Source organism: Erwinia sp. V90_4, from assembly GCF_029967685.1.
Taxonomy (GTDB): Bacteria; Pseudomonadota; Gammaproteobacteria; order Enterobacterales; family Enterobacteriaceae; genus Erwinia; species Erwinia aphidicola.
Genome location: NZ_JASCAQ010000064.1, coordinates 1 through 57124 on the forward strand (window position 1 = coordinate 1; position 57124 = coordinate 57124).

General features: G+C 57.9%; 55 protein-coding genes, 1 other RNA gene and 1 pseudogene (1 of these 57 cut by a window edge). 11 read left to right on the plus strand and 46 right to left on the minus strand.

Annotated elements, in window-relative coordinates:
- Positions 1-158: 158 nt before the first annotated feature.
- The 5 genes from QLG07_RS19610 to QLG07_RS19630 are packed head-to-tail and all read right to left on the minus strand — an operon-like array spanning position 159 to position 4528.
- A complete protein-coding gene (locus QLG07_RS19610; protein WP_180276713.1) occupies positions 159-620 on the minus strand; it encodes a GNAT family N-acetyltransferase in 462 nt (153 codons plus the stop codon).
- A complete protein-coding gene (locus tag QLG07_RS19615; protein WP_133622843.1) occupies positions 617-1390 on the minus strand; it encodes an FCD domain-containing protein in 774 nt (257 codons plus the stop codon). Before QLG07_RS19615 ends, QLG07_RS19610 begins: the two co-directional genes overlap by 4 nt.
- A 38-nt stretch (positions 1391-1428) precedes the next feature.
- Positions 1429-1746 (minus strand): PTS sugar transporter subunit IIB, encoded by a 318-nt coding sequence (locus tag QLG07_RS19620; protein WP_282469994.1) that lies wholly within the window; start codon positions 1744-1746, stop codon positions 1429-1431.
- 10 nt (positions 1747-1756) lie between these two features.
- Positions 1757-3184: a glycoside hydrolase family 1 protein gene (locus QLG07_RS19625; protein WP_048917193.1), complete on the minus strand. Its 1428-nt coding sequence runs from the start codon at positions 3182-3184 to the stop codon at positions 1757-1759.
- A gap of 9 nt (positions 3185-3193) precedes the next feature.
- On the minus strand, positions 3194-4528 hold the full coding sequence (locus tag QLG07_RS19630; protein ID WP_282469995.1) for a PTS transporter subunit EIIC: 1335 nt from the start codon (positions 4526-4528) through the stop codon (positions 3194-3196).
- A gap of 181 nt (positions 4529-4709) precedes the next feature.
- Here QLG07_RS19630 and QLG07_RS19635 point away from each other — a divergent pair, with 181 nt between their 5' ends.
- Positions 4710-5021, plus strand: coding sequence for a PTS lactose/cellobiose transporter subunit IIA (locus QLG07_RS19635; protein ID WP_048917195.1), 312 nt, complete (start codon positions 4710-4712; stop codon positions 5019-5021).
- Positions 5022-5169: 148 nt separating this feature from the next.
- Here QLG07_RS19635 and lysA read toward each other — a convergent pair whose 3' ends face one another.
- Positions 5170-6423, minus strand: a complete 1254-nt coding sequence (gene lysA / locus QLG07_RS19640; RefSeq protein WP_048917200.1) for a diaminopimelate decarboxylase — start codon at positions 6421-6423, stop codon at positions 5170-5172.
- Between the two features lie 120 nt (positions 6424-6543).
- On the opposite strand from lysA, the gene QLG07_RS19645 reads away from it, so the two are divergent.
- Positions 6544-7464 carry a LysR family transcriptional regulator gene (locus QLG07_RS19645; RefSeq protein ID WP_187497979.1) on the plus strand — a complete coding sequence of 307 codons (921 nt, stop codon included), beginning with the start codon at positions 6544-6546 and terminating at the stop codon, positions 7462-7464.
- On the opposite strand, the gene QLG07_RS19650 is transcribed toward QLG07_RS19645, so the two are convergent.
- A complete protein-coding gene (locus QLG07_RS19650; RefSeq protein WP_282469996.1) occupies positions 7461-8630 on the minus strand; it encodes an MFS transporter in 1170 nt (389 codons plus the stop codon). The genes QLG07_RS19645 and QLG07_RS19650 overlap by 4 nt on opposite strands.
- Positions 8631-9128: 498 nt before the next feature.
- On the opposite strand from QLG07_RS19650, the gene QLG07_RS19655 reads away from it, so the two are divergent.
- Positions 9129-9752, plus strand: a complete 624-nt coding sequence (locus QLG07_RS19655; protein ID WP_048917203.1) for a trypsin-like peptidase domain-containing protein — start codon at positions 9129-9131, stop codon at positions 9750-9752.
- A 41-nt stretch (positions 9753-9793) separates the two neighbouring features.
- On the opposite strand, the gene QLG07_RS19660 is transcribed toward QLG07_RS19655, so the two are convergent.
- From QLG07_RS19660 to xerD, 7 genes are all read right to left on the minus strand, one after another.
- Positions 9794-10486: an amino acid racemase gene (locus tag QLG07_RS19660; protein ID WP_282469997.1), complete on the minus strand. Its 693-nt coding sequence runs from the start codon at positions 10484-10486 to the stop codon at positions 9794-9796.
- Positions 10483-10986, minus strand: coding sequence for a cupin domain-containing protein (locus tag QLG07_RS19665; protein WP_282469998.1), 504 nt, complete (start codon positions 10984-10986; stop codon positions 10483-10485). The genes QLG07_RS19660 and QLG07_RS19665 overlap by 4 nt, the downstream gene beginning before the upstream one ends.
- Positions 10987-11097: 111 nt before the next feature.
- Entirely contained in the window at positions 11098-12618 is a 1521-nt protein-coding gene (lysS, locus tag QLG07_RS19670; RefSeq protein WP_048917206.1) for a lysine--tRNA ligase, read from the minus strand.
- Between the two features lie 9 nt (positions 12619-12627).
- A protein-coding gene (prfB, locus tag QLG07_RS19675; protein WP_099753485.1) for a peptide chain release factor 2 occupies positions 12628-13726 on the minus strand; the annotation gives its coding sequence in 2 pieces (ribosomal slippage) (positions 12628-13650 and positions 13652-13726; 1098 coding nt in all).
- 202 nt (positions 13727-13928) lie between these two features.
- The gene (recJ, locus tag QLG07_RS19680; protein WP_282469999.1) at positions 13929-15647 is read right to left on the minus strand and encodes a single-stranded-DNA-specific exonuclease RecJ; all 1719 of its coding nucleotides are present in this window, start codon (positions 15645-15647) and stop codon (positions 13929-13931) included.
- Positions 15648-15652: 5 nt separating this feature from the next.
- Positions 15653-16357, minus strand: a complete 705-nt coding sequence (gene dsbC / locus QLG07_RS19685) for a bifunctional protein-disulfide isomerase/oxidoreductase DsbC (RefSeq protein WP_048917209.1) — start codon at positions 16355-16357, stop codon at positions 15653-15655.
- A 24-nt stretch (positions 16358-16381) separates the two neighbouring features.
- Entirely contained in the window at positions 16382-17275 is an 894-nt protein-coding gene (xerD, locus tag QLG07_RS19690) for a site-specific tyrosine recombinase XerD (protein ID WP_048917210.1), read from the minus strand.
- Positions 17276-17455: 180 nt separating this feature from the next.
- On the opposite strand from xerD, the gene fldB reads away from it, so the two are divergent.
- Entirely contained in the window at positions 17456-17974 is a 519-nt protein-coding gene (gene fldB / locus QLG07_RS19695) for a flavodoxin FldB (RefSeq protein WP_282470032.1), read from the plus strand.
- Between the two features lie 68 nt (positions 17975-18042).
- On the opposite strand, the gene QLG07_RS19700 is transcribed toward fldB, so the two are convergent.
- Positions 18043-18465, minus strand: a complete 423-nt coding sequence (locus QLG07_RS19700) for a protein YgfX (protein ID WP_048917212.1) — start codon at positions 18463-18465, stop codon at positions 18043-18045.
- On the minus strand, positions 18446-18712 hold the full coding sequence (gene sdhE, locus QLG07_RS19705; protein WP_099753482.1) for an FAD assembly factor SdhE: 267 nt from the start codon (positions 18710-18712) through the stop codon (positions 18446-18448). The genes QLG07_RS19700 and sdhE overlap by 20 nt, the downstream gene beginning before the upstream one ends.
- A gap of 226 nt (positions 18713-18938) precedes the next feature.
- Here sdhE and ygfZ point away from each other — a divergent pair, with 226 nt between their 5' ends.
- Positions 18939-19925, plus strand: a complete 987-nt coding sequence (gene ygfZ / locus QLG07_RS19710) for a tRNA-modifying protein YgfZ (protein ID WP_282470000.1) — start codon at positions 18939-18941, stop codon at positions 19923-19925.
- A 19-nt stretch (positions 19926-19944) separates the two neighbouring features.
- On the opposite strand, the gene QLG07_RS19715 is transcribed toward ygfZ, so the two are convergent.
- Positions 19945-20598: a hemolysin III family protein gene (locus tag QLG07_RS19715; RefSeq protein WP_048917216.1), complete on the minus strand. Its 654-nt coding sequence runs from the start codon at positions 20596-20598 to the stop codon at positions 19945-19947.
- 208 nt (positions 20599-20806) lie between these two features.
- Between QLG07_RS19715 and QLG07_RS19720 the strand changes: the two genes are divergently transcribed.
- Positions 20807-21415 (plus strand): HD domain-containing protein, encoded by a 609-nt coding sequence (locus QLG07_RS19720; protein ID WP_282470001.1) that lies wholly within the window; start codon positions 20807-20809, stop codon positions 21413-21415.
- Between the two features lie 48 nt (positions 21416-21463).
- Here the strand turns inward: QLG07_RS19720 and QLG07_RS19725 are convergent, their stop codons facing one another.
- From QLG07_RS19725 to QLG07_RS19765, 9 genes are all read right to left on the minus strand, one after another.
- On the minus strand, positions 21464-22207 hold the full coding sequence (locus tag QLG07_RS19725; protein ID WP_282470002.1) for an SDR family oxidoreductase: 744 nt from the start codon (positions 22205-22207) through the stop codon (positions 21464-21466).
- 97 nt (positions 22208-22304) lie between these two features.
- Positions 22305-25166, minus strand: coding sequence for an aminomethyl-transferring glycine dehydrogenase (gene gcvP / locus QLG07_RS19730; RefSeq protein WP_282470003.1), 2862 nt, complete (start codon positions 25164-25166; stop codon positions 22305-22307).
- 72 nt (positions 25167-25238) lie between these two features.
- On the minus strand, positions 25239-25625 hold the full coding sequence (gene gcvH / locus QLG07_RS19735) for a glycine cleavage system protein GcvH (protein WP_048917220.1): 387 nt from the start codon (positions 25623-25625) through the stop codon (positions 25239-25241).
- A gap of 25 nt (positions 25626-25650) precedes the next feature.
- Positions 25651-26763: a glycine cleavage system aminomethyltransferase GcvT gene (gcvT, locus tag QLG07_RS19740; RefSeq protein WP_282470004.1), complete on the minus strand. Its 1113-nt coding sequence runs from the start codon at positions 26761-26763 to the stop codon at positions 25651-25653.
- Between the two features lie 502 nt (positions 26764-27265).
- A complete protein-coding gene (locus QLG07_RS19745; protein ID WP_282470005.1) occupies positions 27266-27712 on the minus strand; it encodes a hypothetical protein in 447 nt (148 codons plus the stop codon).
- 145 nt (positions 27713-27857) lie between these two features.
- Positions 27858-29060 carry an FAD-dependent 2-octaprenylphenol hydroxylase gene (gene ubiI / locus QLG07_RS19750; RefSeq protein ID WP_048917223.1) on the minus strand — a complete coding sequence of 401 codons (1203 nt, stop codon included), beginning with the start codon at positions 29058-29060 and terminating at the stop codon, positions 27858-27860.
- Positions 29061-29073: 13 nt separating this feature from the next.
- Positions 29074-30252, minus strand: coding sequence for a 2-octaprenyl-6-methoxyphenyl hydroxylase (gene ubiH / locus QLG07_RS19755; protein WP_282470006.1), 1179 nt, complete (start codon positions 30250-30252; stop codon positions 29074-29076).
- Positions 30249-31565 (minus strand): Xaa-Pro aminopeptidase, encoded by a 1317-nt coding sequence (gene pepP, locus QLG07_RS19760; protein WP_282470007.1) that lies wholly within the window; start codon positions 31563-31565, stop codon positions 30249-30251. Before pepP ends, ubiH begins: the two co-directional genes overlap by 4 nt.
- 46 nt (positions 31566-31611) lie before the next feature.
- Positions 31612-32190, minus strand: coding sequence for a YecA family protein (locus QLG07_RS19765; protein ID WP_282470008.1), 579 nt, complete (start codon positions 32188-32190; stop codon positions 31612-31614).
- Between the two features lie 170 nt (positions 32191-32360).
- Between QLG07_RS19765 and zapA the strand changes: the two genes are divergently transcribed.
- The 3 genes from zapA (at position 32361) to QLG07_RS19780 (ending at position 33597) form a co-directional block, all read left to right on the plus strand.
- On the plus strand, positions 32361-32690 hold the full coding sequence (gene zapA, locus QLG07_RS19770) for a cell division protein ZapA (RefSeq protein WP_048917238.1): 330 nt from the start codon (positions 32361-32363) through the stop codon (positions 32688-32690).
- Between the two features lie 41 nt (positions 32691-32731).
- Positions 32732-32916: non-coding RNA, 6S RNA (gene ssrS, locus QLG07_RS19775), on the plus strand.
- A gap of 93 nt (positions 32917-33009) precedes the next feature.
- A complete protein-coding gene (locus tag QLG07_RS19780; RefSeq protein ID WP_282470009.1) occupies positions 33010-33597 on the plus strand; it encodes a 5-formyltetrahydrofolate cyclo-ligase in 588 nt (195 codons plus the stop codon).
- A 64-nt stretch (positions 33598-33661) separates the two neighbouring features.
- On the opposite strand, the gene serA is transcribed toward QLG07_RS19780, so the two are convergent.
- Both serA and rpiA read right to left on the minus strand, forming a co-directional pair.
- Entirely contained in the window at positions 33662-34900 is a 1239-nt protein-coding gene (gene serA, locus QLG07_RS19785; protein WP_048917228.1) for a phosphoglycerate dehydrogenase, read from the minus strand.
- A 282-nt stretch (positions 34901-35182) separates the two neighbouring features.
- Entirely contained in the window at positions 35183-35842 is a 660-nt protein-coding gene (rpiA, locus tag QLG07_RS19790; protein WP_048917229.1) for a ribose-5-phosphate isomerase RpiA, read from the minus strand.
- Between the two features lie 204 nt (positions 35843-36046).
- Here rpiA and QLG07_RS19795 point away from each other — a divergent pair, with 204 nt between their 5' ends.
- Positions 36047-36943 (plus strand): LysR family transcriptional regulator ArgP, encoded by an 897-nt coding sequence (locus QLG07_RS19795; RefSeq protein WP_048917230.1) that lies wholly within the window; start codon positions 36047-36049, stop codon positions 36941-36943.
- Positions 36944-37005: 62 nt separating this feature from the next.
- Here QLG07_RS19795 and QLG07_RS19800 read toward each other — a convergent pair whose 3' ends face one another.
- The 7 genes from QLG07_RS19800 to tkt all read right to left on the minus strand — a co-directional run bounded on the left by QLG07_RS19800 (position 37006) and on the right by tkt (position 45392).
- Positions 37006-37758, minus strand: coding sequence for an oxidative stress defense protein (locus tag QLG07_RS19800; protein WP_062818406.1), 753 nt, complete (start codon positions 37756-37758; stop codon positions 37006-37008).
- Between the two features lie 134 nt (positions 37759-37892).
- Complete coding sequence (gene argO / locus QLG07_RS19805) at positions 37893-38513, minus strand: arginine exporter ArgO (RefSeq protein ID WP_048917231.1); 621 nt, start codon at positions 38511-38513, stop codon at positions 37893-37895.
- 133 nt (positions 38514-38646) lie between these two features.
- A complete protein-coding gene (gene mscS / locus QLG07_RS19810) occupies positions 38647-39519 on the minus strand; it encodes a small-conductance mechanosensitive channel MscS (RefSeq protein WP_133622817.1) in 873 nt (290 codons plus the stop codon).
- A 180-nt stretch (positions 39520-39699) separates the two neighbouring features.
- Complete coding sequence (gene fbaA, locus QLG07_RS19815; protein ID WP_048917233.1) at positions 39700-40779, minus strand: class II fructose-bisphosphate aldolase; 1080 nt, start codon at positions 40777-40779, stop codon at positions 39700-39702.
- Between the two features lie 81 nt (positions 40780-40860).
- On the minus strand, positions 40861-42027 hold the full coding sequence (gene pgk / locus QLG07_RS19820; RefSeq protein WP_099753472.1) for a phosphoglycerate kinase: 1167 nt from the start codon (positions 42025-42027) through the stop codon (positions 40861-40863).
- Positions 42028-42076: 49 nt separating this feature from the next.
- On the minus strand, positions 42077-43096 hold the full coding sequence (gene epd / locus QLG07_RS19825) for an erythrose-4-phosphate dehydrogenase (protein ID WP_048917235.1): 1020 nt from the start codon (positions 43094-43096) through the stop codon (positions 42077-42079).
- 304 nt (positions 43097-43400) lie between these two features.
- Positions 43401-45392 (minus strand): transketolase, encoded by a 1992-nt coding sequence (gene tkt / locus QLG07_RS19830; protein ID WP_099753471.1) that lies wholly within the window; start codon positions 45390-45392, stop codon positions 43401-43403.
- Between the two features lie 288 nt (positions 45393-45680).
- Here tkt and QLG07_RS19835 point away from each other — a divergent pair, with 288 nt between their 5' ends.
- Positions 45681-46433, plus strand: coding sequence for a M48 family metallopeptidase (locus tag QLG07_RS19835; RefSeq protein ID WP_048917237.1), 753 nt, complete (start codon positions 45681-45683; stop codon positions 46431-46433).
- 41 nt (positions 46434-46474) lie between these two features.
- Here the strand turns inward: QLG07_RS19835 and QLG07_RS19840 are convergent, their stop codons facing one another.
- From QLG07_RS19840 to QLG07_RS19890, 11 genes and pseudogenes are all read right to left on the minus strand, one after another.
- A complete protein-coding gene (locus tag QLG07_RS19840) occupies positions 46475-48109 on the minus strand; it encodes a thiamine pyrophosphate-binding protein (protein ID WP_282470033.1) in 1635 nt (544 codons plus the stop codon).
- Between the two features lie 20 nt (positions 48110-48129).
- Positions 48130-49599 (minus strand): aldehyde dehydrogenase, encoded by a 1470-nt coding sequence (locus QLG07_RS19845; protein ID WP_282470010.1) that lies wholly within the window; start codon positions 49597-49599, stop codon positions 48130-48132.
- Between the two features lie 9 nt (positions 49600-49608).
- The gene (locus tag QLG07_RS19850) at positions 49609-50391 is read right to left on the minus strand and encodes an aspartate dehydrogenase (protein WP_282470034.1); all 783 of its coding nucleotides are present in this window, start codon (positions 50389-50391) and stop codon (positions 49609-49611) included.
- A gap of 9 nt (positions 50392-50400) precedes the next feature.
- Positions 50401-51195 carry an SDR family oxidoreductase gene (locus QLG07_RS19855; RefSeq protein WP_048918399.1) on the minus strand — a complete coding sequence of 265 codons (795 nt, stop codon included), beginning with the start codon at positions 51193-51195 and terminating at the stop codon, positions 50401-50403.
- Positions 51179-51958, minus strand: coding sequence for an alpha/beta hydrolase (locus QLG07_RS19860; RefSeq protein ID WP_282470011.1), 780 nt, complete (start codon positions 51956-51958; stop codon positions 51179-51181). The genes QLG07_RS19855 and QLG07_RS19860 overlap by 17 nt, the downstream gene beginning before the upstream one ends.
- Complete coding sequence (locus QLG07_RS19865) at positions 51955-52479, minus strand: cupin domain-containing protein (RefSeq protein ID WP_048918401.1); 525 nt, start codon at positions 52477-52479, stop codon at positions 51955-51957. Before QLG07_RS19865 ends, QLG07_RS19860 begins: the two co-directional genes overlap by 4 nt.
- Positions 52480-52491: 12 nt before the next feature.
- Positions 52492-53670: pseudogene (locus tag QLG07_RS19870) on the minus strand (MFS transporter); the annotation flags it as partial.
- A gap of 66 nt (positions 53671-53736) precedes the next feature.
- Complete coding sequence (locus tag QLG07_RS19875; RefSeq protein ID WP_282470013.1) at positions 53737-54936, minus strand: FAD-dependent oxidoreductase; 1200 nt, start codon at positions 54934-54936, stop codon at positions 53737-53739.
- The gene (locus QLG07_RS19880) at positions 54933-55862 is read right to left on the minus strand and encodes a VOC family protein (protein WP_099753468.1); all 930 of its coding nucleotides are present in this window, start codon (positions 55860-55862) and stop codon (positions 54933-54935) included. The genes QLG07_RS19875 and QLG07_RS19880 overlap by 4 nt, the downstream gene beginning before the upstream one ends.
- 92 nt (positions 55863-55954) lie before the next feature.
- Positions 55955-56743 (minus strand): IclR family transcriptional regulator, encoded by a 789-nt coding sequence (locus tag QLG07_RS19885; protein ID WP_048918405.1) that lies wholly within the window; start codon positions 56741-56743, stop codon positions 55955-55957.
- 15 nt (positions 56744-56758) lie between these two features.
- Positions 56759-57124 carry the 3' portion of an SDR family oxidoreductase gene (locus QLG07_RS19890; protein ID WP_282470014.1) on the minus strand. It continues 384 nt past the right edge of the window, so the window shows 366 of its 750 coding nt (coding positions 385-750); its start codon lies beyond the right edge, outside the window; its stop codon occupies positions 56759-56761.

Here is a 57124-nt window from a genome sequence, read left to right on the forward strand (position 1 = left end):
CCGCCATTCGGTGGCATCGCCGCAGTAACCCTGCGAAAAACGGGCGAGGCATGCCGTCGCCCCTACACCGTATCCGTGGGATCGCCGCAGGGGTCGGCATCGACGACGCCCTATCCGTGGTGTCGCCGTAGGGGTCGGGCATGCCCGATCCGCACCGCTTAACCCAGCGCTTTATGGTACAGACGCACGCGCGTCGCCGGGTAATCCAGCGCATCGCCGATATAGCGCCAGCCAAAACGCTCGTAATAATCGGCACAGGCAGAATAGAGGTACAGATGGCGGTCGCCGCGCTGAAGGCAGCAGTCGATCACCGTCTGCTGCAGGCGTTCACTTAAACCGCGCCCGCGATAGCTCTCATCCACGTACAGCGCCGCCAGCCACGGGAAAAGATCCTGACGGCTGATCAAATCGCAGCGCCATAATCCCACGGTACCCACCGGGCGGTCGTCATCCAGCGCCACAAACGTCAGCGGCAGGTCGGCACCGCTCAGGCTGCTGTCGATCACGCTGGCATAAAAGTCGCGGCTGTTATCGCTGCCAAAAGCCTGCCATAGCCAGTCGGTGACCACTTCGCGGGTTGCCGGTACCGCGCTCAGCGGCACAATACGCAGCAAACTCATACCAGCTTGCCCTGAAAAATCGGCACTGATTCAAACAGATAGCCATCGAAATCTGGGGCATCGGCATCGGAGAGCTCCAGCAGGCTGTGCTTCACATTTTCCAGATGCTGCCACATTGCCTGCCACGACCCCATCACGTCACGGCGGCGCAGCGCGGCGAGGATGGTCTGATGGTCGCCGAGCCACTTCAGGCGGTAGCTGCGGGTTTCAATATGGCCGCGCAGCTGCTGCCACAGCGGACTGCTTTCGTGATGACGCCAGATGCTGTTAACGGTATCCAGCAGCATCTGATTCTGCGTCGCGCCGGCCAGCAGCAGGTGGAACATTTTGTCATTGTCCTGGCTTTTGTCATCGAGCGCGATGGCGCGCTGCTCCTGCTCCAGCGTGCGCTTGAGGTTTTCGATATCCGCTTTGGTCGCCATCTTCGCCGCAAATGCTGCGATATTGCTCTCCAGCAGCTGGCGCGCCTGCAGCATCTCAAACGGCCCGACGTCGCTGCGGAAGAATGCCTCTTCTTCGTCGCTACTCTCCGAGGGGATGCGCATCACGTAAACGCCGGAGCTTTGGCGAATATCTACCGTGCCCTCCAGCTCCAGCATTAGCAGGGCTTCACGCACAATGGTACGACTGACGCCCCAGGTCTCGGCGATATTACGCTCCGGCGGCAGACGCGAACCGACCGGATAGTGACCATCGATGATTTGCTGGCGCAGATCGTGACCGATTTCCTGATACTGCTTTTTTTCCTGCGCAGGCGCACCTTTGTCCACAAAACCACCCTTTCAGCCATTATCCGTATTGATTGGCGCTAGTTTACCAAAGCCAGCGCCTGATCGAGTACTTTTGCGCCGTTAAGGGTGCCATAAGCCACCGAATCAATCACCGCAATGGGGATTTGATAGCTGTTGGTCAGCTTGCGGTTCTCCTCCAGCTTGAAGCGCACCTGCGGCCCAAGCAGCACCACGGCCACTTCACCGACGTTATTTTCCAGCTCGTCGCGCAGGTTCTGTTCCGGGATGGCGTAGATCTGATACGCCAGCCCGCGTGCCGCCGCTTCTTTTTCCATCCGCGTTACCACCATCGAGGTGGACATGCCTGCTGCACAGGCGAGAACGATTCTTTGCATGATTAACTCCTTATTTGGCTTCATCATCCAGCTCAATGCTGAGCTGGCGGCTGTCACTTATCTGGCGATACCAGCGGGCGGATTTTTTCATCCGGCGCTGGCGCTGGTTTTGCAGGTCGATCTCGATCAGTCCGTAGCGATTTTTAAACGCGTTCATCGGCGACACGTTGTCGGTGAAGGCCCAAAGCATATAGCCCTGGCAGTTGATGCCCGCCTCACGCGCCAGCAGCGCCTGATAAAGATGCTCGCCGATAAATTCAATGCGGTAGTTATCCTGAATCTCTCCGCTGGCATTTTTGAACTGCGCTTCGTTCTCAATTCCCATCCCGTTTTCGGCAATAAACCACGGGAAATTGTCATACTCACTCTTCATGCGCTGCGCCATATCCCAGACGATGCGCGGTTGGATCTCCCAGCCGCGCGACTTATTCATTCGCCGCCCCGGCAGTTCAAAGTGCTCAAAATAGTAAGCCGGATGGAACGGGGTCTCCGGGTGCCAGGCGCGCGACGGAGCTTTCACGCGGTGCGGATAATAGAGGTTGATGCCCACTTCATCGACGCGGTTGGCGCGGATAATGGCCAGCTCCTGCGCGTCGACCTGCCAGTTCACGCCATGTTTTTCCAGCAGCGCCAGCAGTTCATCCGGGTACTCGCCTTTGATTGCCGGGTCGAGGAATACGCGGTTATAGAACAGGTCGTAGATCTGTGCCGCCTGCACATCGTGCGCGGCAGCCGAGCGTGGATAGGTCACTTCCGGGTTGAGGATAGTGCCGACGGTGCCCTGATAGCCTTTGGCGCGGAACAGTTGCACCACTTTCGCCGTGGCGAGATTTTTGTGGTGGTTCCACTGCATCCAGGTGTCGGTGCTCTGCTGATACGGCCAGCGCAGCGCATCGAGATAGACCCGCGTCTGCACCACCACCGGCTCATTAAAGGCAAACCAGCGCGTCACTTTGTGTGCGTAGCGGGCGAACACCTGCTCTGCGTAGCGTACAAACAGCTCGACCACGTGTTTCGATGCCCAGCCGCCGTACTGCTCCAGCAGCGTGGCGGGCAATTCGTAATGCTCCAGGCAGAGCATCGGCTGGATGCCGTTTGCCAGCAGCTCGTCAATCAGGCTGTCGTAATACGCCGCGTACTCTTCATCCACCACCGCATTCTCATAGTCGGTAAGAAAGCGCGACCAGTTGATTGAGGTGCGGTAGTGCGTCAGACCCGCCGCTTTCATCAGCGCCACGTCCTCTTTATAGCGGTTGATGAAATCGGTGGCGACCGCCGGGCCGTAGCCGTCGTGCCAGACGTGGCGGTCCTGCTGATACCAGGCATCGAGATAGGAATCCTGGCCGGCTTTCTTGCCGCTCCAGCCTTCGGTTTGCCACGCGGAGGCGGCAGCACCGAGAATAAAATCCGCCGGAATGGTGATAGTTACCTTACTCATTTTCGCTCCTTAATTTTTCGCCAGTTCAGGCTGCAGCGCCTGTGCTTCCGCAGCCTCTGCGCGGCGGGCGGCAACTTTGACAAATGGGATATAGATGAGGATCGACACCAGGATGCAGATAATCTGCGTTACCACTGCCCCCATCGACCCGGCGGTGGAGAGCCAGGCGTTAATGATGGGCGGCGTGGTCCACGGCACCATGACCACCGCTTTGCCAGCAAACCCGGTCAGCGTCGCAAAGTAGCCAATGGAACCGGTAATCAGCGGAGTGATAATGAACGGGATAGCGAGGATCGGGTTCAGCATGATTGGCATGCCGAAGATCACCGGTTCATTGATATTGAACAGGCCGGGGCCAAAAGAGAGCTTGGCGATTTCACGCATCTCTTTGCGTTTGGTCGCCAGCATCACCGCGCTCAGCAGGCCGATGGTCAGCCCGGAGCCGCCGATGCTCATATACACATCCCAGAACGGCATGGTGATGATATTCGGCGCCTCTTTACCCTGCTCAAAGGCGTTCATATTGACCAGAATCGCCCCCAGCAGCAGCGGTTCGCGGATCGGCTTCACCATCTGGTTACCGTGGATGCCAATCACCCAGAACAGCTGGGCAACAAACATCAGCAGCAGAATGCCCCACAGGCTCTGCACCACCGATTCCAGCGGCTCCTGCACCACTTTGTACACGGCGTCATACAGATACATGCCGGTGAAGCGGTGGAAGATAAAGCCAAAGGTGGCGATGGCGGAGACGGTGATAATCGCCGGGATCAGCGCCGAGAAGGAGGCGGCAACGTTGGGCGGCACGGTGTCCGGCATTTTGATTTTCAGGCGATCGACATGCTCCAGGCGGCAGTAGATCTCCACCGAAAGGATGGCAATAAACATGCCGAGAAACAGGCTTTTGGTGTCGGAGAACTGCTTAGCCAGCACGTCGGTTACTACCTGCATCTGGCCATTGACCATCATGCTCAGCGTGGTGGGGGTGACGGCAATAAAGCAGATGATCGCCAGCAGGCCAGGGAACAGCGTTTTGATGCCGTTGATTTTTCCCAGCTCAATACCGATCAGAAACACCGCGCCGATGTTGAGGAAGCTCAGCGTGGCGTAGTTGATGCTGGAGGTGATCGGTTTCAGCTCGGCCAGGAACGACAGCGCCTGAAAACTGGCGAGGCCATTTTTGCCGTCCAGCACCATATTGGAAATCAGCACCGAAAATGCACCGACGATAATGACCGGCATCAGCGTAATAAACGACGCCTTGATCGCCATGATATAGCGATAGCTATTGAACTTGGTGGCAAAACTCCCCAGAGAGTCGATTAGCCGTTCCTGTAGAGACATGGGTGAATCCTCGAGGTAAGGGGTCAGGCATCCCGGCATGAATATTTCTGCAGCTAACGCGGCAGTGGCATACCAAAAATAAACAATCGGTGATTATTTACTGTGATAAATCTCTCAGAAGTGATTACTGGTATTCCAATAAGATTAATCGACCAATTTTGGTATACCAATGGAGGTAGTCATGGATTTTGAACAGACGATGATGGAGCTGCTGATTAATGCGGGTGAAGCGCGATCCCACGCCATGAGCGCTATCCAGCATGCCCGCAAGCGCGACTGGCAGGCGGCAGATGAGGCGCTGGCGGCCTCCTCTGAGGCTTCACGCGCTGCACATAAGATCCAGACGCAGCTGATTGGTGCCGATGAGGGCTGCGGCAAAGTACCGGTGACGCTGATCCTGGTACACGCGCAGGATCACTTGATGAACGCGATGTTGTGCCGCGATCTGGCCGAAGAGATTGTGCTGCTGAGGAGAGAGATGTTCGCGGGATGATTCAACGGATCGGGCATGTCCGGAATGATTCAACGGGTCGGGCATGCCCGGAATGATTCAATGGGTCGGGCATGTCCGGAATGATTCAACGGGTCGGGCATGCCCGACCCCTACGATTTGCGTAGGGGCGGGGCATGCCCCGCCCGGGTTACAGCTCCAGCGCCAGCAGTTCGGCGACGGTCTGCGCGCGGCGGATCTGGCGCGGTTCGCCGTTTTCGAACAGCACCTCCGGGATCAGCGGGCGGCTGTTGTAGTTGGAAGACATCGAAGCGCCGTAGGCACCGGTATCGTGGAACACCAGCCAGTCGCCGACTTTCACCGCAGGCAGCGCACGGGTCTCGACCTTGCCACCTTCCAGCTGGGTGAAGACATCACCGGATTCGCACAGCGGCCCCGCCACTACGCTCGCAAGCGTATTGGTTTCATCCAGCTGGCGACCATCACCGGCCATCGCGGAAATGTGGTGGTAGCTGCCGTACATGGAAGGACGCATCAGGTCATTGAAGCCGGCATCCACCAGCACAAAGTGACGGCTGCCCATACTCTTCACCGCGCGCACCTGGCTCAGCAGCACGCCGGACTCCGCCACCAGGAAACGCCCCGGTTCAATCTCCAGCTTCACCGGGTGGCCGAGGTGCTGCGCCACGCGCTGGCGCGCTGCGTCCCACAGGCCGTAATAGTGATGAGTATCAATGGTCTCTTCGCCAAAGCGGTACGGGATCGACAGGCCGCCCCCGGCAGAGATCGCTTCAAGATCCTGACCAAAGCTCACGACCAGGTTAACCATCGCATCACACACCTGCTCGAGGTGGCCGTAGTCGACGCCGGAACCGATATGCATGTGGAGGCCGACCAGCTTCAGCTGGTAGCGCTGAATCGCTTCCAGCGCCAGCGCCATATCCTCGTGCCAGATACCGTGCTTGCTGTTTTCACCACCGGTGTTGGTTTTCTGACTGTGACCGTGACCAAAACCCGGGTTGACGCGCAGCCACACCGGATGCCCGGCAGAGACCTGGCCCAGCTGGTGCAGCATATCCACCGAACCCGCATTCACCGGCACTTTCAGTTCGGCAACGCGCGCCAGAGTGGGTTCATCCAGCAGGTCGGCGGTAAACACAATCTCATCGCCGCCCGCGACATAGCCCGCCGCCAGCGCACGCTCAATCTCACCCAGCGAGACGGAATCCACCTTTACACCCGCCGCACGCATCAGACGCAGGATGTGAATATTGGAGCAGGCCTTCTGCGCAAAGCGTACCACGTCAAACTGCTGTAGCTGGCTGATGCGGTCGTTGATAATCGCCGCATCGTACGCCCAGAGCGGGCCGCCGTATTGCAGCGCCAGCGGCAGCAGGTTGTCCTGATTCAGGGCGGTGGTGGTGTCGGTAAGCAGGCGTGGCATAAGCAGTTCTCCATAAGGTTATGTCGCTATTACGCCACAGCAGGGCGCGGGAGAAAAATATCTGTTTCAACTGACTCTATTCATCCATGATATAGGTTGAGTGAGTTAGAGGAGCAGATAATGGCCGGGATTTCGTTACGTCATATTGAGATTTTTCACGCGGTGATCACCACCGGCAACCTGACGGAAGCCGCGGCGCTGCTGCACACCTCCCAGCCCACCGTCAGCCGCGAGCTGGCACGCTTTGAGCAGCTGACCGGGCTGCAGCTGTTTGAGCGGGTGCGCGGCCGTCTGCAACCCACAGCGCAGGGGCTGCATCTCTTCGAGGAGGTCCAGCGCTCCTGGTACGGGCTGGACCGCATCGTCAGCGCGGCGGAAGGGCTGCGTCAGTTTCGTCAGGGCGAGCTGTCGCTGGCCTGCCTGCCGGTATTTTCGCAGTCGCTGCTGCCGCTGCTGTGCCAGCCGTTTATGCAGCGCTACCCGGATCTGAGCCTGAATATCATTCCGCAGGAATCACCGCTGTTAGAGGAGTGGCTGTCGGCGCAGCGCTACGATCTGGGCCTGACGGAAACCACGCATACGCCGGCAGGCACCGAGCGCAGCGCGCTGTTTACCGCTGATGAAGTCTGCGTGCTGCCTGCCGATCATCCGCTGGCGCAGCGAGCCGTATTATCTCCGGCGGATTTCAACGGGCAGAACTATATCAGCCTGTCGCGCACCGACAGCTATCGGCAGATTCTGGATGGGATTTTTGCTGAACACGGCGTGCAGCGGCGCATGGTGATGGAGACGCACAGCGCGGCATCCGTTTGTTCAATGGTTAAAGCGGGGATTGGCGTATCGATAGTAAACCCGCTGACGGCGCTCGATTACGCCGACAGCGGAGTGACGATCCGGCGCTTCAGCATTGCGGTGCCGTTCACCGTCAGTCTGATCAGGCCGCGCCATCGCCCGGCCTCTGCGCTGGTTGATGCTTTCAGTCAGCATCTGCACCAGCACATCGGCCTGTTCAGCGAGCGGCTGGCGCAGCGGCTGAGTTAAGCGTTGGCAACCTGCGGACGGCCGCGTGAGCCACGGAAGGTGTAAAGACACACCAGCAGGCCCACCAGCGCCAGCACGGCGGCCGATACCGGCACCGCCGTCAGGCCATAGCCGCCGCCGATCACCGCGCCGCCAACCCAGGCGCCGAGCGCATTGCCGACGTTAAACGCCGAGATATTCAGCGTCGAGACCAGATTGGGCGCATCTTTCCCGTGGCGCACCACGTTGATTTGCAGCGCCGGCACCATCGCGAAGGTTGCCATCGCCCACAGGAACAGGGTGATCTCGGCTAACCACAGCGAGTGGCTGGTCCAGCTAAACAGCAGCGAGAACACGGCAATTAGCGAGAAGCTGAGGATCAGGCTAAACGACACTTTCCAGTCGGCCAGCTTACCGCCGAGGATATTCCCCACGGTCAGGCCAGCGCCGATCAGGAACAGCGTCCAGCTGACGCCGCGGTCAGTAATGCCCGTGACCTGCAGCAGCAGCGGTGCGATGTAGCTAAACAGCGCAAACATCGCGGCGGCAAAGAACACCGTCATCAGCAGCGACAGCCATAGCTTGCCGTTATTCAGCGCGCTCACTTCGGCAGCCAGATGCACCGGCTTTTCGTCGCGGTTGGTTGGCAGGCTGACGATCAGGCCGATAAACGCCAGCACGCCGATAATCGCCACGCCCCAGAAGGTGGCGCGCCAGCCGAACATCTGGCCGAACCAGGTTCCCAACGGCACGCCCAGCACGTTCGCCAGCGTTAAGCCGGTAAACATCAGGGCCACGGCGGATGCCTGCTTGCCCGGCGCCACCAGGCTGGCAGCAACCACGGCACCAATCCCGAAGAACGCACCGTGACAGAGCGCGGTAACAATACGCGCCAGCATCAGCAGGTTGTAGGTGTAAGCCAGCGCACAGAGAATGTTGCCGACGATAAAGATCGCCATCAGCAGGATCAGCGTGCGTTTGCGCGGCAGCTTCGCGGTCAGCAGCGCCATTATCGGTGCGCCAATCGCCACGCCGAGCGCATAGCCACTGATCAGCCAGCCCGCCGAGGGGATGGAAACACGCAGGTCGTTCGCCACCTCCGGCAGCAGCCCCATAATGACGAATTCGGTGGTGCCGATGGCAAAAGCACTCAGCGCCAGCGCCAGCGCCAGTAATGATACAGGCATATGAAACACTCCCAGGATAATAGAAATTCGGCTCTCAGGATGCTGAGAGCAACAGCAAACAGATGAAGAAATATAATCCAGCCGCCCCGATATGAGCCATCAGGGTAATAAGTTTGATCCAGATCACATTAACTAATTAAAGCACAGCTGATGAAAGGCTTACAGTCCGGCGTCGGCAAGGGTCTGTTGCCGCAAAAGCAACAATTGGCGATTTGAGTTAAAATCAGAACCAATAAAATGTGATCCCACACTCATTTTGTCTTTTTTCTTCGCTATACTTGCCAGTAGCTCACCGACACATCATTTTTTCTAATCATTTTAAGCTGAGCTTTTTCTTAGTTTTCACTCTGGATATTCAGGCTGCTTGCATTGCGGGCGCAATGAGTCAAACCTTACCGCCGCGGCGATACATTAAAGTTCTGCCAGGCACCGCCGATAAGTCAAATATCAGGATTTGACGATAACTGTCAGGATCCTACCTACCGCTGAGGAGAGTCGATGCGCATTGCACTTTGCCTGCTAGCCCTGTGCCTGACGGGGTGTTCTGTAGGGAAGTATCAGTACAGCAGCGAGGCTGAAGAGCGCGTCGATATGACGGTGACCGGTATCCCCACGGTATTAGGGCTGGGCACGCTCGGTACCACCATTCCGCTGACGCCGGATTACAGCCTGACCGCCGCGCACGTGGCAAAATATTCGATGTACAAGGTGAAGTCGTATCACCCCGAGTGCGATCTCGCGGTGGTGTACCATAAAAACAGCAACCTGCAGCCGCCGCACTTCCGTAACGGCTTGATCGGCGACAAGGTGAACCTCTACGGCTACAGCTTTATCTCGGCAATGCCGGTAGCATCCAGCGGCACCAATCTGATCAACACCGGGCTGAAAAATTCCTGGAACAAGGTGAGCTGCGTGGTGGTGGCTTCCGATGCGGGCGTAGTGCAGGGGATGTCCGGTGGGGCGGTGTACAATGCCTCGGATGATTCGATTGGCGGCGTGATCGTTGGCTACAGCAGGCGCATCAACGATATAAAAAGCGGCAAAACGCTGTATAAGAACGTATCGCTGTATATCCCCTACGCCCGCTTTAAAGAGTGGCTGAACGACACGGTGAAATCGTAATTGCAGGGAGCGACCGCAGCTTTGGTCGTCCCTTAACGACCTTAGTCGAGCATAAACTCAACCGCCGCCCGGGCGTGAATGGCGGTGGTATCGAACACCGGGATCGGACAGTCCGCCGCACTCAGCAGCAGGCCGATCTCGGTACAGCCAAAGATCACCCCTTCCGCCCCCTGCTCTACCAGCCCGCTAATCACTTGCTGATAATAAGCTTTTGATTCGGCGGCAAAAGTGCCCTGGCACAGCTCGTCAAAAATGATGCGGTTAATCTCCTGGCGTTCTGCGGCGGGCGGCACCAGGGTTTCAATGCCGTGCAGGCTGCGCATTGGCCCACGGTAGAAATCCTGCTCCATCGTGTAGCGCGTGCCGAGCAGCGCCACGCGCGACATCCCAGACTGTTTAATCGCGGCGGCGGTACCATCGGCGATATGCAGAAATGGCAGCCCGCACTGCCGGGTAATCGCATCCGCCACTTTGTGCATGGTGTTGGTACAGAGCACAATGCCCTCAGCCCCGGCGCGCTGTAACGCGCTGGCAGCATCGGCCAGCATCTGCCCGGCGCTGTCCCAGTTATCGCTGGCCTGGCAGGCCTCAATATCATGAAAATCAACGCTGTATAACACTATCTTTGCCGAATGCAGGCCGCCGAGACGCGCCTTGATCCCTTCATTGATCATACGGTAATAGGGCACGGTGGATTCCCAGCTCATGCCGCCAATCAGTCCCAGCGTCTTCATTGTTGGTCCTTCTTTTGGGCATCCGGCAGCCCGTCATGGGGGCCAAATTCCTGCGCGGGGGGGTTCTCCCACCGATCCTCACGCGTGGCGAGGTAGACCGGATTTTTCGGATACCAGATGCGGTTCTCGGATTTATTGGCTTCACCGACCACGATAAAGCGCGCTTCGCGATCGCTGTTGTTGATAAAGGTGTGGCAGATGGCGGTGCCTGCCGGAAACGCCACTGCATCGCCGGGCTGCAGGCGGTGCAGCTCGCCGTTAATCCATACGTCCGGCTCGCCCTCCAGCACGAAAGCGAACTCCTCTTCGGCACTTTCGGCATGTGGGTACGACATACGTCTACCGGGCAACAGGCGCTCATGGTGGATCCCCAGACGCGTCAAGCCAAGCAGGCGCCCGAGCGGGGCGCCAATCGACATCAGCTCGTCACTGTCCGGATAGTGTTCATTATCCTCCCCCTCCAGCTCCTGCCAGTGGCGGATAAATTCAGGTCGGGTCATTGCTGGCTCTCCGTGCAGTGATATTTTTGCACCGTTACTATTCCTTAATTAGCTTATTGATGCAAAAAAAAACGGCCCGCATTGCGGGCCGTCCGATAGAAAAAGCGTAGCTTACTTGTTGGTTGGGCGCAGTGCCGGGAACAGGATCACGTCGCGGATGGTGTGGCTGTTAGTAAACAGCATCACCATACGGTCGATACCAATGCCGAGACCGGCGGTTGGCGGCAGGCCGTGTTCCAGCGCGGTAACGTAGTCTTCGTCGTAGAACATCGCTTCGTCATCGCCGGCATCTTTCGCGTTAACCTGCTGCAGGAAACGGTCGGCCTGATCTTCCGCATCGTTCAGCTCCGAGAAGCCGTTGCCGATTTCGCGGCCGCCGATAAAGAACTCGAAGCGGTCGGTGATGTCCGGGTTCTGATCGTTACGGCGCGCCAGCGGCGACACTTCTGCCGGGTATTCAGTGATGAAGGTTGGCTGGATCAGGTGCGCTTCTGCGGTCTCTTCGAATATCTCAGTGACCACGCGGCCCAGACCCCAGCTCTTCTCAACCTTGATGCCGATTGACTGGGCGATAGCCACGGACTTATCGAAATCGTCGAGATCGGCCAGGTTGGTTTCCGGGCGATACTTCAGAATTGCTTCTTTCATCGTCAGCTTGTCGAACGGCTTGCCAAAGTCGAACTCCTGGTCACCGTAAGGCACCACGGTGGTGCCCAGCACGTCCTGCGCCAGAGTGCGGAACAGGCTTTCGGTCAGCTCGATCAGATCTTTGTAATCCGCATACGCCATATAGAGTTCCATCATGGTGAACTCAGGGTTATGGCGCGGCGAGATACCTTCGTTACGGAAGTTGCGGTTGATTTCGAACACGCGATCGAAGCCACCGACCACCAGGCGCTTCAGGTACAGCTCTGGCGCAATACGCAGGTACATATCGATGTCCAGCGCGTTGTGATGGGTGATAAACGGACGCGCAGAAGCACCGCCGGGGATCACCTGCATCATCGGGGTTTCCACTTCCATAAACTCACGGCCAACCATGAAGTTACGGATACCGGCCATGATCTGTGAGCGGATTTTGAACGTCTTACGCGAGTCGTCGTTCGAGATCAGATCCAGGTAACGCTGGCGGTAGCGGGTTTCCTGATCGGCCAGGCCGTGGAACTTGTCCGGCAGCGGGCGCAGGGCTTTAGTCAGCAGGCGCAGTTCGCTACAGTGCAGGGTCAGCTCGCCGGTTTTGGTCTTAAACAACTTGCCGCGCGCGCCGAGAATATCGCCAAGGTCCCATTTCTTGAACTGCTCGTTGTATTTGCCTTCTGGCAGATCGTCGCGGGAAACATAGAGCTGGATAATCCCGCCCACGTCCTGCAAGGTGACGAAAGAGGCTTTACCCATAATACGACGGGTCATCATACGACCGGCAACGCTGAACTCTTCGCCGATCAGCTCCAGCTCTTCATTCTCTTTATCGGCGTATTTAGCGGCCAGAACGTCAGAGGTGCTGTCACGGCGGAAGTCGTTCGGGAACGCCACGCCAGTTTCACGCAGTGCGGCCAGCTTTTCGCGACGTGATTTCAGTTCGTTATTAAGCTCAAGTGCGGCATCAGCGGCCTGCGGTTGTTGTTCAGACATGTGAGTTCCTTATAACCCTGCTTTCAAACTTGCTTCGATAAAACGATCCAGATCGCCGTCCAGAACCGCCTGAGTATTGCGCGTTTCTACGTTGGTACGCAGATCCTTGATGCGGGAGTCATCCAGCACGTAAGAGCGGATCTGGCTGCCCCAGCCGATGTCAGACTTGTTGTCTTCCGCCGCCTGTTTGTCCGCATTTTTCTTCTGCATTTCATATTCATACAGCTTGGCACGCAGCTGTTTGAAGGCCTGATCTTTGTTCTTATGCTGAGAACGGTCGTTCTGGCACTGCACCACAATGTTGGTCGGTAAGTGGGTAATACGCACCGCCGACTCGGTTTTGTTGACGTGCTGACCACCGGCACCGGAAGCGCGATAAACGTCAATACGCAGGTCGGCCGGGTTAATATCGATATCGATATTGTCGTCCACTTCCGGATAGACAAACACCGAACTGAACGAAGTGTGGCGGCGGCCGCCGGAGTCGAACGGGCTTTTACGTACCAGGCGATGCACGCCGGTTTCAGTACGCAACCAGCCGAACGCGTAGTCGCCGATGATTTTAATGGTGGCGGATTTGGTTCCGGCCACTTCACCGTCGGACTCTTCAATAATTTCGGTTTTATAGCCTTTGGCTTCCGCCCAGCGCAGATACATACGCAGCAGCATGCTGGCCCAGTCCTGTGCTTCGGTGCCGCCGGAACCGGCCTGAATGTCCATGTAGCAGTCAGCGCTGTCATACTCGCCGGAGAACATGCGGCGGAACTCTAATTCACCGAGTTTCTTCTCCAGAATATCGAGTTCAGCCACTGCTTCATTGAAGGTCTCTTCGTCTTCGGCTTCAACGGCCAGCTCAAGCAGGCCAGTGACATCTTCCAGCCCCTGCTCCATCAGATCCAGCGTTTCAACGACGGCTTCTAATGCAGAGCGCTCTTTACCCAGCGCCTGGGCGCGGTCAGGTTCATTCCAGACATCAGGCTGCTCAAGTTCAGCGTTTACTTCCTGCAGGCGTTCTTTCTTGGCATCATAGTCAAAGATACCCCCTAAGAACGGCGCTGCGCTCTGTGAGATCCTGAATACGGTTCTTTACCGGATTAATTTCAAACATGTTTTGAGATCTTATTAGGTGATCGAAATGGACGAGAATGTAACCACGCAGTTTAACTGAAATAGCGCCCGGTTTGTAGCACAGAACACACCTTGTGCATTTTGTGCGGTAGGGGTCAGGCATGCCTGACCCGCTTCTGTTTGCGGCAAAGGTGAGATAAAGGGCCGACCGGAAAAGCGGGACGGCCCGTGTTGAATTTTGCTTACAGCGCCCAGAGATGGTCGATAATCAGCTGCACGCTGCGGTTACCGCGAAACTCATTGACGTCGAGCTTGTACGCCAGCTCAACCTGCCTGACGCTCGGGTCCGGCCACAGGGTGGTATCGACATTAAAGGCAATACCGTCCAGCAGCGGGCCGCCGCCAAGCGGCTCAATCATCACTTTCAGATGACGCTCGCCCACCAGCCGCTGCTGTAACAGCTTGAACTTGCCGTCGAAGGTCGGCTCCGGGAAGGCCTGCCCCCACGGACCGGCTTCGCGCAGCAGCTCCGCCGTGGGTAACGTCAGCTCCTGTGCCATCAGCTCACCGTCGGACCAGACCACGCCCTGAAGGGACTCGGCATCCAGCCACTCGCCGACCAGCTCAGCAAAGCGCTGGCGGAACTCGTCGAACTTAGACTCCTCCAGCGACAACCCCGCCGCCATCGCGTGGCCGCCAAACTTAATGATCAGCCCGGGGTTTAGCGTATCAAGCCGCTCCAGTGCGTCACGCATATGCAGCCCGGCAATAGAGCGGCCTGAGCCTTTCAGCGTACCGTCCCCCGCCGGAGCAAAGGCGATCACCGGGCGGTGGAAGCGCTCCTTCAGGCGCGAGGCCAGAATGCCGACCACGCCCTGATGCCACTCGGGATGATACATGGCGATACCGAGCGGCAGCGCGTCATCGCTGCTTTCGAGACGATCGCACAGCGCCAGCGCTTCCGACTGCATCCCCTGCTCGATCTCTTTACGCGTCTGGTTTAACGCATCCAGCTCGCTGGCCAGCATACGTGCCTGGCCGAGATCTTCACTCAGCAGCAGCGCCACGCCAACCGACATATCGTCGAGACGGCCCGCAGCATTTAACCGCGGCCCGAGCGCGAAGCCTAAGTCGCTGGCGGCCAGCTGACGGGCATCGCGATTGGCGATCTCCAGCAGCGCGCGAATACCCGGGCGGCATTTCCCGGCGCGAATACGGCTCAGCCCCTGCCACACCAGGATGCGGTTGTTAGCATCCAGCGGTACCACGTCGGCGACCGTGCCCAGCGCCACCAGATCCAGCAGTTCCGCCAGGTTTGGCAGAGTGGTCACGCCGCTGTCGCGCAGCTGCGATCGCAGGGCCAGCATCAGGTAGAACGCCACGCCCACGCCCGCCAGCGCCCGTGAAGGGAACTGGCAGTCGCTCAGGTTGGGGTTAACAATTGCGTCGGCCTCAGGCAGCGAGTCGCCCGGCAGGTGGTGATCGGTCACGACCACCGGGATCCCTTTCTCGTGCGCCAGCGCCACACCCGCGTGGGAGGAGATGCCGTTATCGACCGTGACAATCAGCTGCGCGCCGCGTGCCGCGGCCTGCTCAACCACTTCGGGACTGAGGCCATAGCCATCATCAAACCGGTTCGGCACCAGATATTTAATGTTGCTGCCGCCCATGCTACGCAGTGCCAGCACCGTCAATGCGGTGCTGGTGGCACCGTCGGCGTCGAAATCGCCGACGATCATGATGCACAGGTTATCCGCCAGCGCGCGCTGCAGGATCTCAACCGCCCGCTGAATACCGCTCAGCGACTGGAAAGGATGCAGGTTTTTCGCACCGCGCTCCAGCTCGGCAGCCGCGGTGACACCGCGTTGAGCGTAGAGACGACGTAACAGCGGGTGCAGTTCAGCAGGAAGTGCAGCAGCATCCGTCGCCTCGCGGCGACGGAGTTCAGTTTTACTGTTCACGAAAATCAGCCGCCGTTTTTCTGGCTGTCGAGGAATTTCTTCAGATCCTGCGGCCCCTGATAGCCGGGGATCATGGTGCCATTTTCCAGCAGCATGGCAGGGGTGCCCTGAATGCCGAACAGCACGCCCAGTTTGTACTGCTGACCAATATCGATTTTACAATCGGCCGGTGCGACCGTGTCGCCCTTCATCGCGGCGCTGAATGCTTTGCGCGGGTCAGCGCTGCACCAGACGGATTTCATCTCTTTGGCTACCTGACCATTCATCCCTTCACGCGGGAAGGCCAGGTAGCGCACGGTAATGCCCAGCGCGTTGTAGTCAGCCATCTGCTCGTGCAGCTTGCGGCAGTAGCCACAGGTAATATCGGTAAATACCGTGATCACATGCTGCTCTTTTGCGGCTTTGTACACGATCATCTCGCTGCTTAACGCATCGACTTTTTTCTGCAGCAGCTGATTGGTCACGTTGACCGGCTGGCCGCCGCTGACATCGTACAGCGGCCCCTGCAGGAAGTGTTTGCCGTCTTCGGTGACGTACAGCACACCGCTCTCACTCAGCACGGTTTTGATGCCCGGCAGCGGCGAAGGCTGGATCTCGGTCTGCTGTAAGCCCAGTTTGGTCAGCGACTGTTTAATGGCGGCATCATCGGCGTGGGCCAGCCCGCTGACCGAAGCGATGAGGAGAGAAAGTAACAGGTAATGCTTCTTCATTTGATGTCCTTATGTACTCTGAAATCAGGCACGCGGGTGATGCTGCTGATGCAGCTGGCGCAGGCGCTCGGTCGCCACGTGCGTATAAATCTGGGTAGTGGATAAATCGCTGTGGCCTAACAGCATCTGCACCACGCGTAAATCAGCGCCGTGGTTAAGAAGATGCGTGGCAAACGCATGCCTCAGCACGTGCGGTGACAGTTTTTCGCTGTCGATACCCGCCAGTGTGGCGTAATGTTTGATGCGATGCCAGAAGGTTTGTCGGGTCATTTGTTGCGCGCGGTTACTGGGAAACAGCACGTCCAGCGTCTGGCCGTTAAGCAGCCACGGGCGCCCGTACTCGATAAACTGCTCAATCCAGTGCACCGCTTCCTCGCCCATCGGTACCAGCCGCTCCTTGTTGCCTTTACCGATCACCCGCACCACGCCCTGGCGCAGGCTGACATCGCTGAGCGTTAAACCCACCAGTTCGGTGACGCGCAGCCCGGTGGCGTACAGCAGTTCCAGCATCGCTTTATCGCGCAGCTCAATCGGCTGATCAAGGCAGGGTGACTGCAGCAGGCGTTCGACCTGTGCTTCCGACAGATCCTTAGGCAGGCGCTGCGGCAGTTTGGGCGAGGAGAGCAGCGCGCTGGGGTCGTCCTCGCGCAGCTTCTCGCGGTAGAGGTACTGGAACAGGCGGCGCATGGCGCTCAACAGACGGGCAGAGCTGGAGGCTTTATAACCGCCTTCCAGCCGCTCGGCGAGAAACCCCTGCAGGCTGACGGCATCCACGCTCAGTAATGACAGCTGTTGATGCTCCAGCCAGCCGCACAGCGAACGCAGGTCGAGACGATAAGAGGCAACGGTATTCTGCGCCAGATTGCGCTCGATCCACAGGGCATCAAGAAATTGCTCAATCAGATCGTTATCCTGCACCTTATCCTCTCTTTTATTGACACGGCGTGGCTGTCAGTGCGCTGCCAGAAGTAATTTTATAGCTAAATATCAGCATGATACGTCATCCTCATGCTGAGTGAACCGCGTCCATTATGCCTTATTCATGGCCGTTTCTGATATAATCGCCACCAGACTTTAGTAAAAATGAGTTCCACTACCATGAATATTGGTCTGTTTTACGGCTCCAGCACCTGTTATACCGAAATGGCCGCTGAGAAAATCCGCGACTTTATCGGCGAAGATCTCGTCAAGCTGCACAACCTGAAAGATGACTCCCCGGCGCTGATGGAGCAGTACGATCTGCTGATCCTCGGCATTCCCACCTGGGATTTTGGCGAGCTGCAGGAGGACTGGGAAGCGATCTGGACCGATCTGCCAACGCTGAATCTGCAGGGTAAAGTGGTGGCGCTGTATGGCATGGGCGATCAGGGGGAGTACCGCGAGTGGTTCCTCGATGCGCTGGGCATGCTGCATGAAGTACTGGCCCCGTCTGGGGTTAAGTTTGTCGGCTACTGGCCGCTGGCAGGCTACGAATTTACCAGTACCAAACCGCTCACCGCGGACGGTCAGAAATTTGTCGGGCTGGCGCTGGATGATATCACCCAGTTTGAGCAGACCGATGAACGCATTGCGCAGTGGTGTGAGCAGATCCTGACCGAAATGGCGGAGCTGCTGTAACCCCAAAAAGGGGGCGATTTCCGTTTCAGGTCGGCCCCGACGTTGCGCAGACAGAAGCTCCACGCTCATCACGGCTCTGTCGCCCGCTGCTTATTCATCAGCAGCTGCTGGCGCAGCAGGCGCCATTCCGCGCTTTCCATACCGTCGGCAAACAGCCACAGCCGCTCGCGCTGACCTGCGTGATGATGTAACGACAGCAGTATCGCCTGGCGGGTGACCCACGGTGGAATCGGCATCTGCCACTGCTGCTGGCGCCAGCGCACGATGTGCCCTGGCAGCAGGGCGAGATCTCCCTCGCGTTTGACAATCCGGCGCTGACTGCGCAGGCACTCCAGCGCGACCAGTATCAGTAAGCCAGCCCACAGCAGGATATAGCCAAAGCGGGCGGGCCAGGGTGCCAGCAGCAGTGCGAGGATCACGGCGCCATGCAGCAACAGCGATGCACAGCGGGCATACCAGGAAACCCGCAGGCTACATTGCCACAGGACCACGTTGTTGGTTTCGCTCCTGAATCAGCGCCACCATCCTTCTCAGCTCCGCATCGGCTGGCTCGCCGTGGTTCATCAGCCAGTTAAACAGGTCCGGGTCATCGTTCTCCAGCAGCCGGACAAACAGCTGCTTGTCGGTATCGTCCAGTGAGTCAAACTCATACTCAAAAAACGGCATGATGGAGATATCCAGTTCGCGCATGCCGCGGCGGCATGCCCAGTGAATACGTGCTTTATTTGTAATATCCATGTCACTCAGCGTCGGTTAACCAAACATGGCGCACAGTGTAACGCTTTTTTGCGGCGCTGTTGATGATGCAATGCACTGCGTGCGGCACAGCGCGCAAAACAGCGTTACCGGTTGCAGGGTTATCACGCGTTTTGTGCCGCTTTTTCTGGAAACAGGTTGCAAAGCAGGTGCGCTCTTTTAACATGAGCAACAGATTTCACTAAATTCGTTAATTTAGGACTGAATTATGCCAAATACTTCTTACCCTCCCCGCCAGCCGGTCGCCTCAGCACGCCTGCCGCTGACCCTGATTTCACTGGAAGAGTGGGCGCTGGTGAACGCCAGCGGTGCAGATCACGTTAGCTATTTACAGGGTCAAGTGACGCTGGATGTTGCGGCGCTGGCCGACAATCAGCACCGCCCTGCCGCGCACTGCGATGCCAAAGGGAAGATGTGGAGCAACCTGCGCCTGTTCCACCGTGGCGAAGGAATGGCCTTTATTGAGCGCCGCAGCCTGCGCGACACTCAGCTGACCGAGCTGAAAAAATACGCGGTATTCGCCAAAGTGACGCTGCTCCCGGACGATGAAGCGGTGCTGCTGGGCGTGGCCGGGTTCCAGGCACGCGCCGCACTGGCGGGGGTTTTTGACGCCCTGCCCGACGCTGGCTCCCCGGTGATCCAGCAGGATGACAGCACGCTATTGTGGTTTAACCTGCCCGCCGAGCGTTTCCTGCTGGTCACTACGGCGGCCAAAGCGCAGGAGCTGCAGGATAAACTGGCGGGTGAAGCGCAGCTCAACGACAGTCGGCAGTGGCTGGCACTCGATATTGAAGCCGGTTTCCCGATCATCGACAGCGCCACCAGCGCCCAGCTGATCCCGCAGGCGACCAACCTGCAGGCGCTGGACGCCATCAGCTTTAAGAAAGGCTGCTATACCGGTCAGGAGATGGTGGCACGCGCTAAATTCCGCGGCGCCAATAAACGTGCGCTCTTCTGGCTGGCCGGCAAAGCTGGCGTAGTGCCTGCGGCAAATGATGCGCTGGAGATGCAGATGGGTGAGAACTGGCGCCGCACCGGCACCATCCTTGCCGCCTGCCAGCTGGATAACGGCGAGGTTTGGGTGCAGGCCGTGCTGAATAACGACCTGGAAGCGGATACCGTGCTGCGCGTGCAGGGCGATGAAGGCGGCAAACTGGCGATCCAGCCACTGCCTTACGAAATCACCCAGGGCTAATTGAAGGGGCGCAAGCCCCTTACATCACGTATAGATAGATGGCGAGAAAGTGGCATAGCGAACCGCCCAGCACGAAACCGTGCCAGATGGCATGGTTATACGGAATGCGCTTCGCCACGTAGAAAATCACCCCGAGCGAATAGATTATCCCCCCGGCGGCCAGCAGCCAGATACTGCCTGACGGCAGGCGTAGCGCCAGCTGATATAGCACGATCAGCGACAGCCAGCCCATCAGCATGTAGGTCACCAGCGACAGCGCCTCAAAGCGGTGCGCAAACACCAGCTTAAACACTATCCCTACCAGCGCCAGCCCCCAGATAAACGCCATCAAACCGTGCGCCAGCGGCGATTTCAGCGCCACCAACAGAAACGGCGTATAGGTTCCAGCTATCAGCAGATAGATTGCCGAATGGTCGAGCTTTTTCAGCCAGAACTTAGCGCGTTCGCCAGGAATGGCGTGATAGAGCGTGGAAGCGAGAAACAGCAGGATCATACTGCCGCCGTAAAGGCTGTAGCTGGCGATTGCCAGCGCACCGGCACGGGCGTCTATGGCCTGGTCGAGCATCAGAACTAAGCCAATCACGCCAAACAGGCAGCCAATGCCGTGGCTGATGCTGTTGGCGACCTCTTCCGCCAGTGAATAACCGGGTTCCAGTAATTTTTGTTTCGCCATATCTAACGATAATCCCCAAGAAATAGGTCCAACCCTCACAAAATGCGCGGGTGGAAAATTCATCACAAATAGCCTAACTGAGAATAATTTCAGAGTACACATGTAAGCTAAAATATATATGTAACCTTGTAATACATTTTCTTTAAAGAATTACGCAAACGTTTCCCTTAAACTATTGGCAAGTTTTTAGGGGATAAGTGAGAGTGTGATGTCTGACAGGGTAGCAGCCTTAGATTTCGGCGCGATGACAGAAGTGGTGCAGTTTTTAATGGAGCTCGACAAGCTAAAAGGCGTGGAGCGCCGCACGCGACTGCTGGGCAATGCGCGCCAGGAGAACTCTGCGGAACACAGCTGGCACCTGGCGATGGCCGCCATGAGCCTGGCACCGTTCTCACGTGAGGCAATCGATGTGCAGCACGTGGTGCAGATGGCACTGGTGCATGATGTGGTGGAGATCGATGCCGGGGATGTGATGGTTTACGACCTGGCAGCACGCGATGCGATTCATGAGCAGGAAGTGGCGGCCGCCGGGCGTATTTTTGGCCTGCTGCCTGCGGAGCTCAATCAGCGTTTTCGCGCCCTGTGGGATGAGTATGAATCCGGCGAAAGCGCCGATGCGCGCTTCGCCAATATGCTCGACCGCGCACTGCCCATCATGCTTAACCTGCATAATCAGGGACAGAGCTGGCGAGAGAACGGCATTCGCCTGGAGCAGGTTAAGGCACGCAACGTGAAGCTGGCGCAGCAGTGGCCGGAGCTATGGCAGCACTTAGAGCAGCATATGGATAATGCGCACCAGCAGGGATGGTTATTGTGACTTGCGGGCGGACCGAAAAAGAGGGTCCGCCCCTACAAATATTTCGCCTTACCTTCCCCCCGCCGCATCAATAATCGAACCAGTAATATATGAGGCGTCTTCGCTCAGCAGCCACGCAATGGCTTGGGCGATCTCCTCTGGCTGACCGCCGCGCTGCATAGGTATTGACGCGGCGAGGCGGTCCACCCGCTGCGGTTCCCCCCCGTCAGCGTGCATTTCGGTGTAGATAAAGCCGGGCCGCACGCCGTTGACGCGAATGCCCTGCGCCGCCACTTCCAGCGACAGCCCTTTTGTCAGGGTATCCATGGCCCCTTTCGAGGCGGCGTAGTCAATGTACTCGCCCGGTGCCCCAATGCGCGACGCGGCGGAAGAGACATTGACAATCGCCCCACCTTTGCCGCCGTGATGATGGCCCATGCGTTTGACCGCCTCGCGGCAGCAAATAAAGCTGCCGGTCACATTGGTGGCAAATACCCGATTGATGCGCTCGGCGCTCAGCTGCTCCAGTGTCGCCTGCTGGAACAGGATCCCGGCGTTATTCACCAGAGCTGTCAGTTGACCTGGCTGGCGGTCAATCTCCGCAAACATCGCTATCACCTGCGCCTCATCGGCAATATCCGCCTGAATAGCGAACGCGCTGCCGCCCTGCTGTTCTATCACATCCACCACCTCCAGCGCGGCATCGCTGCGGCGGGCATAGTTTACCGCGACCCGCCAGCCCATCTGCGCCAGCAGAATAGCGGTCGCGCGACCGATCCCCCGGCTGGCACCGGTAATTAAGGCGATCTTCATTCAGCATCTCCAATAAAAAGGGCAACCATTGGCTGCCCCTGTCAGAAAGGATTACATTCGGGGCAGGATTGCCTGCCCTGGGCAAAACATGCGCCCGTTATTCGTATTCACTCATCGGTACGCAGGAGCAGAACAGATTGCGGTCACCGTAAACATCGTCGAGGCGCTTAACGGTTGGCCAGTATTTATTGTCGCTGCCTGCCGGGAATACCGCCAGCTCACGCGTATAAGGGTGGCTCCACTCACCGACAATTTCCCTCTGCGTGTGCGGTGCATTTACCAGCGGGTTATCGTCTGCCGGCCATTCACCGTTGAATACGCGATCGATTTCCATACGGATTGCCAGCATCGCATCGATAAAGCGGTCCAGCTCAATTTTGCTTTCCGATTCGGTCGGCTCAACCATCAGGGTGCCCGCTACCGGGAAGGACATGGTAGGTGCATGGAATCCGTAGTCAATCAGGCGCTTGGCAATATCCAGCTCGCTGATGCCGGTCTGCTCTTTCAGCGGACGAATATCGAGAATACATTCGTGCGCCACGCGGCCGTCACGCCCGACGTAGAGGATTGGGTAAGCTGACTGCAGGCGATGGGCGATGTAGTTGGCATTGAGGATCGCCACCGAACTCGCCTGCTTGAGCCCCTCTGCGCCCATCATGCGGATATACATCCAGCTAATCGGCAGAATGGATGCACTGCCGAATGGCGCAGCAGAGACTGCGCCCTGGCCGGTCAGCATATCGTCAATCTGCACCACGCTGTGGCCCGGTACAAACGGTGCCAGGTGCGCTTTCACGCCGATAGGCCCCATACCCGGGCCACCGCCGCCGTGCGGGATACAGAAGGTTTTATGCAGATTGAGGTGCGACACGTCTGCACCAATATAGCCCGGCGTGGTAATGCCGACCTGCGCGTTCATGTTGGCGCCGTCCAGGTAAACCTGACCGCCAAACTGATGGACGATCTGGCACACTTCGCGGATCGTCTCTTCATACACGCCGTGCGTCGACGGGTAAGTGACCATAATGCAGGAGAGTGCTTCGCCCGCCTGCTCCGCCTTCAAGCGCAGGTCGTGCAAATCGATATTGCCCTGTTTGTCGCAGGCAACCACCACCACAGCCATACCAGCCATCTGCGCCGAAGCCGGGTTGGTGCCGTGTGCAGAGCTGGGGATCAGGCAGATATTTCGCACGGCTTCGTTGCGGCTTTCGTGATAGCGACGGATGGCCAGCAGGCCGGCATATTCGCCCTGCGCGCCGGAGTTCGGCTGCATGCACAGCGCATCGTAGCCGGTCAACTGCACCAGCCACTGCGACAGTTGGCCGATCATCTGCAGATAGCCAGTCGCCTGCTCTGCCGGGCAGAACGGGTGCAGCTCGGCGAACTCGGGCCAGGTGATGGGGATCATCTCCGCCGCCGCGTTCAGCTTCATCGTGCAGGAGCCAAGCGGGATCATCGCCTGATTGAGCGCCAGATCTTTGCGCTCCAGGCTGTGCATATAACGCATCATCTCGGTTTCGCTGTGATGACGGTTAAACACCGGATGGGTCAGGATCGCATCCTGACGCAGCATTGCAGCGGGAATGGAAGCGCCATCCGCATCGAGGGCATCGATCTCCAGCCCGTGCTGCTCGCCCAGCAGGATTGAGAACAGCGCCGCGACGTCTTCACGCGTGGTGGTTTCATCCAGCGTAATGCCGACCGCATTGAGGATATCGCTGCGCAGATTAATACCAAAGCTCAGCGCACGATCCAGCACGGCAGCTTTATCCGCCACTTCTACCGTCAGCGTATCAAACCAGCTGTGATAACGCAGTTTCAGACCACCCTTCTGCAACCCGGCCGCAAGAATATCGGTCAGGCGATGGATACGCCCGGCGATGCGCTTCAGCCCGGCCGGGCCGTGGAATACCGCGTACAGGCTGGCAATGTTTGCCAGCAGCACCTGCGAGGTGCAAATGTTGGAGTTGGCTTTCTCACGGCGGATATGCTGCTCGCGCGTCTGCATCGCCATACGCAGCGCGGTGTTGCCCGCGGCGTCACGCGATACGCCGATAATACGGCCAGGCATTGAACGTTTGTGTTCGTCACGCGCGGCGAAGAATGCCGCATGCGGACCACCGTAGCCCATTGGTACGCCGAAGCGCTGCGCGGAGCCGAAAACGATATCCGCGCCCTGCTTGCCCGGCGCCTGTAACAGCACCAGCGCCATAAAGTCGGCTGCCACGCTGACCACCACTTTGCGGCTTTTCAGCTCAGCAATCAGGTCACCGTAATCATGCACTTCACCGCCGGTGCCGACCTGCTGTAACAGCACGCCGAACACATCCTGCAGCTCCAGCACTTTCTCCGCTTTATCGACCAGCACCTCGAAGCCAAAGGTTTCAGCGCGGGTGCGCACCACGTCCAGCGTCTGCGGATGAATATCATCAGCAACGAAGAAGCGATTGGCATTTTTCAGCTTGCTGACGCGCTTTGCCATCGCCATCGCTTCGGCGGCGGCGGTCGCTTCATCCAGCAGCGAGGCAGACGCGATATCCAGCCCGGTCAGGTCAAGAGTCAGCTGCTGAAAGTTCAGCAGTGCTTCCAGACGGCCCTGGGAGACTTCCGGCTGGTAAGGAGTGTATGCGGTGTACCAGCCTGGGTTTTCCAGCATGTTGCGCAGGATCACCGGCGGCGTCAGCACCGGGGTGTACCCCATGCCAATAAAGGATTTATAGCGCTGATTTTGTGACGCAATCGCCTTCAGCTCGGCCAGCGCCAGGTGTTCGGTCAGCGCATCGCCTACCGCAGGTGGGCTGGGAAGCTGGATGTCGGCGGGCACAATCGAGGCGATGAGCTCGCTCAGCGATGAGGCACCGATGGCGCTGAGCATCGCTGCCTGCTGTTCCTGGGAAGGTCCGATATGGCGCTCGATAAATGCACCGTGATGTTCAAGCTGGCTGAGAGTCTGGGTCATTAGCGGTAAATCCTGCATCGGGCATCGGGTTTCAGGGCAGCGAATAGCCCGCCCTGAAGTGACGATTAAACGTTATTCTGAGATGGCGGCAGCGTAAGCAGCAGCATCAAGCAAGGTTTCGAACTCGGTATCATCGCTGGCTTTGATCTTGAACAGCCAGCCTTCGGTGTAGGGATCGCTGTTCACCAGTTCAGGCTCAGATTCCAGCGCGCTGTTTACCTCAATGATTTCGCCGCTCAGTGGGGCATAGATATCAGACGCGGCTTTCACCGATTCAGCCACAGCGCAATCTTCGCCCTGGCTATAGGTGTTGCCAAGATCCGGCAGGTCAACAAACACCATGTCACCGAGCAGCTCCTGCGCATGCTCGGTGATCCCGACGGTAAAGGTGCCATCGGCCTCTTTGCGCACCCATTCATGGCTGTCACGATATTTCAGTTCGGCTGGTACATTGCTCATCAATATGCTCTCCAAAAGGCAAAAATTATTTCGTCACCGGCTTACCGGCGCGGACAAAAATCGGTTTAGTCACCTGCACCGGCATTTCGCGGTTGCGGATCTGCACAATCGCCTGCTCGCCAATTCCGGCAGGCACGCGCGCAAGGGCAATACTGCATCCCAGCGTTGGGGAAAATGAACCACTGGTGATAATACCTTCATGCTGATTGCCATCGGCATCGCTGAAGCGCACCGGCAGTTCATTACGCAATACGCCTTTTTCGGTCATGATCAGGCCCACCAGCTGGTCGGTACCCTTTTCGCGCTGCTGTTCCAGCGCTTCACGGCCAATGAACTGGCGATCGGCTGGATCCCATGCAATGGTCCAGCCCATATTGGCGGCCAGCGGAGAAACGCCTTCATCCATCTCCTGACCGTACAGGTTCATGCCGGCTTCCAGACGCAGCGTATCGCGCGCGCCAAGGCCGGCAGGCTTGACACCCGCTGCCAGCAATTTCTGCCAGAAATCGGCAACCTGCTCGTTTGGCAGGGCAATCTCGTAGCCGGATTCACCGGTATAACCGGTGGTGGCGATGAAATAGTCACCAGCCTGCATGCCAAAGAACGGCTTCATTCCGCTGACGGCGGCGCGCTGCGCGTCATCAAGCAGCGTCTGGGCTTTCTGCTGGGCATTTGGACCCTGCACGGCCACCAGTGCCAAATCGTCACGCTCGGTCAATTCAACGCCGTAGTCAGCGGCATGCTGACCGATCCACGCCAGATCTTTCTCACGCGTGGCGGAGTTGACCACCAGGCGGAAGAACTCTTCGCTAATAAAGTAAACAATCAGATCGTCAATCACCCCGGCAGAGGCGTTGAGCATCGCGCTGTATAGGGCTTTGCCCGGCAGCGTCAGTTTGGCAACGTCATTGGCCAACAGATAACGCAGAAATTCGCGCGTGCGTGCGCCGTGCAGGTCGACAATCGTCATATGAGAAACGTCAAACATCCCGGCGTCCGTGCGCACTGCATGATGTTCATCCATTTGCGAGCCGTAATGCAGCGGCATCATCCAGCCATGAAAATCCACCATGCGGGCGCCACACGCCTGATGCTGTTCGAAAAGGGGAGTTTGCTGAATCTCGGTTTGCTGAGTCATATCATTCCTGTATCTGATATCCGGTTGCTGACCAGCGCCTCTCACCGCCTTTGCGGGACCGACGCAAACGTTACCTTAGCTCTGAACTTACCACCGAACACGCCAATTAACCATAAGTAAAACGGGGTCGAATCTGTTGCCGTGCCAGAAATGGCCAGGCTGAGTTTCCAGTGTTTTTCACCAAAAAAATGCGTTATAACGCACGAATTCAGTAATTAACCGCCACTCATTCAGTTTAATGGCCAGGATTAAGCACGCACGGGGAAAAAAACCACTCTAGGAAAAAGGCCTATGCATTATTAAAAGTAATGCGAGCACGGGGGTGAAATTAGAATAATTCAAACGATGTGCAAAAAAGGGGCATCCATTGCACCAAAAGTGCAAACAGGGACAAAGAGGGAGGAGGAAGGTAAGAAGATTACTCAGTTACGCTAATAATCGGCATCCCGATACACAGATGCCTATATCAGACGAGAAGAGGGGTGATATGTTAAAACATCAGTCAGCCTTTCAGAACGGCTTCCTTCACGAACCAGGCAAGAACAGCCAGGATTGCCGGGACTAAAAGTGTCCAGGTGATTTTAGCGTTGAGCGCATCAAACCTGTTATTCGTTCTTACCTCTAAAGCGGCTAACTCTTGTATCAACTCTGCGCGAACACTTTGCACCTCGGCGCGGACACTTTGCACCTCGGCGCGGATACTTTGCCCCTCAGCGCGGACACCTTGCACCTCAGCGCGGACACCATGCACCTCGGCGCGGACACTCTCAACATCAGCTTTGGTCGCAAAGCTTTCAGAGCGCGCAGTGAGTATGCCCAGATCGATTTTTATCTGATGGCTATCCTGTTCCAGATGTTCGACGCGTCTGGTCAAATTGTCCATTCCACCTCCATTACCCCCTGTTTGCGAAACACGATAACTGCGCCATTGATGTACATTCTCACTCATTAAGCCATCCTTGCTTTGCCTGAACTTTTCCGAACAAATTTTAACCAGTACGCGAGCGCAATCCTTGCATCTTTAGCTATCAGCCCGTTGGTGAATATGTGCTATTGCGGTGAATCAGGGCCGCAGCCCCGATTTTTTACTGATTTCAGCTCAGCCAGTCAGGCAGATCGTGCAGCCCCATTGCCTGCTTGAGCAGGCGTGGCTTGACGCCGGGAAGCGTGTCCGCCAGCGCCAGGCCAACATCGCGCAGCAGTTTCTTCGCCGGATTATTCCCGTCAAACAGCTCGCGGAAACCCTGCATGCTGGCGAGCATCACCGCCGCGCTATGCTTGCGGCTGCGCTCGTAGCGCCGCAGATAAAGATGCTGGCCAATGTCTTTGCCCTGCTGCTGCAGGCGCTTGACCTGGCCAATCAGCTCAGCGGCATCCATAAAGCCAAGGTTAACCCCCTGTCCGGCCAGGGGATGAATGGTGTGGGCCGCATCGCCTACCAGCGCCAGACGGTGAGCCGCGAAGTTGCGCGCGTAGCGCCCCATCAGCGGGAAGGATTGACGCTCGCTCTCCACTTCACACAGGCCAAGACGCAGGTCGAACGCGACCGACAGCTGCTGGTTGAACACCGCAGCAGGCATCTCTTTCAGGCGCAATGCTTCCTGGGGTGATAATGACCAGACAATTGAGCTCAGATGCGGGTCGCTGAGTGGCAGAAAGGCCAGAATGCCGTCGCCGTGAAACACCTGACGCGCCACCGCGTCATGCGGCTTCTCGGTGCGGATATTAGCAACCAGCGCATGGTGCTGATAGTCCCAGAAAGTTAGCGGGATATCGGCTTTATTACGCAGCCAGGAGTTGGCGCCATCCGCCGCGACCAGCAGACGAGCGGTCATCATGCTGCCATCCTGCAGGGTAACGAACGCTTCGTTGTCACCAAAGGCGACCTGCTGTAACTGCGCCGGGGCAATCAAGGTGATATCACTGAGGCTCTCCGCACGCTGCCATAACGCCTGGTGGATCACCCGGTTTTCGATAATATGCCCGAGGTGCGCCAGCCCCTGCTGCTCATCGTCAAACGCGATATGGCCGAAGCTGTCGCGGTCCCAGACTTCCATGCCATGGTAGGCGCTGGCGCGAGCGGCGAGGATGGTGCTCCAGACGCCAAGATGCTGCAGCAGGCGTTCGCTGGCGGCGTTGATCGCCGAGACGCGCAGCCCAGGGGCCGCATCGGCCTCAACTGCCGTCGGCACTTCGCGCTCCAGCACGGCCACGCGTAGCCCGCTGCCCTGTAAGCCACAGGCCACGGCCAGCCCGACCATACCGCCACCGGCGATGATCACATCATAGGTTTGCATTACTGCTTTCTCCTCAACGCTTAACCCAGCCCAACGTGCGCTCGGCCAGCAAATTACGTAACAGCGGCAGATGATCCATCGCCAGCAGTCCCAGATTGCGCCCAATAACCAGCGGCGTATAGCGGTTTGCAAACAGTCTGACCAGCCCATCGGTAATGCCGATGGTGGCCTGCGCGTCCGGCTGACGGCGCTGCTGATAGTGTTGCAGGGTGGCGAATGCGCCCACGCCCTGCCCGGCGCGCCATGCCGCCGCCAGCGTTTCCGCCAGCGACATCACGTCACGAATACCGAGATTAAAGCCCTGCCCGGCGATGGGGTGCAGAGTCTGTGCCGCATTGCCGACCAGCGCAAGACGATGGCCAACATGCTGTGCAGCGGTTTGCAGCTGCAGTGGATAGCTGTGGCGCTGGCCGACATGAGTGATGCGCCCCAGCCGCCAGCCGAATGCACGCTGCAACTCCGCAATAAAACGCCCGTCGTCCCAGCCGTCCACAGCGGATTTTTGCGCGAGCGGATGGCACCACACCAGCGAACTGCGCCCGTCTGACATCGGCAACAGCGCCAGCGGGCCATGTTCGGTAAAGCGCTCGAACGCCCGCCCCTGATGCGGCAGCTGAGTTGAGACATTGGCAATCACCGCGACCTGTTGATAATCCGCCCGCTGCCAGCTCATGCCACAGGCGGTTGCTACCTGCGAGTGCGAACCATCAGCGGCCACCAGCAGTTCGCCGCCGAGCGTTTCCCCACTGGCGAGCGTGACGCTGACGCTATTCTGGGTACGCGTCACCTGCGACACTTTATCCGGGCAGCGCAGCGTGACCCCTGGCGCCTGCTTCAGGCGGTTGAACAGCCGCTGCCCGACCTCGTGCAGCTCAACCACCTGACCCAGTGCAGAAACGCCGTAGTCGGCCGCGCTGAGTGAAACAAAGCTGGCGTGGCCGCGATCGCTGACGTGAACGTCGGTAATAGCCGTGGCGCAGGAGGCCAGCAGCGGCCACAGATCAATCGCGGCAAGCTGCTGACAGGTACCTTCCGCCAGAGCAATAGCACGCCCGTCGTAGCCAGGATGCGCCCGGCTGGCAGGTTCTGAGGCTTCCACCAGGGTGACCGCCAGCTTTCCCTGAGTCAGATGGGAAATGGCTAACGCCAGCGTGGCCCCCGTCATCCCGCCGCCTGCGATAATTATGCTCATGAACGCTTCGCTGCCGCCATTAGTGCTTCAATCTCATCCGCATCTTTCACCACCGTGTCGGTCAGGTTTTCATTGCCATCTGCGGTGATAATAATGTCATCTTCAATTCGGATACCAATACCGCGATACTCAACGGGTACGTCCGCGTCCGGGGCGATATACAGCCCCGGTTCAATGGTCAACACCATGCCCGCTTCAAGAATGCGGTCGCGGTCCACGCCGTAGTGACCGACATCGTGCACATCCAGACCCAGCCAGTGGCTCAGACCATGCATAAAGAACTGGCGATGGGCATTTTCTGCGATCAGGGTATCGACATCGCCCTGCATCACGCCCAGCTCCACCAGGCCGCTCACCATAATCTTCACCACTTCCGCCGTCACTTCACGGATGCTGGTGCCGGGGCGATACAGTTCCAGCGCCTTATTCAGCGAGGCCAGCACAATATCGTAAATGGCGCGCTGCGGTGCGCTGAATTTGCCGCCAACCGGGAAAGTGCGGGTGATATCGCCGGCATAGCCTTTGAGCTCGCAGCCCGCGTCGATCAGCACCAGCTGGCCGTCGTGCATCTGGCTCTCGTTTTCGGTGTAGTGCAGAATGCAGCCGTTCTCCCCGGCACCAACGATGGTGTTGTAAGAGGGGTAGCGGGCGCCGTGGCGGTTGAATTCATGATGAATCTCCCCCTCCAGCTGATATTCATACATTCCCGGACGCGATTTCTGCATGGCGCGGGTATGAGCCAGCGCGCTAATGCGGCCCGCTTCACGCAGCACCGCCTGCTCTTCCGCGGACTTAATCAGGCGCATCTCATGCACCCACGGGCGCCAGTCGGTCAGCGTGGCCGGAGCGGAGAGATTCTGGCGCGAGCCACGGCGCAGGGTATCCAGCGCGCTGAACACGATGCTGTCGGCCCCGGCGTACTGGCCCTGCGCGTGGTACACCACGTCCAGCCCGTTAAGGAGCTGGTGCAGCTGCTCGCCGATATCGTCCCACGGCAGCGCACGATCCACCGCCAGAACCGCAGGCGCAGCATCCTGCCCCAAACGGCGGCCAAACCAGATTTCAGCCGTAAGATCGCGCACGCGGTTAAACAGCACGCTGTGATTATGATTCTCATCGCTTTTGATCAGCACCAGCACCGCTTCCGGTTCATTAAACCCGGTGAAGTACCAGAAATCGCTGTTCTGCCGGTAGGGATACTCACTGTCGTTGCTGCGAGTTGCTTCCGGGGCGGCAAAAATCAATGCCGCACTGGCCGGGGCCATTTTTGCTAACAGCGCCTGGCGGCGGCGCAAAAACTCTTGCTGGGTCATACGATCTCCTGAATGCTGTTCCATTAAACCGCTGAGTAGCGACAGTTTAGTGCAGCGTTGGCTTTTTCATTACCACATTGGTAGGCACTGCACGGGTGAAGGTGTCGTGGCACAGCAGGGCCGCTACGCGCACGTATTCGATCACCTCTTCCAGCGACTGCTCCAGCTCTTCTTCATCTTCGTCTTCGTCATAGCCCAGCTGGGCAATGGTACGCAGATCGTCGATGGCTTCTCCCGTCTCCCCTTTCACTTTGTCGAGCTTCGGCTGCGTGACGCCAAGGCCGAGCAGGAAGTGATTCACCCAGCCCGCCAGCGCATCGGCGCGGTCAAACACAGTGATATCATCGTCCTCAGGCAGGTAAAGCTGGAACAGGAAGCCTTCATCTTCCAGCGAGTTGCCCGTCGCTTCGTGCAGCTGCTGCAAAGGCAGCGACAGCGTCTGTGAAAACGCCATGCCCTCGTTAGTCAGGTCGTGGACCAGCGATTGCCAGCTGCTGTCCTGGTTGCCGCCACAGATCAATCCGCTGATCAGGCCGTGCATTTCGGCAGGGGTCATTCCGACTCCCTGCTGCGTCAGTACTGAGGCCAGCTGGTCATAGCCCGGCATTGTGTTAGTTAGTGACATACGTTTTGGCCGTCGTTGGCGAGTTTAGTTCGTGATATGCTACCACCAGGTGCCTCAACGATTCCAGAAAGGGGTTGTTTCTTCTATTAGGGGTAGTTATAGTGGCGCCCCTCCCAAGCCATTGAGTGGTAAGGGTGATTGCGGGCGCAGTAATCAGTCAGGAAGGTGGCATGTCTGCACAACCGGTAGATATTCAAATTTTTGGCCGTTCATTACGAGTAAATTGTCCGCCGGAACAGCAAGATGCGCTGAACCTGGCCGCCGAGGACCTCAATCAACGGTTGCAAGACTTAAAAGTTCGCACTAGAGTCACAAATACTGAGCAGCTGGTTTTCATCGCCGCACTCAATATTTGCCATGAACTGGCGCAGGAAAAAGTCAAAACTCGTGACTATGCGTCCAACATGGAGCAGCGTATTCGCATGCTGCAGCAGACCATTGAACAGGCATTGCTTGAGCAGGGTCGCATAACTGAACGTACTGGTTCTAAGTTCGAATAACACTTCAACGTTAGCTATGATAGAGTGACGGTGAAGTAAAAAATTCTCTGAGATGTTTGCAAGCGGGCCCGTCCCCTGAGCCGATAATTAATACCAAACAGAGTGTGACGCTCTGTAACCTGTGCGCAAGCTCGGTCCGTCCGAGAAGCCTGATGGTTACGACGGCATACTCACCTTGAACCATGGGTTCAAGGGTTACAGCCTGCGGCGGCATCTCGGAGATCCCCATTTTTTAAGATCTCCCCTTCTTTCTGGCATTTACACTCCCAGCCTTACCCGGCAATCTGAAAACACCATCCGCATATGGAGTTGCCAGAAAATGAGCCTCAATCTTCTCGACCGTCAGGATATCCGCACCCACGTCCGCCACCTGCGGCGCGAACTCAGTGATGAGCAGCAGCAGCTTGCCGCCGTGCAGGTCGCCGAACACGCGCTCAATTTTGCCCCGCTGCAGCAGGCAAAAAACATTGCGCTGTTTCTGTCGGTAGATGGTGAACTCAATACCCGTCCGTTAATCGCCAAGCTCTGGCAGCGCAAACAGCAGGTCTATCTGCCCGTGTTGCATCCGTTTTCTGCGGGCCAGCTGCTTTTCCTGCGCTATGACGAGCATACCGAGTTGAAGATTAACCGCCTGCGCATCCCGGAGCCGCCGCTGGATATCCGTCGTCTGCTGCCGTTAAGCGAGCTGGATGTACTGATAGTGCCGCTGGTGGCGTTTGATGCCGAAGGGCAACGTCTGGGAATGGGTGGCGGATTTTACGACCGCACCTTGCAGAACTGGCAGCAGCATGGCTTTCTGCCCGTGGGGCTGGCGCATGACTGTCAGCAGGTCGAGAAGCTGCCAGTGGCGAAGTGGGATATCCCGTTACCGGCGCTGATTACGCCGTCGAAGATCTGGCAGTGGTGATTGATTGCGGCGGTGTCAAACACCGCCCGGGGCCGATCGAAAAGAAGATCGGCCCCTATAGCATTTAGTAAAGCAGACGGGCGCGAATGGTACCCGGTATCGCTTTCATCAGCTGCAGCGCTTTGTCGGCTTCATCCTGCGACGCATCAACATCAATGACCACATAACCCATCTGCGGTGTGGTCTGCAGATACTGGGCTGAGATGTTGATGCCCTGATCGGCGAAAATCAGGTTGATAGCCGTCAGCACGCCTGGACGGTTTTCATGAATGTGCATCAGACGGCTGGCATTAGCACCGTGCATTGGCAGCGAGGCTTCCGGGAAGTTAACCGCTGACAGCGTTGAGCCGTTATCAGAGTATTTCGCCAGTTTGCCCGCCACTTCAATACCGATATTTTCCTGCGCTTCCTGAGTTGAACCCCCAATGTGTGGGGTCAGGATCACGTTATCAAACTCGCACAGCGGTGACAGGAAGGGATCGCTGTTGGTCGCTGGCTCTTCCGGGAACACGTCAATCGCCGCGCCGGCCAGATGCTTGCTCGCCAGCACTTCGCACAGCGCAGGGATATCGACCACGGTGCCGCGTGAAGCGTTAATCAGCAGCGCACCTGGCTTCATCAGCGCCAGCTCTTCCGCTCCCATCATATTCTGCGTCGACGGCGTTTCCGGCACGTGCAGGCTTACCACGTCGCTCATATTCAGCAGGTCGGAGAGATGCTGCACCTGGGTCGCATTGCCCAGTGGCAGTTTGCTTTCGATATCGTAGAAGAAGACGTGCATACCAAGGCTTTCCGCCAGCACGCCCAGCTGCATACCGATATGGCCATAGCCAATGATACCGAGTTTTTTACCGCGCGCTTCAAACGAACCTACCGCCAGCTTGTGCCAGACGCCACGGTGCGCTTTGGCATTAGCCGCAGGCACGCCGCGCAGCATCAGCAGCAGTTCGCCGATAACCAGTTCAGCTACGGATCGGGTGTTGGAGAAAGGTGCGTTAAACACCGGAATACCGCGGATAGCAGCGGCATGCAGATCAACCTGGTTGGTCCCGATGCAGAAGCAACCGACGGCAACCAGCTTTTCCGCCGCCGCGAAGATCTCTTCGGTGAGGTTGGTGCGCGAGCGAATCCCGATGAAGTGTGCATCGCGGATGGACTCTTTCAGCGCTTCGCTGTCCAGTGCGCCTTTATGAAATTCAATGTTGGTGTAACCAGCAGAGCGCAGGTTATCGATGGCGCTTTGATGCACGCCTTCCACCAGCAGGAATTTAATCTTGTCTTTCTCCAGTGATACTTTTGCCATTTCCCGACCCTATTTAGCAGACTTCAATGATGGCTGATATAAGCCAGCCTTCTGTCAAAATAACAAAATTTACGCCTGCGGCAATACAAACGATTGCCTGACGCTCAGCACGGCGATGCTCTGAGCCAGAACAAAGCGATAGAAAATCATGGTGCAATGCGCACGACCAGGAGGATAGTGCGGCAGGCAGGCACAATGTGACATAAGTCACCAAATTTAGCCTGCAAAAGAAAAGATGTTTTTTGGCAAAAAATATCTGGCGCCGCGTGGGCGCCGGACAGATCATTTTTTGATGGTCTTCACGCCATCCGGCGTACCAATCAGCGCCACGTCAGCACAGCGCGCGGCAAACAGCCCTACGGTGACCACGCCTGGCAGCGCATTGATCGCGGCTTCCAGCTTAATCGGTTCCATAATCTTAAGATTATGCACGTCGAGAATAATGTTGCCGTTATCGGTCACCACGTTCTGACGATACTCCGGCAGCCCGCCGAGCTTAACCAGTTCCCGCGCCACATAGGCACGCGCCATTGGGATCACCTCAACCGGCAGCGGAAAATTGCCCAGCACATCAACCTGTTTGGAGGCATCCGCAATGCAGATGAAGCGATCGGCCACCGCAGCGATAATCTTCTCGCGCGTCAGCGCCGCGCCGCCGCCTTTTATCATCTCCATCTGGCGGTTGATCTCATCGGCACCGTCAACATACACCGCCAGCTGGTCGACTTCGTTAAGGTCAAAAACGGGAATGCCGTACTCTTTCAGCTTCGCGGTGGAAGCTTCAGAGCTGGAAACAGCCCCTTCGATCTGATGCTTAATCGAGGCCAGCGCATCAATAAAGTGTGCGGCGGTCGAGCCAGTGCCCACACCAACAATCGTGCCCGGCGTGACGTAATCAAGCGCTGCCCAGCCAACGGCTTTTTTCAGTTCATCCTGCGTCATGGTATGTTTAAAACCTGTGCTGCATTGTGTGCGCGTAGTATAAAGCAAGGCTGCAAAAAAAAACCGCTATGCGCGGCATTTGATTGGCAGGATTGGAACACAGCCCACAAAGTGGTTGATTCATAAAGTGAGGTTAGCACGGCGCAAAATGCGTAAAATATGGCATAGTGCAACTTCCACACCTGAAAGAGAGTAGAACGACTGATGAAACGCCCGGATTATCGAACGCTTCAGGCGCTGGATGCAGTGATTCGCGAGCGCGGCTTTGAACGTGCAGCACAAAAGCTCTGTATTACCCAGTCTGCGGTTTCCCAGCGCATTAAGCAGCTGGAGAATATGTTCGGACAGCCGCTGCTGGTGCGCACCGTACCACCGCGTCCGACAGAACAGGGGCAAAAACTGCTGGCGCTGCTGCACCAGGTCGAGCTGCTGGAAGAGGAGTGGCTGGGCGATGATAACGGCGGCACCACTCCCCTGCTGCTGTCGCTGGCGGTCAACGCCGACAGCCTGGCAACCTGGCTGTTACCGGCGCTGAAAACCGTACTGACGGATTCGCCGGTGCGTTTGAACATTCAGGTGGAAGATGAGACGCGCACGCAGGAACGCCTGCGTCGCGGTGAAGTGGTCGGCGCAATCAGTATTCAGCCGCAGCCGTTACCGAGCTGTCTGGTCGATCAGCTGGGCGCGCTGGACTACCTGTTCGTCGGCTCAAAAGAGTTTGCCGCCCGCTACTTCCCAAATGGCGTCACGCGCTCCGCGCTGCTGAAAGCCCCGGCGGTCGCCTTCGACCATCTGGACGATATGCATCAGGCATTTTTACAGCAGAACTTTGACCTGTCGCCGGGCAGCGTACCGTGCCATATCGTTAACTCGTCGGAAGCCTTTGTGCAGCTGGCGCGTCAGGGAACGACCTGCTGTATGATCCCACACCTGCAAATTGAGCGTGAACTGGCGGAAGGTGAACTGATTGATTTGACCCCGGGGCTGTTGCAGCGCCGCATGCTCTACTGGCATCGCTTCGCGCCGGAAAGCCGGCTGATGCGTAAAGTGACCGATGCGCTGCTGGCGCACGGCCATCGCGTACTGCGCCAGGATACGTAGCAACCGGTGCTGCGGGTCGACCGGAAAAGAAGGTCGACCCTACAGAAATTCCGAACGGGGAATTACGGGTTATTGCGCTGCAGTTCAAACACCACATCAACCTGGTCGTCGAAGTGAATGCTCTGCTGCTCGTAAGTCTGCGCGGCAGACGTCATCGGGGCGGCATCTGCGGTTTTATACATGCGCGCCATCGGCATGGGTTGATAGTTCGCCACGTGATAACGGATGCTGTAAACCGGGCCAAGCTTGGTGTTAAAGCCCTGCGCCAGTTCCCCTGCCTGCCTGGTGGCATCCTCGATCGCGGCTTTACGCGCTTTCGCTTTATACTCTTCAGGATTGGCCACGCCCAGCTCCACTGAACGGATCTCATTCAGGCCCGTCTTCAGCGCGCCATCCAGCAGATCGTTAAGCTTATCGAGCTTGCGCAGCGTTACCTGCACCTGGCGCACCGCACGGTAGCCTTTCAGCACCGATTTGCCATCTTTGGTGTAGTCATATTCAGGTTGGGTCCGCAGGTTGGCGGCGTTGATATCTTTCTTCTCAATACCGTTCTTATCGAGGAAGTCGAAATACTGCTGGACGCGGCTGTCCGCCTGTTTCTTCGCTTCGCCCGCATCCTTCGCGGAAACATTCACTTCGATAGCCAGCGTGGCGATATCCGGGGTGGCATCGACGCTGGACTGCCCGGACGTCACCACGTGCGGGCCATTAGGTAACTCGTCTGCCTGCGCAGCTAATGGCAGCGTTCCCAATCCAATCATTGCGGCCAGGGCCAGTTTAGTCAGCTTCACTGCTTCCTCCATGGGGTATTTCATCGGCTTCGTATGAGCAGCTGCCGCAGAAAAGCGCTGCGGCAGCGAATTGTTCCGTCTCAGAGCAACGGTTCAGCATATTTTAGTGCGTGATAACAGCTCACGCTATGACATCAATTCCTGGAGTGAAGTTCCCGTCAGAGCAAAGAGAGTGCCTGCAGTGCCAGTTTGAGGGCGATGGCCCACATAACCAGCCCGACCAGCAGGTTGATGATGCGCTGGGCTCGGCTGGTGTTGAGCAACGGCGACAGCCAGGAGGCCAGCAGGGCAAGACCGAAGAACCACACCACCGAGGCACTGGCGGAGCCGAGCGCAAACCAGCGGCGCGCTTCTTCAGGCAGCTGTCCGCCCAGGCTGCCAAGCACCACAAAGGTATCAATGTAGACATGCGGATTGAGCCAGGTGACTGCCATCATTGTCGCCACGATGCGCCAGCGACCCTGCTTTAACGCTTTAGCCGACGCGAGATCAACATCGCCGCTAAACGCGGTGCGCAGGGCACCAAAGCCATACCACAGCAGGAAGGCCACACCGCCCCAGGTCACCAGATTAAGCATCAGCGGTGACTGGTTGAGCAATGCGCTACCGCCAAAAATCCCACCGCAAATCAGCACGATATCGCTCAGCGTGCAGAGTGCCGCCGTCATCAGATGGTACTGACGTCGCACACCCTGGTTCATCACGAAAGCATTTTGCGGACCGAGCGGTAAAATCAGCGCCGCGCCCATGGCAACACCTTGAAGGAAAACAGATAACACAGGAAAGCCCTCACCGGATAACGATGGCGGCAAGTGTATAGCGCGGGAATTATTAGTGGAAATGGAAAAAATTAATGGTTAATAAGAGAATCTAATAACGGGTCAGCCCTGTTACAGGCTGACCCGGAAAGCATTACTCCGCTTTTGCCGTTTCAGCTTCAGGCGCTTTGACCTGATGCAGGTGCACGTCCATCTGCGGATAAGGAATACCGATCCCTTTAGCATCCAGCGCGCGCTTGAAGTTCTTCATCAGATCCCAGTACACGTTCTGCAGATCGCCCGCTTTGCTCCAGCAGCGGATCACCACGTTTACGGAAGAGGCCGCCAGCTCGTTCAGGCCGATCTGCACGCCGCGCTCCTGCAGTACGCGTGGCTCCGCATCAACCACTTCACGCAGCAGGGTCAGCACTTGATCAATATCGGCATCGTAGGCCACGCCAATGATGAATTCGTTACGGCGCTCCGGCTCGCGCGAGAAGTTAACGATGTTACCGGCGATAATTTTGCCGTTAGGCACCACCACGATTTTGCCGTCGGCAGTTTTCAGGGTAGTGGAGAAGATCTGCACGTTCTGCACAGTGCCCATTACGCCAATATCGATAAACTCACCCGTGCGGAACGGACGGAAGGTGACCAGCAAGACTCCGGCCGCCAGGTTTGAGAGCGAGCCCTGCAGTGCAAGGCCGATAGCCAGGCCGGCAGCACCCAGAACGGCAATTACCGAAGCAGTCTGCACACCCACGCGGCCCAGCGCGGCAATCAGGGTGAAGGCAATGATTCCGTAGCGCACCAGAGCCGATAGGAAGTCAGCCACCGTGGCATCGATATGGCGCGCACGCATCACTTTGTTAATCGCGTTGGAGATAATGCGTGCGACGATCATCCCGACGATGATGATTGCCAGGGCAGCCACGATATTGACTGCATAGCTCAGCAGCAGCGCCTGATTGCGCACCAGCCAGCCCCCGGCACTGTTAATACCACCAACTACATTTAAATCGTCCATAAACTGATCCCGTTATTGCCCAAAAGGGCGTTCAAAACTCTGCCAGCAAGCGGCAGCCGATGCCGTTAAGGGTATGCAAAAAATTGCAGTTTTGCCAAACAAGTCACGAAATCACCTGAACATTCCGAATTGATTGCATAAAAAAAGGCCCCTCAGGGCCTTTTTTGAGCAGAAGCTGAATTACAGTACGTCGACCGCGTTCAGTTCTTTAAATGCCTGCTCCAGGCGAACAATCATTGAAGACTGGGAAGCACGCAGCCATACGCGTGGATCGTAGTACTTCTTGTTCGGCTTATCAGCGCCTTCCGGGTTGCCCAGCTGCGCCTGCAGATAACCTTCGTTCTTTTTGTAGTATTGCAGGATGCCGTCCCAGGTTGCCCACTGGGTATCGGTATCAATGTTCATTTTGATCACGCCGTAACCGATAGACTCTTCGATTTCAGCCGCAGATGAACCGGAACCGCCGTGGAATACGAAGTCCAGGGAGTTCACTGGCAGACCGTGTTTTTCGCTGACGTATTTCTGAGAATCACGCAGGATGGTCGGGGTCAGTTTCACGTTGCCTGGCTTGTACACGCCGTGCACGTTACCGAATGAAGCAGCGATAGTGAAACGTGGGCTGATGGCGTTCAGCTTGGTGTAAGCGTAATCAACGTCTTCTGGCTGGGTGTACAGCGCGGAAGCGTCCATGTGGCTGTTGTCCACGCCATCTTCTTCACCACCGGTGCAGCCCAGTTCAATTTCCAGGGTCATGTCGATTTTCGCCATGCGCGCCAGATACTTGCTGCAGATCTCGATGTTTTCTTCCAGCGACTCTTCAGACAGGTCGATCATGTGAGAAGAGAACAGTGGCTTACCGGTTTTGGCGAAGTGAGCTTCACCCGCTTCCAGCAGGCCGTCGATCCACGGCAGCAGTTTCTTCGCGCAGTGGTCGGTGTGCAGGATAACCGGCACGCCGTAGTGTTCAGCCATCAGATGCACGTGGTGTGCGCCAGAGATTGCGCCAAAGATAGCAGCAGCCTGTGGCTTATCTGATTTCAGGCCTTTACCGGCGATGAAGCCAGCGCCACCGTTGGAGAACTGAATGATGACCGGTGCTTTTACTTTCGCAGCGGTTTCCAGAACGGCGTTGATGGAGTCAGTACCCACGCAGTTAACTGCTGGCAGGGCGAACTTGTTCTCTTTCGCCACTTTGAAGATCTTCTGAACGTCGTCACCGGTGACAACGCCTGGTTTTACGAAATCAAAAATTTTAGACATGTTAGCTTGTCCTGTTTCTTCGGTCGTATTAAAGGATTCAGATCTCACGCGGGGCCTCAAACACCCCGCACTGAGGATTAATTAGTTCTGCTTCGCACGCTCTTCCAGCATGGCAACCGCAGGCAGAGTTTTGCCTTCCACGAACTCGAGGAATGCACCGCCACCGGTAGAGATATAGGAGATTTTATCTTCAATACCAAACAGGTCGATGGCCGCCAGCGTATCACCGCCGCCAGCGATGGAGAATGCGTCACTGTCTGCAATCGCTTTAGCAACGATTTCAGTGCCTTTACGGAAGTTAGGGAATTCGAACACGCCAACCGGGCCGTTCCACAGAATAGTTTTAGCTTCTTTCAACAGTTTAGCCATTGCTTCTGCGGTTTCATCACCGAAGTCCATGATCTCTTCATTGTCCTGAACTTCAGACACTTTCTTCACGGTAGACGGTGCAGTTTCAGAGAATTCCGTGCCGACGCGAGAGTCGGTAGGAACCGGGATCTTGAACTCATCGCGCAGTTTTTTCGCCGCTTCAACGAAATCTGGCTCGTACAGTGATTTACCGACGTTGTTGTCGATGGCCACGAAGGTGTTAGCAATACCACCGCCAACAATCACGGTGTCAGCAATCTTCACCAGCGAGTTCAGTACGTCAAACTTAGTGGAGACTTTTGAACCGCCAACCACTGCCACCATTGGGCGCGCAGGCGTTTTCAGGGCTTTACCCAGCGCTTCCAGCTCGTTCGCCAGCAGCGGGCCAGCACAGGCGATTGGGGCAAATTTACCCACGCCGTGCGTTGAAGCCTGTGCGCGGTGCGCGGTGCCGAAGGCGTCCATCACGTAGACGTCGCACAGGGCCGCGTATTTTTTAGAGAGCGCTTCGTCGTCTTTCTTTTCGCCCTTGTTAAAACGAACGTTTTCCAGGACCACCAGCTTGCCGGCTTCCAGCTCAACGCCGTCGAGGTACTCTTTCGCCAGGGAGACGTTTTCCGCGCCTAGCTTATCTTTCAGGTAGTTCACTACCGGCAGCAGTGAGAACTCTTCGTTGTATTCACCTTCGGTCGGGCGACCAAGGTGGGAGGTTACCATCACTTTTGCGCCCTGCTTCAGGGCCGCTTCGATGGTCGGCAATGAAGCACGAATTCGTGCATCAGACGTCACTTTCCCTTCTTTCACCGGCACGTTTAAATCGGAACGAATTAGTACGCGTTTACCAGCAAGATCCAGATCGGTCATCTTAATTACAGACATGGTGAATCCTCTCGTTTAACTCTTAAGTTTTACAGGCGCAAACCGCGCCCTACCTGAAACCGCTTGCGGCCATCGCTAACGTGGTATCAATCATCCTGTTAGCAAAGCCCCATTCGTTGTCGCACCAGACTAAAGTCTTAATCAGGTGCTGACCGCTGACCCGCGTCTGCGTGCCGTCCACTATGGCACTGTGCGGATCGTGGTTAAAATCTATCGAGACTAACGGTAATTCCGTATAGTCAACTATACCACTAAATGCCCCTTCTGACGCACTTTGCAGCAGGGCGTTGACCTCACATGCCTTTACCGCATCACGCACGCTGACGCTCAGGTCAATGGCCGTCACGTTGATGGTCGGCACGCGCACCGCGATCGCTTCGAAGCGGTCGTTAAATTTCGGAAAAATACGCGTTATGCCGGCGGCCAGTCGGGTGTCGACCGGAATAATCGACTGGCTGGCAGCGCGGGTGCGCCGTAAATCCGGGTGATAAGCATCAATCACCTGCTGGTCATGCATCGCCGAATGAATCGTGGTGACGGTGCCGGACTCAATACCCCAGGCATCATCCAGCAGCTTGATAATCGGAATGATACAGTTGGTCGTACAGGAAGCATTTGACACCAGCAAGTGCTCCGGCAGCAGCTCTTTCTCATTCACGCCGTAAACCACGGTGGCATCCAGATCGTGCCCGCCAGGGTGTGAGAACAACACCTTTTTTGCCCCGGAGTGCAGATGCGCTTCACCATCGGCACGGCTGCCATAAACTCCGGTACAGTCGAGCACGACATCGACATTCAGCTCGCGCCACGGCAGGTGCGCGAGCTCTGCCACATGCAGCAGGCGGATGGTGTCATCCCCTACCGTCAGCAGGTCACGTTCCTGGCGCACGTCCCAGGCGAATCGCCCGTGGCTGGTATCGTATTTCAGCAAATGTGCCATGCCCGCGGCGTCCGCCAGCTCATTGATGGCGACGACCGTAATTTCAGCACGTCGCCCGGTCTCGTACAGCGCGCGTAAAACATTGCGCCCAATGCGACCAAACCCGTTTATGGCAATGCGAACCGTCATATTACTCCTGCGCCAGAATTCACCGTAAAATCGGACAATTAGCCTGAGCCAGCCGTGGCGATTTGTACAGCAGATTCTTATCGAACGGTCGGCGGAAATAACAGGGACCACTGACAACTGAAACGCTTCAGCCAGAATAATAGAAGTCAGGAATAATAGGAATGACTGGGATCAATTGTGGCGCGTAAGTTTGGATCTACGTCACAAATTTAGAATTTATCGGTGGGAACAAAAAAGGGGCGGGTATGCCCGCCCCCCTACGCTATAACATCCTGGGGCGAGGCATGCCTCGCCCGCTACGTGATTACAGCAGCGCTTTCGCTTTAGCGACCACGTTATCCACGGTGAAGCCAAACAGGTCGAACAGCTTCTCGGCCGGTGCAGACTCGCCGAAGCTGGTCATACCGACGATAGCACCGTTCAGGCCGGTGTATTTGAACCAGTAATCTGCGATACCGGCTTCAATCGCCACGCGCGCGCTGACAGCTTTCGGCAGCACCGATTCACGGTAAGCGGCATCCTGCTTGTCGAAGGCATCAGTAGACGGCATGGAAACCACGCGCGCCTTACGGCCTTCAGCAGTCAGCTGCTCATAAGCGCCCACCGCCAGCTCAACTTCTGAACCGGTAGCGATGAAGATGACCTCCGGCGTACCGTCGCAATCTTTCAGCACGTAAGCACCACGCGCAACGTTAGCCAGCTGCTCAGCGGTACGATCCTGCTGTGCCAGGTTCTGACGCGACAGGATCAGCGCAGTTGGGCCATCCTGACGTTCGATGCCATATTTCCACGCAATCGCCGACTCAACCTGGTCACACGGGCGCCAGGTGCTCATGTTCGGCGTCACGCGCAGGCTCGCCAGCTGCTCTACCGGCTGGTGAGTTGGGCCATCTTCGCCCAGACCGATAGAGTCGTGGGTATAGACCATCACCTGACGGATCTTCATCAGTGCAGCCATACGCACCGCATTACGGGCATATTCGACAAACATCAGGAAGGTCGCGGTGTACGGCAGGAAACCACCGTGCAGGGTGATACCGTTAGCGATAGCGGTCATACCGAATTCGCGCACGCCGTAATGGATGTAGTTACCCGCTGCATCTTCGTTGATTGGCTTAGAACCAGACCACATCGTCAGGTTGCTTGGCGCCAGGTCAGCGGAGCCGCCCAGATATTCCGGCAGCAGTTTGCCAAAGGCTTCGATGGCATTCTGTGACGCTTTACGGCTGGCGATTTTCGCCGGATTCGCCTGCAGCTGTTCAACAAACTTCTGCGACTCAGCAGCCCAGTTTGCCGGCAGCTCGTTGTTCATGCGGCGCTTAAACTCAGCGGCCAGCTCCGGGAAGGCTTTAGCGTAGGCAGCAAACTTCTCGTCCCATGCAGCTTCTTTCGCCTGGCCCGCTTCTTTCGCGTCCCACTGTGCATAGATGTCTGAAGGAATTTCAAACGGCGCGTGGTTCCAGCCCAGCTGCTTACGGGTCAGTGCAATCTCTTCATCACCCAGCGGTGCACCGTGGGAGTCGTGAGTACCGGCTTTGTTCGGCGAACCGAAGCCAATAACCGTTTTGCACATCAGCAGGGAAGGCTTATCGCTCACCGCTTTGGCTTCTTCCACCGCTTTCTTAATCGCGTCCGCATCATGACCGTCCACGCCGCGCACCACGTGCCAGCCGTAAGACTCGAAGCGCTGCGCGGTGTCATCGGTGAACCAGCCATCAATGTGGCCGTCGATGGAGATACCGTTGTCATCATAGAACGCGACCAGTTTACCCAGCTTCAGCGTACCCGCCAGCGAGCACACTTCGTGCGAGATGCCTTCCATCATGCAGCCGTCACCCATGAACACGTAGGTGTTATGGTCAACAATATCGTGGCCCGGACGGTTAAACTGCGCGGCCAGCGTGCGTTCTGCAATAGCAAAACCGACCGCGTTGGCGATACCCTGGCCCAGTGGACCGGTGGTGGTTTCCACGCCTACGGTGTAGCCGTATTCAGGGTGACCTGGGGTTTTGGAGTGCAGCTGACGGAAGTTAGCCAGTTCACTGATGGGCAGATCGTAACCGCTGAGGTGCAGCAGGCTATAGATCAGCATTGAGCCGTGGCCGTTTGACAGCACGAAGCGGTCGCGGTCTGCCCACAGCGGGTTAGTCGGGTTGTGATTCAGGAAGTCACGCCACAGAACTTCGGCGATATCGGCCATGCCCATTGGGGCGCCCGGGTGGCCGGATTTGGCTTTTTGCACCGCATCCATACTCAATGCGCGAATGGCGTTGGCAAGCTCTTTACGAGAAGACATTTTCTACTCCAGGTCGGATTTAACGCTTCGCCGTCCTTAACCTATTGTAATGAATGAGTTATCAGGCAAAGCCGAAGGAAAGTCGACAATCAATGTACATGAAACACGGGTAACATGTACATGGCGCAGGATGTAAAAAAAGTCACATTAGTGGCCCTTTCGGAGCAGTGGTGCTATGCATTTATACCAGCAAAGGCTATAACTCCGGTTTCGCTGGCAATAATTCGCCCAGCATAAATTGACAACTTTTTGATTTCTATACCTTGTTACCTAAATGGATGAACTGGAATGATGAAACGTATTTCTGTTAGCGCGATCGCACTCGCGACATTAGTTTCCGGCTGTCAGAATTTTGACAGCAATGCCCTGATGCAGTCAGGCGCGCAGGCTTACCAGGCTGCTACCCTGAGCGATGCGCAGGTTAAAGAGCTGAGCGAAAAATCCTGTCAGCAGATGGACAGCGAAGCGCAGATTGCTCCCGCCAGCAGCACCTATGCTCAACGCCTGAAGAAGATCTCCGCTGCGCTGGGCGACAATATCAACGGCACGCCGGCTAACTACAAAGTCTACGTCACCAAAGATGTCAACGCGTGGGCGATGGCAAACGGCTGCATCCGCGTTTACAGCGGCCTGATGGATATGATGACCGATAATGAAGTGGAAGGTGTGCTGGGCCACGAAATGGGCCACGTCGCGCTGGGCCACTCGCGCAAAGCGATGCAGCTGGCTTACTCCACCACCGCTATCCGCACCGCGGCCGCTTCTGCTGGCGGTATTGCCGCTTCGCTGTCTCAGTCGCAGCTGGGTGACCTGGGTGAAAAACTGGTGAACGCGCAGTTCTCCCAGAGCCAGGAATCACAGGCCGATGACTACTCGTTTGATCTGCTGAAAAAACGCAACATCAACCCGCAGGGTCTGGTGACCAGCTTCGAGAAGCTGGCCAAGCTGGAAGGCACGCACGAAAGCAGCATGTTTGACTCGCATCCGGCTTCTCAGGCGCGCGCCGACCATATCAAAGAGCGTATCGCGGCCGGTAAGTAATTCCGGGCGCGGCAGGGGGCGGGCATGCCCGCCCCGAATCATTAAAATAAGGTTTTCTGCGGCGGACCGGCAAAATGCAATGGTCCGATTTCGCTCATTTTAACCTCCACCAGCGTTGGCCCCGGCATCGCTATCGCTTCCGCCAGCACGCTGCTGAACATGGCGGCATCGCTGATGCTCCAGGCCTGCATCCCCATCGACTGCGCCAGCAGGGTATAATCCGGCGTGTGCAGTTCGTTGTAATACTGCCGCCCGCCAAAATACTTATCCTGAATGCCACGCATCACGCCGTAACCTCCGTCGTTCATCACCAGCAGCGTCACGTTAGCCCGCTCCTGTACCAGCGTCGCCAGCTCGCCGACGCCCAGTGCCAGCCCGCCGTCTCCGACCAGACCAACCACTTTACGCTGCGGATTGGCCAGCGCGCTGCCAATCGCCATCGCCAGCCCCATCCCGATTGCCCCCGCCAGCGAATGAATATTGGCTAAGGCACCGTTGGCACGCAGTAAACGGCTGCCCCAGACGCTGCCGGAAACGGTAATATCACGCACCAGAATCCCCTGCGCAGGCAGCGCGGCGGCAACGGCATCGTTCAGCCCGGCGTACACTCCGCACTGCGCGCGCAGTTCACGCTCCGCTTCTGCTACCGCCTGCGCAATCTGACGATCGCCCGCCACATCACTGACCGGTGACAGGCGCTGTGCCAGTGCATTCAGCAGCGCACGGCAGTCGTAGTTCAGCACCTCATCCGCCAGATAATTTCGGCTGGCCGCTGCCGGGTCGATATCAATCTGCACCCGCGGCTGTGGCAGCGTCAGGGTCCAGCTGCGCGTCTCATTACTGCGCAGGCGCGAACCGGCGATCAGCGTTAAGTCACATTCTGCCATCACGCTTTCCACCGCAGAAGAGTTGTGAAATGCGCGCAGGCTGCGCGGATGAGCATCCGGTAAAATACCGCGACCGTGCGCGCTGGAGATCACCCTAAACCCGGCATCGGCCAGTTTTCTTATGGCCTCACTACAGCCTGATGCTCCGCCGCCGACCCACAGCAGGGGGCGGCTGGCACGTTTAACCTTTTCCGCCAGTGCAGCAATCACGCTTTCCGGCGGCGCTGGCGGAGAAAGAGGAGCGACCGGCGTCGTCACCAGCGAGTCGGGTATCAGGCTGTTCTGGATATCTATCGGGATCTCAACCGAAACCGGACCGCACGGCGGCGTCTGAGCTATCTGAATTGCCCGGTGCAGCAGCGCCACCGCCTGCTGCGGCGAGTGCACGCGCAGCGCGGCTTTACCGCTGCTGCGCAGCAGCCCGAGCTGATCGCGGGCTTCGTGAATAAATCCGCTGTCGGCATCAAGATATGCCTTCTCAACCTGCCCCGTCAGATGCAGCAGAGGCGTACCGGCGTTCATCGCTTCGAGCAGCGACCCCACCGCATTGCCCGCTCCGGCACCGGTACTGGTTAACGCCACGCCCAACCCGCTGAACCTGCCGTGCGCATCAGCCATGGTCACCGCACCCGCCTCGCCGCGAGCGGGAACAAAGTGCAGCCTCCCGCGCTGGCCGATGGCATCGGCAATCGGTAAATTGTGAATAGAGATAATCCCATACAGCGTTTTAACCCCGTATAACTCAAGAGTCCGCGCCAGCGCTTCACCCACCGTTATCATTTCGCTCATCGCTACTTCCCGTTCCATAGTTAGTCACTCCAGGCGTTAATTGCCGGGGTCATCGCCAGATAGATGCTCTTCTGCTGCATCCAGGCCTTAATGCCCTGCAGCCCCTTTTCGCGCCCAAGCCCACTCTGCTTGAAACCGCCAAACGGCGTGGCTATCGAAAAGACTTTGTAGGTGTTGATCCACACCGTCCCGCACTCCAGCCGATCGGCAAGCTGCAAGGCATAAGGGATGTCGCGCGTCCAGATGCCGGCCGCCAGGCCATAGATCGAATCATTGGCCTGCGCTATCAGCTGCTGCTCATCATCGAACGGCATCACCACCAGCACCGGGCCGAAGATCTCCTCCTGGCACACTCTTGCCGCGTTATTCAGCCCGGCGATAATCGTCGGCTGGAACCAGTTACCTTTCGCCAGCGCCGGATCGGCAGGGATCTCTCCCCCGCACAAAATCTCGCCACCCTCTTCCCGCGCCAGCGCCACATAGTCCATCACCGACTGGCGATGCTCGGGGCCGATCAGCGGGCCAATATGGGTGCCGGGACGCAATGGGTCGCCAAGACGCAGGCCATCCGTTAACTGCAGCAGTCTGTCGATCAGTCGTGGGTAGAGCGCGCGATGAATAAACAGCCGCGATCCGGCAATGCACGCCTGCCCGCCAGAGCTGAAAATACCGTAGCAAATGCCGCGTGCGGCCTGCTCAATATCGGCGTCGGCCAGCACAATGGTCGGGGATTTCCCTCCCAGCTCCAGCGAAGTGCCGATCAGTTTGTCCGCCGCGATATGCGCCAACCGCTGCCCGGTGCGGGTTCCACCGGTAAAGGAGATCTTCTTCACCAGTGAATGACGCGCCAGCGCTTCCCCGACTATTGAGCCTTTGCCCGGCAGTACGCTCAGTAGCCCCGGCGGCAGCCCGGCCTGCTCAAACAGCGCGGCCAGCTCCAGCGCCATCAGCGGCGTGGCTTCCGCCGGTTTCAGCACCACGGCATTGCCTGCCGCCAGCGCCGGGGCAATTTTTTGCATCTCACTGGCAATCGGTGAGTTCCACGGCGTGATTGCCGCCACCACGCCGATCGGCTCATAGCGACTGAGAGTAATAAAGTCGTTGCTGCGCGGCGGCGGGAGCTCCCCCTCCATCACTTCACAGACGGCCGCAAAATAGTGGGCGGTTGCGGCAGCGCTGGCGACCAGCCCGCGCGTCTCCGCCAGCGGTTTGCCGTTGTCGCGCGTCTGCAGCTGCGCCAGCGCCTCCAGCCGTTGCGTAATCAGGTCACCCACACGATGCAGGATCGCGGCACGCTGGTGTGGCAGCCTCTGCCGCCACTGCGGCGCCCGCCAGGCGCGCTCGGCCGCGTTAACGGCCAGCTCAACATCGTCCAGGCTGGCGGCATGCAGCCAGGCATTAACCGATCCATCGGCCGGGTTAGTGCTGCAAAAACGCTCACCGCGCCCTTCGCGCCACTCGCCGGCCAGGTACAGCTTTAACGTTTCCATCAGGATTCCTTAGAGATAGAGCAGCTGACGGCAGGCCTGTACGGCACTGAGTGCTGCCAGCATGGAGGTTTTCGCATTGCTGCTTAGCGGGTAACCACGAAGTTCCAGGTACAGATCGCCGAACTTTCCCGCCGCCTGTAGCGTATGGGTATTGCGCTGCGTTGTCGGGTCAACCATCAGCTCAACCTGCGTCTGGTCCATCCCAATCCCAGCCAGAGCAATGGTTGCCGCCACATTGGCGTTAGCCGGGAACAGTCGTGCAGCTTCACGCGCGCTGCCGCGCCAGAACACCTGACGTTCGCTGACCGCCAACAGGTCTATCTGCGTTTCTGCATGGCTACCCCGCCAGCTGGCCGGGCTTTTACACGACTGATAGATCACATGGTCCAATCCGCCCTCGCGCGCGGCAGCCAGCCCGTCCAGCCCGGCGACGGCACCAGAAAGCGGGATCAACCGCCCCTCCCCGCTATGACAGGCCGCCAGCAGGCGCTGATGCAGTAACTCATCCGCCAGCGCGCCGGTAGAAATCACCGCCAGCCGCCAGCCGCGCAGCAGAACATATTGAGCATATTCGACGACTGCCTGCTGGCTGGCGCACTCCAACACCAGCTGCGGCTGACCGTCACAGGCTGCGGGAGAAGTCAGTGCGGCAACCCGTGCGCCAAAGCGATCGCGGATCGCCGCATGATGGCTTTCCCGCGCCACTATCCAGCCAGGCTCAACGCCCTGCGGCAGCCGCGCCAGGACTTCCTGGGCCATGGCACCAAAGCCGATTAGCATGATCTTTTTCATCATTTACCCTCATAGCTGGCGGGAAAAGCCGCCTGAGACATCCAGCGCCGCCCCGGTAGTGAAAGAAGCCAGCGGCGAGGCGAGAAACAGCAGCGCGCGGGCCGCCTCTTCCGGCTTGCCAAGCCTGCCGAGCGGGATCCCGCGCCGCCGGGCCAGCGCAGTCGTCCACTGCTCCCAGTTGAGATCGCGATCTTCCCGCTGCTCAAAGCGCCGCCGCCACTGGCCGGACTCCACCATGCCGAGCAGGATCGAATTCACCCGAACACCTTTAGCGATCAGATCTTTCGACAGCGTTAGCGTCATGTTCAATAGCGCAGCCCGCGCCGCAGAGGTGGCAATCATGTGCTCCTCCGGCTGGCGTGCCAGCAGCGAATTGACGCAGGTCACCGAAGCCATATCCGACTGTTCCAGCCACGGCAAAAATGCCTGCAGCGGGTTGAGCACGCCAAACAGTTTCAGCCCGGCTTCCTGCAGCCAGGCATCGCGCGGCGTGTCTGCGTAGTTCGCCACATAGCCCTGCCCGGCGTTGTTAATCAGCATATCCACCGCGCCAAAACGTTTGCTGACCGCCAGCGCAAAGCGCTCAACCTGCTCCTGCACCAGCACATCACAGTGGTGCGCCAGCATATCGGCATCGGGGAACTGCTCCCGCAGCGCAGCCTGCGCACTGGCCAGTCGCGCCGTATCGCGCCCGCAGAAGGCCACTCTGGCGCCGGCTTCCAGTAACAGCTGTAACGTGGCAAAGCCGATGCCGGAGGACCCCCCGGTAACCACCGCCACGCGCCCGTTAATTTGCAGGTTCATTTTCGGCCTCCGTAATACGCTGCAGCTGGCGATTAAAAAAAGCCGCATTATCGAGATAGCAGGCATGCCCGGCAGTCGGGATCGTCAGGTAAGGCAGACTCCAGCGGCGCGCAAGCTCACGCACCCGTGCTGGCGGCGTAATCTCATCCAGCTCACCGCACCATACCTCTGTCGGGCAGTGAATATCCGCCAGCCAGCGATGGATATCCTCCGTGGCCAGCATGGATGCCGCCTGGAGATATGCCGCCCGATTTAGCCGCCGCATTCCCGCCGCCACCGTGGCAATATCGCGCTCGTCAGCCCGCGGGCGCAGCAGATGCGCAGCACGGTCGTCGGCCAGCGTCTTCAGCCCGCCAGCCAGCTGCTGTTCCCGCTGTTCCAGCACCTGCCGTTGCTGCTCCGGCGCGGCGCTGCCATAGCCCTGCGCCGGATCGGCCAGCACCAGACGCGTAACGCGCTGTGGATAGCGCGCGGCGAACGCACTGCCGATCAGCGCCCCCAGCGAGTGTCCGACCACCACCGCCCGTGAGATATGGGCATCATCCAGCATCTGCGCCAGCATATCGGCATACAGCGCCGCGGTGGGATGGGGGTGAGTGAGCGGCTGGCTCTGCCCGTAACCCGGCGCATCCCACGCCAGCATGTGGCAACACTGCTGCAGGCCGCTGTTATTCAGCTGCTTATGCCAGTTGCCGCTGCCGGAGCTGATGCCGTGCAGCAGCACCAGCGCCGGTCCATTTCCGGTCTCCCACCATTGGATCATTGACGTTTCACCTTAGCCAGCGGGTGATCGTGCGGATAGGTCGGGATATGCGGTTTCGCGGTGCCCAGCATCACACACATCAACGCTTCTTCCTCGCCGTGGTTAAACAGGCCGCGGTAAATGCCGGCAGGAACCGAGATCAGGTCACGTTCGTTGAGCACCGTTTCGCAGTAGCTGTCGCCCTCTTTGATCATCAGCGTGATGCAGCCTTTCAACATGAAAAATACCTCTTCCACATCGTCATGCAGATGCAGCGGTCCTTCACTTTTCGCCGGCAGCACCATGGTTGAAAAGGTGAAATGCTCAGCTGGAACGGTGTTGCTGTCGCTGGACACGCCCGTCGCTCCGGTGCCGATATAGCGCATTTGAGCGCGGCGATATTTCGGGTCGAAGTCGGCCTGAAATTTCAGCGCGCTCCAGTCATATTTACGCCCGGAAAAACGTGCAATGCGCGACTCCACCCACTCATCCATTGACAGGTTGGCAGGTTTAACGGCAGCTTTAGTGATGCTTTCTGACATGGTTGATACTCCTCAGTAACGTTTCAGGATTGGCAGTAACAGCACGCAGCCCGCTGCGGCCACCACCACCAGAAACAGCAGGCCGCTGTCCATGCTGTGAGATTCGGCGATTATTGCCCCCATCAGTAGCGGTGCCAGCGCGCCGGCAAAATTCCCCAGCCCGTTAAACACACCGCCGGCGGCCGCGCTGACGTTGGGTGGCGTGGCTTTTGCCAGCAGGGCAAAGATATTCGGCGCCCCCGCGCCCCACATAAATGTGCTGAAGCTCATGGCAGCAATCACCCCCCCCTGCTGCTGGAGATGCAGCACTGCCAGCAGGCCGATTGCCGCGCCCCCCAGAGAGATAAAGCAGGCCAGCGCACGGCGATCGGCACGGTCAGAGATCCAGGACCCCAGCCCTTCGCCTGCCAGCATGGCGATAAACGGCAGCGAAGAGAGCCAGCCCACATCCCGCAGATGAATGCCGCGCCCCTCCACCAGATAACTGGGCAGCCAGCCGTTAATGCCCCACAAATAGGTGAGATAGGTGATGTTGAACAGGCAGATAAGCCAGAAGTGGCCGTTTCGATAGAGCACCGCACGTGCCGCTTTGCGCGGCTGAGCGTTGCTGCGCGTCGCCGTCATTCCGCGGCGGATATTGCGTAGCGCGAGACAAATCCAGCCCACCACAGGCAGCGTCAGCAGTGCCATAAACCAGAAGGTGCTCTGCCAGCCAAAGTGCCCGAGAATAAACAGCGAAAGCGGAAAACCGATGGCGGCACCGATAGGCGTTCCCAGCAGCCACAGCATGGTGGCGCGCGCCTGCAGGTGCTGCGGGAAGTTATTGCGCACCACGGCAAATGCCAGCGGGAACAGCGGCCCTTCCGCCACGCCCAGTGCGATGCGCAATCCCAGCATGGTCCGATAGGAGTGACAGAAGCCCATCGCCACCATCAGCAGGCACCAGAGCAGCATCATGCCCACCAGTAAACGCTGCGGGTTGATGCGGTCGCCCAGCCCGCTGAGCAGCATCGAGGAGAAGCCATAGCTGAGCAGAAAGGCACTCATTAATAGCCCCAGGCGGGTGGTGTCAAAACTCAGCCCCATCGCCTGCTGAAATTGCACGTCAGAAAACAGGGCGGCAATACTCACCTTGTCAAAAAAGGCCAGCAGCACGCAGGCAAACAGTGCCAGCGGGATCGACCAGCGAACCGTTTCAGCCTGCTGAGCGACCGTAAGCGGTGGGTGTTCAAGAGTACTCATCTGCCCGATCTCCGCTTACCGTAACGACATCAGTGAAAAGTCGGGGTCAGCCAGCTGCGCCGCATCCAGCTGGCGCTGAGCCAGCATCCAGCGCTTCGCCAGCTTAATGCTGCGCGCATCGTTAAACGCCACCAGCTGCTGCAGACGGCTGTCCGCTCCCAGACGGAACCACAGCCCACCTCCGGGCTGCGGCCGGACAATCGTCCTTCCCGCGTCACCGGGCAGGCCGAGGATCTGAATATTGACGTCGTATTGATCCGACCATAGCCAGGGGATCTCGCCATATCCTGCCGCCTGCGGATCGAGCATGGCCTGCGCGGTAGCAATGGCCTGATTTTGGGCAAAGGCCCAGGACTGCAACGAGATACCGTATTGCGGATGGCGCGCCACATCGCCGATGGCAAAAATTGCCGGGTCGCTGGTCTGCCCGCGGGCATCCACTACGATGCCATTCGCCACCTCAAGCCCGGCCTGCTGCGCCAGTTCAAGATTTAGCTCAATCCCAATCCCCACCACCACGCGGTCAAAGGTTTCGGCTTCGCTGCACGCGCAGCTCAGCTGTGGCCGATCGTGCTGTTGATGAAGTACGATTTCACCGCAGTCGAGATGCAGCCGCACCCCGTGCCGCTGATGTAGCGCCAGCAGCGCCGCCGACACCGCCGGGTCAATACTGCGTTGGCACAGCGCGGGCTGCCGTTCAAACAGCGTGACGGCAATACCTTTGCTGCGGGCAGAAGCGGCAATTTCTAATCCAATCCAGCCGCCGCCAACCACCGCCAGGTGCTGACAGTCGTTGAGCCCGGCTTTCAGCGAGATGGCGTCCTGCCAGCTGCGTAAGCTGTGAATACGGGGATGGTTCTGCCACTCGCGCCCCGGCAGGCGAGGACGGCTGCCGGTAGCAATCAGCAGCCGATCGTAGGCCAGCTGCTGACCATCGCTGAGCAGCACGCGCTTTTGCCCGCGCAGGATCTGTTCGGCGCGCAGCGGGCGATACCAGCTGAGATCGAGTGCTGCCTGCACGGGCTCGCTAAACAGGCGAGTCAGGGCGACCTCATCCTGCAACAGCACACTTTTCGACAGCGGCGGTCGCTCATAAAAGTCCCACGGCTCGTCGGCCACCACGCTGATACGCTGGTCGTAGCCACCATCGCGCAGGGTTTTTGCCGCCCAGCCCGCCGCCTGCCCACCGCCGATAATGACGATCCCGGCGCTCATAGCGCTTCCTCACGCTTCAGCTGGCGGCGGGTGGTGTAGTCGATACCTCCTTCTACCGCCCATTCAGTAAAGGAGACCAGCGAGTGCTCCAGCTCACGCGGCTGCCAGTTTTCCGTCAGCCAGTCATCGTTGGTGTAATACTCGAACGCACCACCAGCCGGGCTGTTGACGTACCAGAAATAGGCGGAAGAGACCGGATGCCGGCCGGGGCCAATAAAGGTGCTCCACTGCTGTTTGTTCATCGCCAACCCACCGCCGACCACTTCATGGATATCGCGCACGGTGAACGCCACGTGGTTCAAACCGCGTTTACCATTCGGCAGCTGCAGTAAAAACAGGGTGTGATGGCCACCGCGCTGCTGAGCCCGCAGGAAGACCGCGCGATCGATATAGCGGTCAGAAACCTCGAAGCCGAGCACTTCGCGATAAAACTTCTCCGTCTGCGCCAGGTCGCTGACAAAAAACACCACGTGACCAATATTGATTGGCGTAGCCTGGGAATAGACCGGACTGGGCTGGTCGATACGGCGAATATCGTCCCACTGGTTGATGCCCGGAACATCGAGCTCAACCTTTCGCTGCTGGCGGACAACAATACGCAGCGCCATACCATTAGGATCGGTGCAGTACAGCGCCCCGCCGCGCTCCTGGTAACTGGGCTGGTCACGCATTTTCTGCGCAATGGCGGCCAGTGCCGCTGCGTCTCGCACGCCCCAGGTGACGCGCCGCAGGGTGGAGCCTGCTTCGAAGGGCACTGGCAGGTCAGGATTGTCCAGCGGGCTGAATTCAACCTGTGCGCCGCTCAGCGTTTGAAACAGACGATCGCTGCCGTTCACCGGCGACAGGCCAAAATCACGGATGAACTTGCTGCACAGTGGCGGGTCTTCAACGCCAAATTCCAGCTTTTCAATTCCAGTTACGCGCATGCTCTCTGCCTCTTTTTTGTTCAAAATGACGAATCTGGACGTAGAGATCCCCGACGCGGTTAAGCGCCTGAAAAATTTACGCAGTTATTGGGTTAGCCAGCCTGGGCGTGATGCCCTAACAAGCCGGAGATTTTCATCGCGGCATCGGCCACCAGCTGCTGCAAATGCCTGCGGTCAGCGGCCGGAATTTCATGCATTGGCACCATGATGCTGACCACTGCCGCCACCCGACTTCTGGGCCCAAAGATCGGGTAAACAATCGACGAAATTCCCGGACGAAAGAAGGATTCACCAATCACATAACCGCGCTGGTTATCCTGCTGTACCATCTCCCACAGCGTTTCACGATCCTGGGATGGCACCTGGGCTGCGCCTTCAATCAGCGGCTCCGGATAGAGCTGTTCAAAATCGCTGCGGCTCAGATCGGTTAGCAGCACCCTGCCGAGGGAAGTGCAGTGAACCGGCAGCCGTGAACCGACGCTAACCTGATTAATCCGCGCACCTGCGGCGCTGACGCGGGCGATATAAATCAGATCGCGCCCATCGCGAATCGCCAGATGGCTGTTGCACAGGCTGCGATCGCGCAGCTGCTCAATCACCGGCTGCCCCGCCTGCGCTACGTCCAGCGAGGCGATATATTCAAACCCCAGTCGCAGCACCATCATGCCAAGAGTAAAGGTGTTGTTACGCGGGTTACGCTGTAAAAAACCAAGGTGCTCCAGAGTCTGCACCACGCGGTAAGCGCTGGCTTTAGGCATGTCGACCAGCCGGTGTAGCTCGGCGAAAGTCATTTCGCGCTGCTGCGCGCCGAAGGCGAGTAGCAACTGCAACCCGCGATCTAATCCCGGGATCAGGTAGCGGCAGCTTGATGCTTCAGACATAACGACTCCTGCACCTCAGTTAAAAACAAATCCACCGTTGACCGGCAGCAGCTGCCCGGTAACGAAATCAGACAGCGATGACAACAGCCAAATCACGCTACCGCTGACGTCCTGCGGATGCTGCGCTCCGGCGAGCGAGCGCCCCTGCTCATACAGCTGATGCCGCGCCGCCGGCACGTACTCTGTGGCGGCGACGCGCGTCAGCCCTGGGGCAATGGCGTTGACGCACAGCCCGCGCTCTCCCAGTTCCCGCGCCATGGAACGCGTCATCGCAATAATCGCGCCCTTACTGGCAACATATGCCAGCAGGTTCGGCGCGCCCCATAGGGCGGTATCCGACGCGACGTTAACGATTTTTCCACCGCGTTTCATCAGCGGCAC

Coding starts and splice junctions, on each gene's coding strand:
- QLG07_RS19620 (WP_282469994.1), bottom strand. CDS start 1,746: ATGCAAAGAATCGTTCTCGCCTGTGCAGCAGGCATGTCCACCTCGATG.
- ubiH (WP_282470006.1), bottom strand. CDS start 30,252: ATGAGCATAATTATCGCAGGCGGCGGGATGACGGGGGCCACGCTGGCG.
- QLG07_RS19800 (WP_062818406.1), bottom strand. CDS start 37,758: ATGAAATACCCCATGGAGGAAGCAGTGAAGCTGACTAAACTGGCCCTG.
- QLG07_RS19885 (WP_048918405.1), bottom strand. CDS start 56,743: ATGTCTGAAGCATCAAGCTGCCGCTACCTGATCCCGGGATTAGATCGC.
- gcvT (WP_282470004.1), bottom strand. CDS start 26,763: ATGACTCAGCAAACCGAGATTCAGCAAACTCCCCTTTTCGAACAGCAT.
- QLG07_RS19880 (WP_099753468.1), bottom strand. CDS start 55,862: ATGCGCGTAACTGGAATTGAAAAGCTGGAATTTGGCGTTGAAGACCCG.
- gcvP (WP_282470003.1), bottom strand. CDS start 25,166: ATGACCCAGACTCTCAGCCAGCTTGAACATCACGGTGCATTTATCGAG.
- QLG07_RS19725 (WP_282470002.1), bottom strand. CDS start 22,207: ATGAAGATCGCCTTAATTACCGGTGCCAGCCGGGGGATCGGTCGCGCG.
- QLG07_RS19625 (WP_048917193.1), bottom strand. CDS start 3,184: ATGAGTAAGGTAACTATCACCATTCCGGCGGATTTTATTCTCGGTGCT.
- QLG07_RS19860 (WP_282470011.1), bottom strand. CDS start 51,958: ATGATCCAATGGTGGGAGACCGGAAATGGACCGGCGCTGGTGCTGCTG.
- QLG07_RS19655 (WP_048917203.1), top strand. CDS start 9,129: ATGCGCATTGCACTTTGCCTGCTAGCCCTGTGCCTGACGGGGTGTTCT.
- dsbC (WP_048917209.1), bottom strand. CDS start 16,357: ATGAAGAAGCATTACCTGTTACTTTCTCTCCTCATCGCTTCGGTCAGC.
- lysA (WP_048917200.1), bottom strand. CDS start 6,423: ATGCCACGCCTGCTTACCGACACCACCACCGCCCTGAATCAGGACAAC.
- sdhE (WP_099753482.1), bottom strand. CDS start 18,712: ATGGATATTACAAATAAAGCACGTATTCACTGGGCATGCCGCCGCGGC.
- QLG07_RS19665 (WP_282469998.1), bottom strand. CDS start 10,986: ATGACCCGACCTGAATTTATCCGCCACTGGCAGGAGCTGGAGGGGGAG.
- QLG07_RS19660 (WP_282469997.1), bottom strand. CDS start 10,486: ATGAAGACGCTGGGACTGATTGGCGGCATGAGCTGGGAATCCACCGTG.
- gcvH (WP_048917220.1), bottom strand. CDS start 25,625: ATGAGCAATGTACCAGCCGAACTGAAATATCGTGACAGCCATGAATGG.
- fbaA (WP_048917233.1), bottom strand. CDS start 40,779: ATGTCTAAAATTTTTGATTTCGTAAAACCAGGCGTTGTCACCGGTGAC.
- QLG07_RS19645 (WP_187497979.1), top strand. CDS start 6,544: ATGGCCGGGATTTCGTTACGTCATATTGAGATTTTTCACGCGGTGATC.
- QLG07_RS19635 (WP_048917195.1), top strand. CDS start 4,710: ATGGATTTTGAACAGACGATGATGGAGCTGCTGATTAATGCGGGTGAA.
- pepP (WP_282470007.1), bottom strand. CDS start 31,565: ATGACCCAGCAAGAGTTTTTGCGCCGCCGCCAGGCGCTGTTAGCAAAA.
- QLG07_RS19630 (WP_282469995.1), bottom strand. CDS start 4,528: ATGTCTCTACAGGAACGGCTAATCGACTCTCTGGGGAGTTTTGCCACC.
- QLG07_RS19610 (WP_180276713.1), bottom strand. CDS start 620: ATGAGTTTGCTGCGTATTGTGCCGCTGAGCGCGGTACCGGCAACCCGC.
- QLG07_RS19745 (WP_282470005.1), bottom strand. CDS start 27,712: ATGAGTGAGAATGTACATCAATGGCGCAGTTATCGTGTTTCGCAAACA.
- QLG07_RS19715 (WP_048917216.1), bottom strand. CDS start 20,598: ATGGCGAAACAAAAATTACTGGAACCCGGTTATTCACTGGCGGAAGAG.
- QLG07_RS19765 (WP_282470008.1), bottom strand. CDS start 32,190: ATGTCACTAACTAACACAATGCCGGGCTATGACCAGCTGGCCTCAGTA.
- QLG07_RS19875 (WP_282470013.1), bottom strand. CDS start 54,936: ATGAGCGCCGGGATCGTCATTATCGGCGGTGGGCAGGCGGCGGGCTGG.
- QLG07_RS19855 (WP_048918399.1), bottom strand. CDS start 51,195: ATGAACCTGCAAATTAACGGGCGCGTGGCGGTGGTTACCGGGGGGTCC.
- QLG07_RS19780 (WP_282470009.1), top strand. CDS start 33,010: ATGAGCCTCAATCTTCTCGACCGTCAGGATATCCGCACCCACGTCCGC.
- pgk (WP_099753472.1), bottom strand. CDS start 42,027: ATGTCTGTAATTAAGATGACCGATCTGGATCTTGCTGGTAAACGCGTA.
- QLG07_RS19650 (WP_282469996.1), bottom strand. CDS start 8,630: ATGCCTGTATCATTACTGGCGCTGGCGCTGGCGCTGAGTGCTTTTGCC.
- epd (WP_048917235.1), bottom strand. CDS start 43,096: ATGACGGTTCGCATTGCCATAAACGGGTTTGGTCGCATTGGGCGCAAT.
- QLG07_RS19845 (WP_282470010.1), bottom strand. CDS start 49,599: ATGGAAACGTTAAAGCTGTACCTGGCCGGCGAGTGGCGCGAAGGGCGC.
- lysS (WP_048917206.1), bottom strand. CDS start 12,618: ATGTCTGAACAACAACCGCAGGCCGCTGATGCCGCACTTGAGCTTAAT.
- serA (WP_048917228.1), bottom strand. CDS start 34,900: ATGGCAAAAGTATCACTGGAGAAAGACAAGATTAAATTCCTGCTGGTG.
- QLG07_RS19720 (WP_282470001.1), top strand. CDS start 20,807: ATGTCTGACAGGGTAGCAGCCTTAGATTTCGGCGCGATGACAGAAGTG.
- zapA (WP_048917238.1), top strand. CDS start 32,361: ATGTCTGCACAACCGGTAGATATTCAAATTTTTGGCCGTTCATTACGA.
- ubiI (WP_048917223.1), bottom strand. CDS start 29,060: ATGCAAACCTATGATGTGATCATCGCCGGTGGCGGTATGGTCGGGCTG.
- fldB (WP_282470032.1), top strand. CDS start 17,456: ATGAATATTGGTCTGTTTTACGGCTCCAGCACCTGTTATACCGAAATG.
- tkt (WP_099753471.1), bottom strand. CDS start 45,392: ATGTCTTCTCGTAAAGAGCTTGCCAACGCCATTCGCGCATTGAGTATG.
- rpiA (WP_048917229.1), bottom strand. CDS start 35,842: ATGACGCAGGATGAACTGAAAAAAGCCGTTGGCTGGGCAGCGCTTGAT.
- mscS (WP_133622817.1), bottom strand. CDS start 39,519: ATGGACGATTTAAATGTAGTTGGTGGTATTAACAGTGCCGGGGGCTGG.
- QLG07_RS19835 (WP_048917237.1), top strand. CDS start 45,681: ATGATGAAACGTATTTCTGTTAGCGCGATCGCACTCGCGACATTAGTT.
- QLG07_RS19865 (WP_048918401.1), bottom strand. CDS start 52,479: ATGTCAGAAAGCATCACTAAAGCTGCCGTTAAACCTGCCAACCTGTCA.
- QLG07_RS19840 (WP_282470033.1), bottom strand. CDS start 48,109: ATGAGCGAAATGATAACGGTGGGTGAAGCGCTGGCGCGGACTCTTGAG.
- ygfZ (WP_282470000.1), top strand. CDS start 18,939: ATGCCAAATACTTCTTACCCTCCCCGCCAGCCGGTCGCCTCAGCACGC.
- QLG07_RS19795 (WP_048917230.1), top strand. CDS start 36,047: ATGAAACGCCCGGATTATCGAACGCTTCAGGCGCTGGATGCAGTGATT.
- QLG07_RS19850 (WP_282470034.1), bottom strand. CDS start 50,391: ATGAAAAAGATCATGCTAATCGGCTTTGGTGCCATGGCCCAGGAAGTC.